Below are 45,192 nucleotides of genomic sequence, written 5' to 3'. Positions count from 1 at the left end.
GGGGGGCGGGGGGCCCCGCGCGGTTCCCCCCAAAACTACGCGGAGGGGGGGCCGCCGCCACCCCTGCCCCCCCTGCCCCGGACGCATCCCGACCACACGCCCCGACCACCCACACCCCGGCCACGCGATCAGGCGCAGGAGACATGAAACCGCTCATCGACCGCCGACGGCTCGTCCTCTCCGGGCTCGCGGGCGGGGCCCTGGCCCCGCTCGCCGGAGTCCGGGCGTCCGCCGCGAGCCCGGCACCGCCCGAGGTCTCGACCCCGCCCCGCAGCTTCGCGCCGGGCGACTGGAACTCCGTTCGTGACCAGTTCCGGCTCTCCCGCGCCTACGCGCAGTTCGCGGCCTTCACGTTCGCCGCCCATCCGGCCGGTGTGCGCGCCGCCATCGCGACGCACCGGACCAAGCTGGACGAGGACCCGAGCCGCTACCACCGGGAGAACGCGGACCGCGAACTGGCCGCGCGTGTGGCCGCCGCCGACTACCTGGGTGTCCGCCCCCTGGAGGTGGCGCTGACCGACAGCACCACCATGGGGCTGGCGATCCTCTACCAGGGGCTGCGGCTCCGGCCCGGGGACGAGATCCTCACCACCCGGCACGACTTCCACTCCACCTATGAGGCCCTGCGCCAGCGCGCCCTGCTGACCGGCGCCGCAGTGCGCCGGGTGAGCCTCTACGACGACCCGGCCGGTGTCTCGTCCGACCAGTTGACGGGACGCCTGCTGGCGGCCGTGACCCCGCGCACCAGGGTCCTCGCGCTGACCTGGGTCCACTCCGGCACGGGCGTCATGCTCCCGATCCGGATGATCACCGACGCGGTGGCGGGGATCAACGCGCGCCGGGACGCGGCCGACCGCATCGTCGTCTGCGTCGACGGCGTCCACGGTTTCGGCGCGGACGACACCGTCGTGGCGGACCTCGGCTGCGACTTCTTCGCCACCGGCACCCACAAGTGGCTGTACGGGCCGCGCGGCACGGGCATCCTCTGGGGGCGAGAGGACGCCTGGCCCCTCGTCCAGCCGATCATCCCGAGCTTCGGCTGGATACGCGAGGACCCGCCGCCGGTCGTCGACCCCGGCCTGATGGCCACCCCGGGCGGCTTCCACACCTTCGAGCACCGCTGGGCCCTCCCGGAGGCGTTCGCCTTCCACGCCTCCGTCGGCCGGGACCGGATCGCGAACCGCATCCGCACCCAGGCCCGGCAGCTCAAGGAAGGACTGGCCGCGATCCCCGGCGTCCGCGTCGCCACGCCCCACGACGACGCACTCTCCTGCGGCATCGTCTGCTTCTCCGTCGCCGACCGGACACCCCGGCAGGTGGTCACCCGCCTGGAGTCCGACCACCGCGTACTCGCCGACGTCACCCCGTACGGCGGCACCCTGGTCCGCCTCGGCCCCAGCCTGGTGACCGACCCGCAGGAGGTGGACAGGGCCGTCCGCGCAGTGGCAGCGATCACCCGCCACTGAGCCGACCACTCCGTCGAGCTCCTTCCGGACCGGTCGACCGCCCGGCCGGCACGGCGATGACGGCTCGCACGTTCATCCCCGGTGAGCATCACACCGAGCACCTCCACGTGAACATCCCGGTGGGTCCCCGTGAGCGCGGCGCTCACGGGGACTCAGCTCCGCTGGAAGAACTCCAGCTCGGCCAGGGCGAGATGGCGGTCGCCGTCCAGGCCTGCGGGGGCGTCGAGGGTCAGGCGGACGGTGATGGCGTCGCTGATGCCGGTGGGGAAGGTCTGCGGGCCGGGCTTGTCGATCAGGGTCAGCTTCCTGACCGACTTCCGGCCGTCCGAGGCCGTCACCTCCATGTCGATCCGCAGTGCCCGACCCTCGCGGGCGTAGTCCTCGGGTGAGGTCGAGGCGCCGTTGGTGACGATCACGGCCACCAGGCGGAAGGGTTTGGCGAAGGTGCAGGTGACCGAGGCGCCAGGGCCCGGTGCGCCCCAGTAGCGGTTGCTGAGACCGTCCGTGGCGTTGCCGGCCGGCCGGCCGGGCACCTCGGCACTCGCCTCCACGCGGACCGGGGTCACCGGCTTGCTCTTGCCCAGCTTGTCCCGGGTGTCCTCGATCAGGTTCCGGCCGGCCGGCAGCAGCAGGAAGCCGCCCGCGCACAGGGCCAGTACCACGGCCAGGATGACCAGGAAGCGCGTTGTCCGGCCCGAGCCGGCCCGGGTGCGGCGGCGCAACCGCCAGATTCTCCGCCACCAGGGGAGCGGCGGTGGGGCCGTACCGGGCGTGAGCGGGGTCGCGCAGCGGCGGCAGAAGCGGCGCTCGGGCGGGTTGGGCGTGCCGCAGGAGGGGCAGGGCGTCCCGGCGGCGCCGTCGTCCACCGGGACCGGGCGGACGACCGGACGTGGTGCGACGGCCTTCGCCGGCCGCACGGGCTGCGGTGAGCCGGGGGGAGGAGGGTCGGAGGGGCGAGGGGGTTCGGCGGGTGGCGAGGGCTCGGGGGGACGGGCGGCGGCGGGAGGACGGGGGACGGCGGGAGGTGAGGGGTCGGCGCGCCGGGGTGCGGCGGCTTCCGCCGGGGGATCGGCAACCGGGGCAGCCGGGGGGTCGGCAACCGGGGCAACCGGGGTGGCCGGGGCGTCCGACCAGCCCAGGTACGAGCCGCAGTTGCCGCAGAAGCCGTCCGTCGGGCCGTTGGACGCCCCGCACGCGGGACACTCGCGCATCACTGTCGCTCCTCCTCGCTCGTGGGCGGTCCCGGGAGGACCTCCACCCGGCAGACCGTGTGGACCGGGCACAGGCTCCGGACCAGCGCCCGGACCCGGTCCGCGTCCACCTCGTGCGCCGCGTCCACCGCTCCGCCGTGCCGCGGCCACACCCGGACGACCACCTCGTCGGCCGGGGCGGGCGGCAGCGCGCCACCGGCCGTGCTCGACCAGGCGGCCCCGCCGTCCCCGGTGATTTCGGCGGACACGCCCAGCACCAGGCGCAGGGCCTCGACCAGGCCGCGCCGGGTGCCGCTCCAGCGGTGCAGTTCCGCCGCGCGGGCCACCGCCTCGCGGCGCAGCGCCAGCGGCCAGCGCGGGTCGTCGGTGCCGCCCACCCAGGTGGCCAGCCAGGCCAGGAAGTCGGCCGGGGCCAGTCGCGGATCGAAGTACGAGGGCAGGTTGTCGAGGGTGGTGAACACCGGGGCCAGTACCGTGTCCAGCCCCGCTGTGAACCGTTGCGCGAAGTCGTCGTCGGCGTACAGCGCGGGCAGCTGCTCGCCGATCGGGTGCCGGCTGGGCAGGCCCGGGACGGCGGCCCGGCTCATCCGCGCACCTCCGGCTCCGACGCGGTCACGACCACCTGGTGCTGGTAGGAGAAGACCAGCGCGCCCGCGCCGACGTCGATCCGGTCGACCGGGGCGCCGCGCCGGCCCGTGACCGGGTCGGCGGCGAACAGCCGGATCTCCTCCACCACCGCCTCCCCGACGGCGCGTTGCAGCACGCCGAACACCTCCCCGTACTGCACGGGCCGCCCGAACGGCCGGCCCGTTCCGTCGGGTCCGCCGCGCAAGGGGTCGAGGTGCCGGTAGAGCGCGTCGAGCGCCGCGTCGCGCACCCGGTCGGCGTCCGCGGCCGGTACCGAGAGCCGGGCGACGACGGTGACGCCCTGGTAGAACGGCGGCTCGACGAGGAGCCGGGTGCCGATCAGGCGCCGCTCGTCGAGGGCCGTGGTGATCCTGGCGAGGACCTGGTCGGACGGGATCAGCTGCTCGAAGCGCAGCCGGCCGCCCTCGTCGGCCACCGCGTCCGGCACCACCAGGACCCGGACCGCGCCCGCGCCCGCGTCCCGGTCGGGCAGGCAGCGGACCCGGCGTACGGAGGGTGCCGCCTGCCGGGCGATGATCTCGTGGTCTTCGGCGGTCACCGCACGCTCCTGCATGCGCAGCGTCTCCGGTGCCCGCAGCTTGGCGTTGTCGATGGTCTCCCCGGCGACACCGCCGCGCGCCGCCTCCCGGTTGACGACCCGGGCGACGTAGGGGACGGAGCTGCGCAGGACGGAGACCGCGCCGCGGGAGACGTTGCCCGCCGGGCCGCCGCCGGTGCGGTAGCGGGCCACGCGGATCCGGGCGCCCTTGGCCGGTACGGCCCCGCACGGCCGCAGGGTGCCGTCGGCCTCGCGCAGCACCGGCGGGAACGCGAACTCGCCGGTGGTGGCGTCCACCCGGACGTGCCGGTCGGCCGGCCCCGAGCGCCCGAAGTGCTCCACCACCTCCCAGCGCTGCCACCCGTCCGGCGAGGACACCTCCACCACGGGGGGTTCCCCGTCGAGCAGCACGGGCGGTCGGCCGAGCCGGAAGGACTGCCCCGCCACCCCCTCCGACACGCCGAGCGGTACGTCGGTCACCCGCTCGGCGTGCTCCACGGCCGTCGTGCCGCCGACGGTGAAGACGGCGGCCTCGCGCACCGTCGGCGACTCGGAGTAGAACGGCTGCCCCGGCTCCGCCTCGGTGACCCGGCAGCGCAGCCAGCCCGCCCGGGTCCCGCTGACCAGCGACGCCGTGTGTCCGGCCGGAACGTACACGATGACCTCACCGGGCCGGTTCAACCCGCCGGTGCTGTCGGAGCCGGTCTCGCAGCGCTGCCACCGGCTGCCGTCCCACGCCTCCCACACCAGCGGGGGCTGGCGCGGGTCGACGCCGACGCCCTCGACGCGGCTGTCGAGGCGGACCGCGACCACGCAGCGCGGCACCGCCGTCGGCAGGCCGAACAGCAGCGCGTCGCCGGGCTCGGGCGCGGCCTGGAAGCACGGGATGTCCCGGCCCTCGGCCAGGGCACCCGTCCGGTCGGTCTGCTCGCCGGCGCGGGGCGCGGTGACCAGCCGGGTCAGCTCGCTCGGCACGATGCGCAGGTCGTCGGTGGTGGCGAAGACCACGGCCGCCTCGGTCTCGCCGGCCGCGGTCGTCACCTCGGTGCCCGCGGGCAGCGTCACCGTGTCCGGTTGGGGGGCCGACAGCCAGAAGTCGACCTCGGCGACGGCCGCCGACGGCGGGTACAACCGGATGCCCAACAGGTCCAGGAAGGCCAGGTAGTTCTTGTCCGGGACCCGGTTCAGCCGGTACAGCAGCTGGTCCACGAGGTAGGCGAACGTCTCGATCAGGGTGACGCCCGGATCGGAGACGTTGTGGTCGGTCCACTCCGGGGCGCGCTGCTGCACGTACCGCTTCGCCTCGTCGACGAGCTGCTGGAACCGTCGGTCGTCCAGGTTGGGGGAGGGCAGGGCCATCAGTCCGCGACCGTTTCCTCGGTCCCCTCCTCGGAGGGGATCGTGTAGAAGGGGAAGACCAGGTTGCGCCGGTCGTTGGTGGTGCGCACCGTGTAGCGCACGTCGATGTAGAGGGTGGCCGTCTCCACCGCGTCGAAGGCCACGACGACCTCGTCCACCGCGATCCGCGGCTCCCAGCGCTCCAGCGCCTCGCGCACCTGCTGGGCGATCCGCCCGGCGGTGACGCCGTCGCCGGGGGCGAAGACGTACTCGTGGATGCCGCAGCCGAAGTCGGGCCGCATCGGTCGCTCGCCGGGCGCGGTGCCCAGCACGAGGCGGATGGCCTCCTCCAGTTCCCGCTCCCGCTCGACCATGGCGATCCCGCCGGTCGGCCCGACCCGCAGCGGGAACGCCCAGCCGCGCCCGATGAACTGATCGCCCATCACGGACCTCCGATCAGCACGTCGGGCGCACCGGTCAGGACCGCCGCGCCGCACGCCGTCTGGTCGCGGGCCCGCGCGGCGGGCAGTCCGCCGATCAGCACCACACCCCCGGTGACCGCGGCCGGGTTGGGTACCAGCACGTTCCCCGGCCCCAGGGCCGCGTGCGGCGGTACCGGGCAGACGTGCAGGCTGCCCACCACGGCGGCGGGCCGCCCGCCGATCAGCACCGTTGCCACCCGCGCGGCGGTGCCGGGCGGCGGGGTCGCGATCCGGCCACCGTGGTTGGTGGGGTCACCGGTACGGGCTGCGGCCGGCATCGGGGGCTCCTCGGGTAGAAGGGGGAGAGGGGAGAACGGTCGAGGGCGAGGGGGGTGCTCACGTGGGGTCAGTTGATCCGGATGAGGCGGGCCTTGAGGACGGCGAGCAGGCCGCCGTCGACGGAGACGTCCGCCGTCCCGGACACCTGGACCGACCGGCCGCCGATGCGGACCCCGGCCGTGCCGTCGATGTCCACCTGCCGGCCGGTCACCTTCACGGTGCCCTGCCGGGCGTCGAGCGTGATGCCGTTCCGGTCCAGCAGGACGGAGGTCAGCGGACGGTTCCGTCCCGCGTACACGGTGAGTTCGATCCGGCCCCGGCGGTCGTCCAGGCGGACCTCCAGCCGTTCGTCCCCGGTCACCAGCCGCAGCCCGGAGGGGCCCGGCGCCGGCGCGTCCAGCAGCTCCACGCGGTGACCCGAACGCGAGGCCACCGAACGGCGGTTGACCTTTCCGCTGGTCGCGTCGACCAGCGGCACCTCGTGCGGCGAGGGCTGGTCCACCCCGTTGTAGAGTCCGCCGATCACGTACGGGCTGTCCAGCAGGCCCTGCTCGAACCCGACCAGCACCTCGTCGTTGACCTCGGGACTCACCACCCCGCCACCGCCCTTGCCGCCCCACTGGACGGTGCGCACCCAGTCGGTGACGTACGTGTCGTCCAGCCAGGGGAACGTCAGACGCACCGCGCCGCGTTCGGAGCCGTTCGGCTCGCGCACGTCCGTCACCACGCCGATCGCCACACCGGGGATGCGCGGGCCGCGCCCCGGAGCGTCGGCGCCGGTCATCAGACCGGGCAGGGAGCGGTCCGGGCCGGCGCCGACCCACACGGTGGTGCGGTAGCCGCCGTGCGGCTCCAGCACGTGCTGCACGGCCGTGGCCGTGTACCGGCCGGAGAACGCCGGCCCCACGTTGCCCAGCGCCACCGGTTTGCCCGCCCGCAGCAGCGGATTGCCCTCGGCCACCGCCTCCAGGTCGCCGAAGCCGGCGCTCACCCGGGCCGCCGCCGCGCGGGCGACCGCCGCCGTCTCCGCCTGCGTCCGGTAGGGGGTGTCGGTGACGGCCACGGCAGACTTCCCGAACCGGGCGGCCGTCCCGGGAGCGAGCCCCGGCACCACGGTGTCGCTGACCACGGACGGCTGCTCGGCGACCAACGGCCGCTTCGTGGCGACGTCCCAGCCGCGCACCTGCACCTTCGAGGCGCCGTCGGCGGCCGACAGCGCGGCCCGCAGCGCCAGCAGGTTGCGCCCGTACTCCAGGACCATCGGGTCGAGCGCGGCCGACGTCGAGGGGGAGGGCGCCCCGGACGCCTTCGCGGGCCTGGTGAACTGGAGCAGCCCCTTGTCGTCGACGCGCACCCGCGCACCGCTCTCGCCCGCGAGGAACTGCAGGAACTCCCAGTCGGAGACGTTCGCCTGGGACAGCTGCCGGTACATCACCGGCGCGGCCTCCACCGTCCCGACGGCCAGGCCGGCGCCCGCAGCCACCTTGCGGACGGTGTCCGCGGCCGTCATGTTCCGGTACGCGACGACCTTGCGGCCGCGCTGGAGCCGGTGGGCCCTGGAGTAGGCGCGGAGGACGGTGAACGACCCGGTGCCGTCCCGGTCGATCTCCAGGGCCGTGACCTCCCCGTTGAACAGCCGCTCCCGCGCCTGCCCCTTCGCCGTCGTCACCGACACGCGCAGCGGGGAACCGACGGTGACGCCGGTGGAGCGCAGGAACTCGTGGTCGGGGTCGCGGTAGGTGAGCACGGCGGCGTCCGGCAGGCCCACGTTCTCGTCGACCACGCAGCTGACCAGCTGCGCCGCCCAGATCTGCGGCAGCTCGCCGGGGGCCTCCACGATCGGGTCGGCCGCGAAGGACCTGCCCCCGGAATCGAACCCGCTCACCGTTCCCCCTCGCCGCTGCCGTCGCCCAACCCGTTGCCGCTGCTTCGTCCGTTGTCGAGTCCGTTGTGGAGTCCGTTGTCGAAGGCGTGCCTGCCGCCGGTCGCAAGGGCGTGGTCGTCGTCCCGCAGGGCCGGCACCACCAACTCGGCGCCCGGGGCGAGCACCATCGGGTCGTCGATGCCGTTCGCCTCCGCGATGACCCGCCAGGCCGTCGCGTCGCCGTACTCGCGCCAGGCCAGCATCGCCAGGCTGTCGCCCGCCACCAGGGTGTGCGTGCTGCGCGCGGTGCGCGCGCCCGACGTCGGGTTCTGGCCGGGCGGTTCGACGCTCGCCTCCTCGATGGACAGCGAGCAGGTCGCCCGCAACGGCGTGCCGTCCACGTCGAAGAGCGTGTACGAGACCGACAGGTTCGACAGCACCCCGTCGAACGAGGTGGTTCGCGCGCTGCCCCACTCGAAGCGCACCCAGGGGCTCGCCGGCTTCTTGCGGCCGAGACTGGCCGGGGTCGGCACGCACGCCTTCATCAGCTTCTCGACGGCCCGCTCCACCGAGTCGTCGTGGGTGGCGGTGGCGTCCAGGAAGACCTCCAGGCTCAGGGTGCGCGGGCCGCTGCCCACGAACTCGGGCAGCGCCGACTGCCCCGCCATCCGGGACGGGGACCGTCGCCACTCGGTGGTCTTGCCCAGTTGCAGGGTCGAGGGGTTGAACTGGAGGTCGAGCCGGGCGATCGTCCCGCCGGGCTTGGCCCCGACCGAGGCCGGGGGCTCTTTCAGGGTGAGCTGGGCCCTGGCGCGGCTGGCGCGTGCCGAGAAGGCCATGGTGTGGCTTCCTTCCGGAGCGGGAGTGCGGCGGTCGTGGGACGGGGCGGTGGTGGGACGGTCAGACGGGGAGGAGTCCCGCGTGGGCGATCTCCAGGGTCTCCACCGCGGCCGCGGAGTTGGCGGGGTCGAAGGACGGACCCTGCCAGCGGACCGGGACGATCCCGAAGACCTGCCAGCTGATGATCCGGCTCAGATCGGGCCGCAGGGCCACGATCTCGCCGTCCTTCGGTTCGACCCGCCGCAGCGTCTCGTCCAGCCAGCGGCCGATCTTCGCCGTGTCGGCGGTGACCGGCCGGGTGAGGGTGATGTTCGACCAGGTCACGCGACCCGGGAGCTGCCAGGTGAAGCCGTTGTTGCCGCCCTCGGCGTAGCTCTCCATCTCGACCTCGGCGCCCATGCCGGAGCAGGTGTGGAAGGCGCCCAGGTCGTTGCCGCCGATCGCCAGCCGGAAGAACACACTGGTCGCGAAGATGTTGTCCGTCATCGGTCCGTCGTCCGTTTCTCGTTCGTGCGGGTGCTCAGCGGCGGCCGTCGAAGGTCCTGCCCGCGCGGTCCCGGCCGCGCCGCAGCTCGGCGCGCAGCAGGCGGGCGACCGGGTCGAGCAGGCGGCGCGCCAGGTCGTCCAGGTCGAGATCGCCGCCCGGTGGTCCGGCGTCACGCGGACTTCCGCCGGTTCGGTCGGAGGGGGTGACCCGCTGGTCCGCGGCCGTGGTGGTGGCCGGGGCGGTGGTGCCGGGGGCGGTGGCGCGCGGGGCGGGGGCGGTGGTGGCCGGGACGGTTCCCCGGATGCTGCCGGTGTCGCGTTGCACGGGGAGCGGGGGCGGGGGCGCCGCAGGGGGGACTCCCGGCGTGCCGCCGGGGTCCGGCGTCCTGGACCGCACCAGCGGCACCACGGGTACGGGCCGCGCCGAGGACGTGGCCCGGGAAGGCTGGACCACCAGCGGTGGCGCGTGCGGGGCGGTCACGGGCAGCGGGCCGGACGGGTGCCCGGAACCGGAGGTGTAGAGGGCTTCGGGTCCACGAAGGGGTTCGGACGGGCGAAGGGGGCCGGACGCGGACGCCGGGTGCGGGCCGGGGGAGCCGGGCGCTCGCTGGACGTGCTGCGGCGCGGCGGCGGAGGGCGGGGCGGCCCAGCGTGCCGCGACCACGGGGCGGCTCACCGCGCGGGCGGTAGCGACGGTCGCGCTCCCCATGTCCCGGCCGCTGCCGAGGGCCAGGGGCCGCGCCGCGAGCAGCTGGACGCTGCGGTGCGGAGCGGCCGGTGCCCGGCCCGGGGCCCCGGGCCGACCGGTGAGGACGAGCGGGACGGACCCACTCGTCCGGGCCCCTGCGGGTGGCGCGGGAACTCCGGCGCGACCGCCGTGCCGGGACGCGGTGGTCGGGGACGGGGGAGCCGGTGACGTGGCCGTGGCCGCGGGGTGCTGTCCCGCTCCCGGCACGGGCACGGCCGCGCGCTGGACGGTGGACGGGGCCGCGGGGTGGTTGGCGGTCGGTGGCATCACGGGCAGCGGGGCCCCCAACCCGGCGCGCGGACGCCGCGCGGTCCGCCCAGGGCCGCCCTCGGCAGCCGGAGCCTCCGGCTGCCGCTGCACGACCGGCAGGGCCGGCCCCGGGGGCGCGCCCGCGGAGGGGGCTTCACCGGCCTGCGCCCGGAAGGTCGCGCCGGCACCCAAGGGTGCTGCGGTGGCGGGGAGTTCGGCCAGCGGCGGACCGAGGGTCGGCCGGCCGGTCGCGCGTTGCACGGGTGTGTCGGAGCCGGTTTCCGCCTGGTGCTGGACGATCGGCATGGTTGGTGTGGGGGTGGCGGGATCTGGTGCCAAGGGTGTTGCGGGAGTGGAGGGTTCGGGTGTCGGTGTGCCGAGGGTGGGGTGGTCGGTCGCGCGTTGCACGGGTGTGTCGGAGCCGGTTTCCGCCTGGTGCTGGACGATCGGCATGGTTGGTGTGGGGGTGGCGGGATCTGCTCCCAAGGGTGTTGCGGTGGCGGGGAGTTCGGGTGTCGGTGTGCCGAGGGTGGGGTGGTCGGTCGCGCGTTGCACGGGTGCGTCGGAGCCGGTCTCCGCCCGGTGCTGGAGCATGGGCGCGGCTGGTGCGGTGATGGCGGCTTCCGTCGCCAAGGGTCGGCTGGGAGGTGGGAGTTCGGACGCCGAAGCGCCCGGGGCAGGACGGTCGGCGGCGCGTTGCACGGGAGCCGCGTCCGCGCCCCGCGCGGGTGCGCCGGGCCGGTCGGGGACGGTCTCCGCCTGCCGCTGGACGACAGGCATGGCCGGTGCCGGTGCCGGTGCCGGAGTGGGGGCGGGGGCGGGGGTGGGACCGGCCACGTCCGAGGGCGCGCCGGGCGCCGGGACTTCGGTCGGCGGGGTGCCGAGAGGGGGCGCGTGGTCGGCCGCCCGCTGTACGGGTGCGTCGGGGGAAGGTCCGCCGGTGTGTGCCGGGGGGACGGCGGGCACTCGGCGCCTGGGTATGGCGGGCACCCGGGCGACGGTCAGCGACCGGCCGACAGGGCGCGTCCGCACCACGGCGCGCGTCGCTTCGGCGCGGTCCGCCGGAGCCTCTCCGCCAGGGGGGCCGGGACGGGTGCCGCCGGCGGCGGGGAGGGACCCGGCTCCGGTGGCGGGGAGGGACCCGGCTCCGGTGGCGGTCCGTTGCACGGGCCGGCCGGCGGGGGCGGCCCCCGGGGTGCCCTCGCCGGAGACGCCGCGAACCACCGCGATGCGGCGGACCAGCGGGAGCCGCGCGGGCACCGGCGTACGGCCGGCCCCCGGGGCTGCGGCGGTCGCTTCGGCTCGCTGGACGACGGGAGCGGCGTCCGCGCCGAGCGCGTCCGGACCGAGCACCGCCGCGGACTGCGCGGGCGGGCGGCCACGGGTGCCGGGTGCACCGGCCGCCGCACCGGCCGCCGAGGGGGCCTCCCGCCCGCCGCCGGACCGATCCGGGCGCTCGTCGGCCCGCGAGCGGCCGGTGCCGGCGCTGACCGCGGGCGCGGCCTGTGCGGACACCGGAGCGCCCTTCGCCGAAGCACGCGCACCCGACCCGCGCGCACCCGACCCGCGCGCACCCGACCCGCGCGCACCCGACCCACCTGGCTGCGCCCGCCCGGTGGCCTGCGCACGCGGTGCGGGAGGTGCCTCCGGCTGTGGTGTCCCCGTCCCCGTCCCCGTCCCCGTCCCCGTCCCCGGCGCGGCGTCCGGCGCGGCGCCCGCGTCGGACGGGCGCAGCGCTCTGAGCAGCAGCGGGCCGCCTCCGCTGTGCGTGGGGTGCGCGACGGCGGGGCGGGCGATGCCGCGGACGAGGCCGGTCGGGGCGGTCGGCAGCAGGGCGTGGGCGAGGCCGGTGTCGAAGGACGGATCGCGCCAGGCGGCCAGCCCGTCCCGGAAGGCGAGTCCGTCACTGACGCTCATCGGCGCCCGGGACACGGTCAGGAGGGGTGGCGCGGTGCGGCGCCAGCCGCCGTCCCAGTCCGCGGGCATGCCTGGGCCCAGGCCGGCGGCAGCCTCCCGGACCGCACCCGCCGCGCCCGCCGCACCCGCCGCGCCCGCCGCGCCCGCCGCGCCCGTGCCCACGCCGTCCGAGGGCGCGCCGCCCGGCACGGCGCCGCGCCGGCGCACCCTGTCCCGCCACGCCATTTGCTCAACCTCCTTCGTTCATTCGGGAGTTGATCTGAGCGATCTCGGTGACCCACTGCCGGCGTTCGGCATGGGTCAGGTCGAGGATCTCGTCGCGTTGCCAGTGGAAGTGGTAGGCGACGTACGCGATCTCCTCCCTGAGCCGGGGGAGCGCGTACGTCACGATTCCCCCAGGCGCCCACCGGAGAGGTCGACCTCGAAGCCGCCGTCGCAGTGCGGGCAGGTGACCGCCGCGCGGGTGTGGCCCTCGCTGTTGACGCGCCGGTAGAAGTCCTGGAGGAACGCGACGTCGGTCGCGTACATCCGCTCCACGACCCCGGCGTGCACGTCGGTGACGGTGCCGAGCCGGGTGATGACCTGGCTGAGCAGTACCACGCTCAGGTACGCCGGGTTCTCCTTGACCCGCAGGTCGATCTGGGGCCGTAGCTCGTCGCGGGCGGTGGCCAGGCGCATCGAGCCGTGGCGGTGCAGGGTGCCCGCCTCGTCCACGTACCCGCGCGGCAGTTCGAACTCGAACTCGGTGCGCAGCGCGTGCTCCTCGCGCCGCGCCGGAGCGCCGGAGGGGGGTGCCGTCGGCGGTGCCGGGGCCGGGGCGGGCGCCGTGGCCTGGAGGATCTCCTCCAGGCTGCCCGCCGTCACCGTACGTCGCCTCATTCGACGATGATCTCCTCGAACACGATGGTCACGGACTCGGTGGCCGCGGCGGACTCGCCGGCTTTGAGGGAGGGGCCCTCCCATTTGGAGGCCCAGCCGTTCATCAGCTGGATGCGCCGGACGGTCTCGCCCGTGGAGTCCTTGATCTCGATGGTGAGGTTCTGCCGAGCGGTGTCGACGGCCCCGTTGTTCAGGGTCTCCTTGATCCACGTGGTGAACTCGCTGCTCTTGTCGAGTCCCCGGGTGATCGTGACCTCGCCGGCCTGACGGGCGCCGGGCTGCTTGCGGATGATCTGCTTGCCGTCCTTGCTGACCTGCCGGACCTCGACGACCTCCTCCTCGACGGTCAGGCCGCTGATCTCCTGGATCGACTCGACCAGGTAGCCACCGAGCTGAACGCCGAAGATATGGGTGGAAAGAGCATCGCCCTCTGCCATGACTGTTTGTCACCTTTCCTTGCTGCTCGTCCCGGCGGTCCCGGGAGCGCCGGACCTGCGGGTCACTCGTCGATGAGGCTGGTGCTGTCGGAGAACTGCGCCAGCCGGAACACCACGAACTCGGCCGGCTTGACCGGTGCCACGCCGATCTCGCAGATCACGCGGCCCTGGTCGATCGATTCCTGCGGGTTGTTGTCCCGGTCGCACTTGACGTAGAACGCCTCCGCGGCCGTCCGCCCGAACAGCGCGCCGCGCCGCCACTCCTCGGTGAGGAACGCGGTGGCGTTGCGCCGGATGCTCGACCAGAGCCGGTCGTCGTTCGGCTCGAAGACCACCCACTGGGTGCCCAGGAGGATGGACTCCTCCAGGTAGTTGAAGAGGCGGCGCACGTTCAGGTAGCGCCAGGCCGGATCGGAGGAGAGGGTGCGGGCGCCCCAGATCCGGATGCCCCGGCCGGGGAAGGCCCGGACGCAGTTCACCCCGATCGGGTTGAGCAGGTCCTGCTCGCCCTTGCTCAGGCGCAGTTCCAGGTCGACCGCGCCGCGGATCACCTCGTTGGCGGGGGCCTTGTGCACCCCGCGCTCGGCGTCGCTGCGCGCCCACACGCCGGCGATGTGGCCGCTCGGCGGGACGGTGGCGTTGCGCCCGGCGGCCGGGTCGAAGACCCGGATCCACGGGTAGTAGAGGGTGGCGTAGCGGGAGTCGTAGCCCGCCTCGTCGTTGCGCCAGGTCCGGACCTGCTGTGCGGAGAGACCGGGCGGGGCGTCCAGGACGGCGACCCGGTCGCCCATCTGCTCGCAGTGCGAGATCACGGCGAGCTGGACGGTGCGCACGCCCTCGGCATCGATGTCACCGCGCTGGTGGGAGCCCATCAGGTCGGGCACCGCGACCATGGTGATCTCGTCGATGGTCTCCAGGCCGCCGAGCCCGGTGCGGGCCGCCGCGTCGCCGACGTACTCGGCCGGGTCGAGCCGGGCCGCCGCGCCCTGGCCGGCGGCCGGGGCGGGGACGGCTGTGGGGGCGTCGGGCAGGGCCGCGGTCTGGTTCGCGGGCCGGCCCTGGGCGGTGCCGCGCTGCTCGGTGACCTCGATCAGCGCCGAGCCGCGGGCCTGGGTGACGAGGTAGCCCTTGACGTTCCGGCGGGCCGACACCTCGAAGGTCTCGGCCACCGCCCCGTCGCGGTGGACCAGCAGCCTGAACCGGTCCTCGGGCGGGTTCTCGCCGTCCGCGTCGGCGATCTCCACCGAGAGGCCGGTGACGCCCGGCCGGGCCGCGACCAGGAACCCGCCGAGCGCGACGGGCTCCGCCGCGGGCTGCTCGGGGCCCGCGGCGGCGGGCGCGGAGCTGTCCCGGTCGGAGCCGCCGACCCGGACGACGTACGCGGCGCCGCCGCCGTTGGCGAAGTACCCGTAGACCGCGTGGGGCAGGTAGGCACCCTCGGTGAACCCGCCGAAGCGCTGGGAGTACTGGTCCCAGCTGGTGACGAGCGTCGGTTCGTGGAACGGGCCGGTCCGGGCGAACCCGACGAACGCGGCGACGGCGGTGCCGACCCCTTCGATCGGGCGGGCACCGGACTGCACCTCCTCCACGTAGACCCCCGGGGTGAGGTACGTCGGCATGCTCGCTCCTTCGTGTCACCGGTCTTCGGTGGACAGTCTTCGGTGGACAGCTTCGGTGGACGGTCTTCGGTGGATCTCCGGCCAGGTTCTACGGACGGCGGACGGCGGACGGCTGAACGCCGTCGACGGACCCGGTCGCGCGCCGTCGCGCCCCGCCCCCAGCCTTTCCGGCGGGCCGCGGCCGGCGGGAGGGACCGGGGGACCTGCCCGGGGGCAAGGGCGCTGCCCTCCCCGGCCCTCCCCGGCCCTCCCCGGCCCTCCCCGGCCCGCCGCGACGGCCCGCCGGCCGCCCCGGTTCAGACCCGCGTGACCTGGGCCACGTACGGTCCGAACTCGCCCTCCAGCACCAGCCGGCCGAGCTTGCGGTACTCCTGCGCGACCGCCGCCACCGTCTGGGCCATCGTCAGCGGTCCACCCGACTCGGCGGCGAGGTACGCGGCGCTCACCGCGCAGGCCCGGATGGAGCCTCCGGCCAGGTCGAACCGGTCCGCGCAGAAGTGGAGGTCGAGGTCGTCGCCCCGGGGCACCCGGTCGCCCAGGCAGCGGTCCCACAGGGCGAGGCGCTGGTCGGCGTCGGGCACCGGGAAGTCCGCGACCACGTCCAGGCGGCGGGTGAAGGCCTCGTCCAGGTTGGCGCGCAGGTTGGTGGTCAGGACGGCGATGCCGTCGAAGGACTCCATCCGCTGGAGCAGGTACGCCGACTCCATGTTGGCGTGCCGGTCGTGGGCGTCCTTGACCTCCGAACGCTTGCCGAAGATCGCGTCCGCCTCGTCGAACAGCAGCACCGCGTTGACGGCGGAGGCCTCGGTGAAGATCCGCTCCAGGTTCTTCTCGGTCTCACCGACGTACTTGTCGACCACCGTGGAGAGGTCCACCACGTACAGGTCCATGCCCAGGTCGGCCGCCACCACCTCGGCCGACATCGTCTTGCCGGTACCGGACGAACCCGCGAACAGCGCGATCACCCCGCGCCCCCGCCCGCCGCCGGGCCGCATGCCCCACTGCCCGAGCACCTGTTCGCGGTGGCGGGCGCGCACCGCGAGCTCCCGCAGGCTGCGGTGGGTGGGGGCGGGGAGCACCAGGTCGTCCCAGCCCACCGCGGGTTCGACCCGGCGGGCGAGGCGGGCGAGCCCCGCGCCGTTCTGGGCCCGGACGGCCGTGCGCAGGTCGTCGGGGGAGACCGGGCGGCCGTCGAGCGCGGCCGTGCGCACCGCGGTGCCGGCGGCCCTCCGCAGCTGCCCGGCGTCCAGGCGGTGCGCGGCGACGGACCGGGCGAGCGCCTCGGCCCCGTCCTCGCCGACGCCCTCGTCGCCCCCCGCGCCGTGCTGCTCGCCGGCCCGCTCCAGTGCGTGCCGCCAGCGTGCGACCTGCCGGTCGGGGGCGGGGGCCGCCACCGTCAGGGTGACGGGGGTGTCGGCGGCCCAGGCGGGTTCCCAGCCGCCGGTCCCGTGGGTGAGGAAGGGGAGGCCGCGCAGGGCGTCGCACAGCGTGCGCAGGACCCTGGCCCGCTCGTCGGGCCGGTCGGGGAGCTCCTCCAGCGGCCCCAGCAGGACGCCCGCGCCCAGCAGCCGGGCCTCGCGTGCGACGGCCCGGGCGACGTCCGGCACGCCCCGGGGGTCATGGGACAGCGCCGCCGGGTCCAGGGCCAGCGGCGGCAGCCCGCCCGCCTGCAGCGCGGCGACGGCCAGCCCCTCGGCATCGCCGCCCCGGCTGCGCAGGTGGACATGGCCGCTGCCGGTCCCGGCCGCGGCGGCGGCCCGGCGCAGCTCGGCCGGGTCGACGGCCGGATCACCGGCCGGACGGCCGAGCACTCCGGTCAGCAGCGGGTCGGGCGCGGTGTCGCCCAGCAGGTGCGAGGTGACGCGGTCCGGGACGGTCAGCACCCGGGACAGGGGCGGCCGTTCGGGTTCGGTGACCTCCAGCAGACCGCCCGCGACGAGCGGCGCGGAGGGAGCCAGCCGGAACCGGGCCGCCGCCACCCCGCGGTGCCCGCACAGTTCGAGGGCGAGTCCGACGGTGGGCCGGCGGCGCGTCAGGTCGTCGTTGAGGTAGCCGTAGAGCCGCTCGAAGCGGGTGTCGAGGTCCGGGGCCAGGGCCACCAGCAGCAGGTCCAGGTCCAGGGGCGCCAGGGCGAAGCGGGCGGCGAGCACGGCCAGCGGCGAGCCGGGCGGCGGCGCGTCCGGACCGGGCAGGGCGGGCGGAGCGGGCCGGTGTCCCTCGTCCAGGACGCGGGCGACCGCCTCGGGGGTGAGGAACTGGCCGCGGTACGGATCGTCCGGATCGGGATCGAGCGCGCGCCGGATCGCGACGGCCTCGCGCACCCGCTCCTCGACGACCCGCAGCCGCGCCCACAGGTACGGGACCGGGGTCGGCGTCGCGGCCGCGGGTTCCAGGGTCCGCGTCACGGCTGCCGCTCCCCGCGTCGGCGGCGGGCGGGGGCCGGCCCCCGCTCCCGGGAGCCGCCGAAGCCCTCCGGACCGGGCTCGGCCACCTCCGTGTAGCGCAGGCGCCGCGCGGCCCCCGGCTCCTCCGGTGCGGTCCGGGCCGCGGCGCGGACCACGAGCCCCTCGGTGACCGGTGGGGCGACGGCAGTGGTGGCCCCGGCCAGCGGCGCCCTCACCCGCAGCCCCAGCGACGGCTTGAGCTCGCCGCCCAGCGCCGACCACACGTCGGAGGCGGCGGGCGCGTCGAGCCCGGCGCCGCCGCCGTCCAGGCCCACGATGAGGCCGAGTTCGGCGAGCGAGCCGGTGAGCAGGCGCGGTGGCAGCGCGTCGGTGGACACCAGACACGTCAGCACCTGGGAGAGCAGCCGGTGTTCGTCCTGCGGCCGGCTCGCCCACGCGGTGACGAGGTACGTCAGCTCGAACCAGCGGGCCGGGGCGCGGCGCGCGGCGAGGAAGCCGTCCGCGTCGTACACCTCACCCGCGCCGCTGGCGCGCCGGGTGTGGTCCTCGCGGACGTCGTACAGGAACACGCACACCGTCGGGGCGCTGCGGCGGGCCGCCCAGTCGCGGGTCGGCGCGTCGAACACCACGTCGACGCCCGACGCGTCCAGGCCGGACTCCGCGAGCAGCCGGCGCAACGCCTCGTCGACCTCGTGGATCATCGGCGGATCATCTCGTTGGGCGGCTGGACGGTGCCGCTGACCACCAGGAAGCCGGTCCGCACCGGGGAGAAGCCGGGGCCGTTCGCGGTGATGACCCGGGGGCCGGTCTGATCCTTGGCGAGGATCAGCAACTGGCCGATGAACCGGCCGTCCGGGCCGGGGACGGTCGGCGCCGCCGCGGCCGTGATGCCCGGCTGCCAGGTGAACCGCACCGGCGCGCCGGGCGGGAAGTCCTCACCGCGTACCGAGGTGACGAAACCGGGCTTGCCGATCGGCGGGACCGCGACGATGCGCGGCTGGAGGATCCGCAGCTGCTGACGGGCTTCGTTGTCCCCGGGGTCGGCGTCCGTGCCGGTGGTGGTCAGGGAGCCGGTCACCAGGCCGGTGAGGGCCTGATCGGGGCTGAGGACGACCTGGACGACGGTCCGGGCGCCCGGGGCGAGGTCGGGCAGCGCGCACACCCAGGCCCGGTCGCAGCCCGGCGGCGGCCCGTCGTGGGGCACGCCCCCGGGCAGGCCCACGCGGAGCCGCAGACCGGTGGCCAGCCCTTCGCGGCCGTTGCGAACGGTGTACGTGAGGACCACGCGACCACCGACGTAGCCGGGGTTCGGCTGCGCCGTGAGGCTCAGCCCGGGGCCGGCCGGCGGCTCGGGCGGCAGTGGCGGGGGCGTGCGGATCGGCGGCGGGGCCGGCGGAGCGGGGGCGGGTGTCGGAGGCGGCGGCAGCACCGGGGGCGGCGGCACCGGGTTCGGCGTCGGATCCGCCGGCGGCGTCGGGACCGGGGTCGGCGTCGGGGCCGCTGTCGGGGTCGGGGTCGGACCGGGCGTCGGCGGGGCCGGCGCCGGGCGTACCGGCACCACGGTCCGGCCGGTGTTGTCGCTGGGACGGGGGTCGAGGACGGCACCGGTGACCGACCAGTCCAGCGGCTGGTCGCCGGGCTCGACCCCCGTGACGGTGACCGTGACCGGTACGGTGTCGCCCGGGCGCACCACGCCCAAGGCGCAGACCAGCGCCGCCGCGTCGCAGACGGCGCCGGGCGCGGCGAGGCCCGTGACGATCACCCCGGCCGGGGGCGCGACGGTCAGCCTCGTCCCGGGCGAGGCGGCCGGGCCGTGGTTGACGACGTCCACCCGGACGGTCCCGGAGTCGCCCGCGGTGAGCGGCGCGGCCGTGCCGGGTGCCTGGACCGCGAGGTCCACGGACTGCTGGACGCCCGGTTCCTTCTGGCGGCCCGGCAGCCCGGCGGTGAGCGGGGTGCGGGCCCCGGAGACCGCGTCCACCAGGGACAGCTTCTCCGGGCTGTTGGCGGCGAGGGCGGCCCGGGAGCTGATCACCAGCGTCCTGCCGTCGGAGCTCCAGGCGGCGTCGCGGGGCTGGAAGGGCCCGGTGGAGGTGGTGTCGGGCAGCTCCCGGCCGCAGGCCCCCGGCCGGTCGCGGGCCGCGTCGGGCAGCAGTACCCGGCAGGCGCCGCCAGCCGCGGCGACCAGCAGGATCCCGTTGCGCTCGTCGACCCGGCCGGCGCCGTTCTTGCGGTTGAAGGCGATGGTGGCGCCGTCCGGTGAGAACGCCGGGCTGTCGTCGATGACCTCGCAGGCGCCGGGGCAGTGGGCGGCGCTCAGGTCGCGCTGCCGGTCCAGGCGGTCCAGACGGTCCACGGGCACGGTCCACACGTGCTTGTTGCCCCCGCCACCGTTGATCACCTGGTTGCGGGTGAACGCCAGGGTCGAGCCGTCGGAGGACCAGGTGGGCTGGGCGTCGCCGCCCTGGAGCTGCCCCTCGGGCGGGACGATCACGCCCCGGACTGCGCCGGTGGCGGCGTCCGCGATCAGGATCCGTCCAGGGCCGGAGGCGCCGCCGACCCCGCCGGGGGAGGTCCGGGTGAAGGCCAGGTACCGGCCGTCCGGGGAGAACGTCGGATCGGTGTCCCAGTCCCTGGGGCCGCGGCCCGCCAGCGGGAGCGCCGTCGGGCCGGAGCCGTCGGCGTCCGCGATCCAGATCCGTTCGATCCGCCCGGCCGGCAGGTTCGGTCCGGCCGGCGCGTCCTCGAAGCGGGTCACCACGATCCGGCGGCCGTCGGGCGTGTAGTTCTGCCGCTCGGTCCACGGGTCGTACCCGGCGGCGGGCCGGAACAGCGGGTCCTTCGCCGGATCCGTCTCGGTGTCGGCCGCCGGGTCCTCCTTGAGGACGGTCCGGTTGAGGTCACGGGGGTCGGAGCCGTCCGGCCGGACGTCCTGCAGGGTCACCACGTGCGGGCCGTCCGCCGAGACGCGTTCGACCACCGCGCCACCGCCCTGGAGCGGGCCGAGCCAGGTGGCCGGTCCGACCTCGCGGTCCTCGCTGAGCACCACCTTCGGTTCGTCCTCCGAGAGCGCTCCCACCCGGAAGACGTGGTCCCAGTCGCCCTCACAGCTACAGGTCCGGTCCGGGCTGAGGAAGAGCAGGTCGTTCCCGTCGGGCAGCCAGGCTGCCCCGTGCGTGCGCCACTGGGCCCGCGGGCCCGCCAGCAGCGGCCCGCCGGTGCGCCCGTCGGTCCACCGCAGCCGGGGCCCGTCCGGTCCGGTGGCGGTGTAGGCGATCCGGTCCCGGGTCGCCGGCCCGTCCACCGGGTTCCACACCGGCTCGGTGCCCGCGCCGTCGGCGGGGTCGGAGACCCGGGTGGCGGGCCCGCCCCGAAGCGGCCGGACGTAGACCTGCCGGCCGGCGGCCCGATCGGCGTCGGAGGAGTACGCCAGCCGCGCGCCGTCGGGCGAGACCGTGGGGTGCTCCTCGTTCGCGGGGGTGTCGGTCAGCCGGGTGAGGCCGGTGCCGTCGGTGCGCACCAGCCACAGGTCGCGCTGGGTGCCACCGGCCCCGGCGGGCCGGGCCGCGTCGAAGACGACCGACCGGCCGTCCGGCGTCAGCCGCGGGTTCGCCGCGTCCAGACCGCTGGTCAGGCGGTGCACCGAGCCGTCGGCGGAGCGCAGGTAGACCTGCGGGGCCTGCTCGTCGCGGCGGCTCGCGAAGACCAGCCGGTCGCCCAGGGCGGCGGGCTGGACGTCGAAGTGCGCCGGGCCCTCGCCGAACAGCGGGGGGCTCGTCGTGTCCGTCGCCACCCGGCCGAGGCTCCGGTGGCGGGTACCGGCGTACGCGATCCGGCTCTCCCCGGCATCGGCCGCCGCGGCCCGGGCCCCGGTGCCGTCCGCGGGGGGCCGGTCCCCGGCGCCGCCCGGGCCGGCGGCCGTCGTCACCGCGAGCAGAGGCACCAGCAGCAGCGCCGCACCGGCCCTGCCCCAGCGGTCTCGCCGACGGCCGGAGCCACCCGTGCCCATCACGGTCCACCTCACAGTCCGGTCCAGCATCCATGTCCGACGGTGCCACCCTGCCGGTCCGCGGCCGCGGACCGGCAGGGCCCCGGGGCCGCGCTCGGGGGAAGCACCGGCTGCGCTTTCGGGCAGCCGGTGCCGATCCGGTCAGATCAGCCCGTTGCGCAGCGCGTAGCCGACGGCGTGGGAGCGGTTGCGCAACTGGAGCCGGGTGATGACCTCGTGCAGGACGTTCTTGACGGTCCGTTCGGAGTACGAGGTGTTGCGCGCGATCTCCGCGGTGTCCAGGCCCTCCGACACCAGGCGCAGCATGTCCGCCTCGCGCGGGGTCAGCGTGGACAGGGACGCGGCGTGCGGGTCGAGGGCCGACCGCTGCAGGCTGCCGACGTGGTCGAGGAGCTTCGCGAGCAGGTCGCCGGGTAGGACGCCCTCACCGTTCGCCATCGCCAGGACCAGCCGCAGCAGCCGGTCCTGGTCGGCCTCCGCGCGCCGCAGCACCGCGGTGACTCCGCACTCGATGGCGCGCTGCAAGGCGTCACCCGATTCGAAGGTGCCGACCACGAGTCCGGTGCGGGTGGCGGAGTTGTGGCGCAGCCGGTACAGCAGGGCGGCCGTCTCGTCGTCCACGCTGTCCACGGCGACGAGCGAGACCCGCGCCTCGTGCGCGTCGGCGTCGTCGACCAGTTCTACCTCGGGCCGCTGGCGCAGCTGTTGGACGATCCCGACGTACAGGACCGGGTCCGAGGCGTACACGGCCACGGTGACCCGTCCGCCGGGCTCGCCGGCCGCGGCGTCGTGCGCGGCCCGGGCGTGGGCCGGGCTGTGGGCCGGGGCGCGGCCCTGGGGCGGGACGGTCGGCCGCGTGGTGCCGGTGCCGGACGGGTGGACGGTGCCGATGAGGTCGGTGTGGAGCATGAGGCGTACCTGTTCCATGATGCGTATGAGGGGAGTACTGCGGGGTCCAAAGGCAACAAAGCTCCTGGACACAGGAGTTGGGAGAAGTTCGCGGGGGCATCGCGGCTGCCCGGGGCCTTGCCCCCGCGTCCGTGGAGGTGGGCGGGGCGGCGGCGTAGCGTCGCGGCGTGACGACCCCAGCAGCCACTCCCAGCCCCGGCGCGCCCGGCCTCGACATCCCGTCGGTGACGGTGACACCGGGCGGTACCGCGACCACCAGCCTGACCGTTCGCAACGACGGCGACATCGTCGAGGCGTACCGCCTGGAAGTCGTCGGTGACTGCGCTGCCTGGACGACGGTCGAGCCCGACCGCGTCTCCCTCTACCCCGGCACCTCGGAGACGGTGACCATCCGCCTGGCGCCCCCGCGTTCGCCGCGGGTGCGGGCGGGCGAGGTGCCCCTGGCCGTGCGGGTCCTGCCCACCGAGCACCCCGAGGCGGTCAAGGTCCCCGAGACCACCGTGCGGGTCGAGGGATTCCGGCAGCTTCGGGCCGAGAGCGCCCCCAAGCGCCGCCGCGGCTGGCTGCGCGGACGCTACCGCCTCGCCGTCCACAACGAGGGCAACCGCCCCGTCCAGGTGGGATTCACCCCGGCCCAGCCCGGCGAGGACCTGAAGTTCGACGTCCGCCCCGCGGCTCCGAAGCTGGAGCCGGGTGAGTCGGTGGAGGTGGCGCTGCGGGTCCGCGCCGGGAAGCCCGTGTGGTTCGGGAAGCCGGCCACCTGGCCGTTCACCGTCACCGTGGCGGAGACCGTGGCGGAGACCGAGACGAAGGCCGGGGCCCGGGCCGACGACCCCGGCGAGGACGACCGGGAGCGGCCGCGGCCGGAGGCCGAGTTCGTCCAGATACCGATCTTCCCGACCTGGCTGCTGGCGGCCCTGGCGGCGCTCCTCGCGCTGCTGCTGGCCTGGTTCCTGCTGGTGCGTCCCGCCGTGCGCAGCACCGCGAGGGAGGCCGCCGACCAGGCGGTCCAGCAGCAGTCGACCCCCACCGAGGCGCCGGCCGGCGGCCGGACCCCGGTGGCGACCCCCGGGCAGCCGGGCTCCGGGGCCGGGAGCGCCCTGCCCGGCGCGGGCGCGGGCGGTACCGGTACCGGAGCGGGAACGGGAACGGGAACGGGCGGCGACACCGGGACCGGACCGGGCGGCGGACAGCAGGGTTCGGCCACCATCGACCTGACGACGGCCGGCGGGGAGACCAAGGTCGGCACCTACGTCGTGCCCGTGGGCAAGACGTTCGGGATCACGGACATCGTCGTCGCCAACTTCCAGGGCGACGAGGGCGTCGTGACGATCGGTTTCGGCGACCGCAAGATCACGACGATCGCGCTGGAGACGTTCCGTAACCAGGACTACCACTGGGTCACCCCCATCAGGATCACTGAGAACCAGACCGTGACGGTCCAGGTGACCTGCGCGAAGCCGGGCACTCCGGCCACCGGCGTGCAGGCCCAGGAGTGCCACGAGGTCCTCAACGTGAGCGGCGTGTTGAGCGACCTCAGGTGAACAGATGCCACACGCATGGTCTGTCAGGTTGTCCCGTGAGAAAAGGTGAGCCTCACTCGTTCCGGCCGAAAACCGACGGTTCGGAGGCTGGGAAGGCACCCTGATCGTGACTGTACATTCTCATTTCGGCGGCCCTGGGAAGCTCCGGCCCGGCGTTCGAACGTGAATCTGACGGTCACTCAAATACGGCTGAATCCGATCCCTCCCGGCGCCCGTCCGACCGTTCGGACGCCGGGAGGGGCAGCGGCCGTCCCCGGCGTGTCGGGGAGTACCGAGGGCCGGCCCGTGTCACGGGCCGGCCCTCGCCGGATGCCGGTACGTGTCACGCACCGGTGCGCCTGCGGGCCGTGTCGCCGGCCAGCGTCCGGTCGTGCCGGTACGCCTCCTCCGCCCAGCCCGCCAGGTCGCGCAGCTCGGCCTTGAGCTCGTCCCAGGTCTTCATCAGGGAGCCCATGGTCCGGATCTCGAAGGGGACCATCATGGCGCCCTCCTCCTCGTGCGGGTCGATCTGGTTCATCCCGCCGAACACGCTCTGCTGGGGCACCTGGGGGACGCCCTTCAGCGTCGACTCGGCGAATTCGAGGAGGGTCACCGGGAGGCCGTCGATCTCCCGGGTGGCTTCGTCGCGGAACTCCAGGTTCGCGCTGCCGTCGCCGGGATCCTCCTGGAACTGTGCGAGCAGGTCGACGATCACCTCGCTGTCGTCCCGCAGGAAGTCCTGGAACCCGGGGTCGAGGAGCGCGCGGACGTCCGTGAGCCGGGACCGGGACAGCACGACCGTCAGGTTCTTGATCTGGCCCTGGTCCTGATCCTGCGCGAGGTAGTCGGCCATGGCCGCGACCTGGGTGAAGAACAGCTGGCTGTAGCCGTCCAGGGCGTCCGTCTCCAGCCGCTTGCGCTTGCGCGCCGACTCCCGGCCCTGTTCGTACCGGGCCACGACCTGGCCGGCGAACGTCCTCGCCTGCGAGAGCCGGAACCGGGCGCGGGGGAGCGGCGCCCCCTGGACGTGGGGAGCGGCACCCCGGAGGTGGTCGAAGAACATCGGCATCCCGGCCAGTGGCACACCGACCGAGTAGTGGACGAACAGCCCGTCGCCCATGCCCTGGGCGCCGGCGTAGTTCGGGAAGTCGAGATCCGGGGCGATCCGGGCGTCCTGCCCTGCGGGCAGGATCTCCAGCTCCAGGCCCAGGTCCGCCAAGGGGGTCTTCTCGGTCTCCCGGTAGAACGCCTCGCGCACCGTCCTGATCTCGTCGACCAGCCGATCGAGGGCCGCCGGCCCGGACTCGCTCCCTGTGCCGACCACCGGGACGGCCCCGGTCACGAACTCCACGTTCGAGTAGTCGGCCCCGTTGCGCAACGACCGCTTGTCGGAGACCAGCTTGAAGTCCCCCGCGGTGCTCTGGGCCAGGTCGGTGTCGCCCTCGTACGCCGCGCCACCGGACGTCTCGACGGGCATGTCGATCTCCGTCTCGAACCCCAGCTTCCGTTGCACGGCGGGCCCGCCGTCCCCTGCGGCGCCGCCGCCCGGCTCCGCCCGCCGGACCGCATCCGGCCGACCGGCCGGCCGCGCCATCACGCGTCGCGCGTTGGCCTCGGCGTCGCGTTCGAAGGAGTCACCGGGATCGCTGACCCGCAGCCCGTCCCCCCGGTCGGTACCGGCGACGGCCCCCTTCCGCTGCTGGATCACATGCGTCAGCTCGTGCGCGAGGGTGTGCCGGTCGCCGCCCCCGTGCCCGATGACGACGTCCCTGCCGGACGTGTAGGCCCGCGCACCGATCTCGGCGGCGGACCGCTGGGCGGCCGCGCCGGTGTGCAGCCGCACATCGGAGAAGTCCGCCCCTAGCCGCCCCTCCATCTCCTCGCGCACCGGCCCTTGGAGCGGCCGCCCGGCCCCCCGCAGCACCTCGTGCACACCGGACCGCTGGACAGGGTCCGAATCGTGTGCGCCCCGCCCGCCCCGCGCGATCCGGGCCACGACGGCGTTGCCGATGCTCCGCTGCAGCTCACGGGCCTGCTGCGGGGACATCGCCTCCGCCACGGGCCCGCCCACCCGCGCCTCCCGGGCCTTGCGGTCACCTCCGCCGGCCCGCTCGCCGCCGTTCCCCCTGCGATCGTCCGCCCTCGCGCGCACTGGCCCTCCCGGTCGCCTACCGCTGCCTTGCCTCTTCTCCCTACACCGCCGGCACCCGCCGCTCCCATCCCCGAAAGTGCACCCCCGGGGCCACACCCCCTGCCCGACCCGGGCGATCCCGGGCCGCCCGACTGCCCGGCGCCCTCGCTGGCGAGGGGCGGATCGACGGGTACGGCGCCGTCGTCCACATCTGCCTCGCGGTGACCAGCGCTGACGATCGGTCGGAGGCCGCCCGGTAGCCGGATGCGCCCGGCGAGAGGCGTCGGCCGGCGTCCGCGGCCGACCACGGTGGACGGACTCGGCCAAGGCCGGTTCGGGCCAGCGCCGGCCCCTGGTCCGGCCACCGGCCGGCGGGCAGGCTCTTACTCGACGGCGGCGACGAGCAGCCGAGAGGAGCCGGGACAGCGTCACTGCGGGACGCGCCGGATCCGGACCACACCCGTGTCGTGCGTGTGTCCCGAAGGAGCCCCGCCGTGATCCGCTCCCGCAGCACGAAGGCCGTCGCGGTCACCGCCCCGCTTCCGCCCCGGGTGAGCACCGACGCCACGGATCGGCAGTAGCGGCCCGCTTCGGGCCCCACCCGGACGCCGCCGAACCGGGACGTTCCCACTCTCTGCTCCCACTCCGCACCGCACGCGTGTCCGGCCGGGCCTTGCCCTGTCCGGCGCACGGTCGACGGCGATTCCCTCAGCACCTTCGAAACCTGTCGTGGCCCAACTCCCCGGCGACGGAACATCCGACCGAGCGAACGAAGCTTGCGAACGAAGGAAGCGTTTTCCGATGAAGAAGACTCTGCGCAAGGCCCTGCAACTCCTCGCGGTGAGCGCGGTCCTGGCCGGCGGGACCGTCGCCGCGACGAGCCCCGCGTACGCGGCCCTGCCCGACGTGTCCTGCGGCACGATCTCCTCCGCCGATACCGCCGCCGCCGCCCAGCTGAACCAGCAGCTCACCGGCACCCTGCGGAACGCGATGACCGCGTACCGGATGTCCTGTGCCCGGGCCATCGTCAACACCGTGCGGGCCATCGGCGTGCCGCAGCAGGCCGAGGTCATCGCGATCACCACGGCGATCGTGGAATCCACCCTGCGGAACAACCCGAACATGGAGGACCACGACAGCGTCGGTCTGTTCCAGCAGCGGGCGTCGTGGGGCAGCACCGCGCAGAGGCTCGATCCGGCGACGACGACCCGCAAGTTCATCAACGCGCTGCTCTCGACGTATCCGAACAACTCCTGGACGACCAAGCCGATCGGCGAGGTCTGCCAGGGCGTCCAGCGCTCGGCCTATCCCGACCGCTACCAGTACCAGGTGGCCGACGCGCGGCGGATCGTCGACGCCATCGGCCAGGCCCCCGCAACTCCGGTGGGGATGACGGGCTTTGCGTCGGCCGACTTCAACGGTGACGGGAAGGCGGACCTGGCCGCGGTGGAGGCGGCCACGGGGAAGATGTTCCTGTACCCGGGCACCGGGGTCGGCACCTTCGCTCAGCCGAGCCTGATCGGCACCGGGTGGGACTCGGTCGGCAACGTGACGCCGGGTGACTTCAACGGTGACGGGAAGGCGGACATCGCTGCGGTCGGCGCGGGGGACGGGAAGCTGTACGTCTACCCGGGCACCGGTACCGGCGCGTTCGGTACCCCGTGGTCGGCCGGCACCGGCTGGAACAGTCTGGACAACTTCTCCGCCGGTGACTTCAACGCCGACGGGAGGGCGGACATCGCGGCGGTCGGCACGGGTGACGGGAACCTGTACGTGTATCCGGGTACCGGGACCGGGTACTTCGCGGCTCCGATCAACGCCGGCAACGGCTGGAACAACCTGGACCGTTTCACCGGCGGTGACTTCAACGCCGACGGGAAGGCGGACATCGCGGCGGTCGGCATCGGTGACGGGAGCCTGTACGTCTTCCCGGGCACCGGAACCGGTTGGTTCGCCGCCCCGGTCAGCGCCGGTACCGGTTGGAACATCATCCGCGACCTGGTCGGCGGCGACTTCAACGCCGACGGAAGGACCGACATCGCCGCCGTCCAGGCCCCCCGAGGCGCCGCCGGCACCATGTACCTCTACCCCGGCAGCGGCCAGAACACCTTCGGCACTCGCAGCACCATCGGCACCGGCTGGTAGCCGGCCCGACCCGGTCCCGACAACGGCGTCGGCCCGGCCCGTGATCCGTTCCGGGCCCGGCCCGCGCCCAGCACAGCTCCCCGCTTCCAAGACCTCGGACCTGGAGTTTCCTCATGCCCGCCGCCATCCGCCTGCGCCGCGCCGTCTCCGCGATCGCCGTGGCGAGTGCCGCCGCCGTCGGTGTCTCCCCGCAGCCGGCCCACGCCGCCACGCCAGGCTTTCAGCTTCCCTTCGTCTGCGACCAGAGCTGGACCGGAAGCGTACGCAGCAACCACAATCCGCCGCTGTCCATCGACTGGACGCGTGGCGGCCCCGGCACCACGGTCAACCAGGCCGTGGTGGCGAGCGCGAGCGGCACGGTCAGCCTGGTCTCCAGCGCCGGCAACTACGGCAACCGCATCGTCATCGACCACGGCGGCGGTTGGCAGACCCTGTACGCGCACCTGGCCGGCTTCAACGTCGGCCAGGGCGCACAGGTGGAGGCCGGTGACAAGATCGGTTCGGTCGGCAGCACCGGAAACTCGACGGGGCCGCATCTGCACTACGAGCAGAGGCTCAACGGCACGGTGACCCAGTCCGTGCTCAACGGATCCGCGTTCGTCGACGGCACGACGCTCAGGAGCCGTAACTGCCCGACCACACCGCAGCCCCCCGCCGAGGACGTCGGCATGACGAGCTTCGCCTCGGCCGACTTCAACGGTGACGGGCGGACGGACCTGGCCGCGATGGAGGCCGCCACGGGGACGATGCTCCTGTACCCGGGCACGGGCGTCGGCACCTTCGGTCTGCCGGGTCTGATCGGCACCGGGTGGGACTCGGTCGGCAACGTGACGCCGGGTGATTTCAACGGTGACGGGAAGTCCGACCTGGCTGCGGTCGGCGCGGGGGACGGGAAGCTGTACGTCTACCCGGGCACCGGCACCGGAGCGTTCGGTACCCCGTGGTCGGCCGGCAACGGCTGGAACAGTCTGGACCACTTCGTCGGGGGTGACTTCAACGCCGACGGGAGGGCGGACATCGCGGCGGTCGGCACGGTTGACGGGAACCTGTACGTGTATCCGGGTACCGGGACCGGGTACTTCGCGGCTCCGATCAACGCCGGCAACGGTTGGAACGACCTGGACCGCTTCACCGGTGGTGACTTCAACGCCGACGGGAGGGCGGACATCGCGGCGGTCGGCAAGGGCGACGGGAGGCTGTACGTCTTCCCGGGCACCGGAACCGGTTGGTTCGCGGCCCCGGTCAGCGCCGGCACGGGCTGGAACATCATGCGTGACCTGGTCGGCGGTGACTTCAACGCCGACGGCAGGTCGGACGTCGCCGCCGTCCAGGCGCCTCAGGGGTCCACCGGCGACATGTACCTCTACCCGGGCACCGGCCAGAACACCTTCGGCAATCGCAGCACCATCGGCACCGACTGGTAGCCGGCTCCCCGCACCAGTCTCCGACACCCACCCTTCAGCAGATCGAGGTAGTCAGCCATGCCCAGGACCAGCGTCTTCCGCCGCCCGTCAGTGCTCGCCCCGTTGCTCGCCGCCATGGCCGCCGCCGGCCTGAGCGCACCGCCCGCCCAGGCCGGCTCCTCCCTCGGAGGCCCCGTCAACCGGTCCGAAATCCTGTCGCGCGCCCAGTACTGGGACGCCCAGGACGTCCAGTACAACCAGGGTGCGACGTACGGGGACGGCGACGGACACTCGTACCGCACCGACTGCTCGGGGTTCATCGCGATGGCCTGGCACCTGTCGGCCACCGGCCTCGGCTCGGCGACCACCCAGACCCTCGACAGCCGGTCGCTGACCGCGCGCATCAACAAGAGCGACCTGCGCCCCGGCGACGCGCTGGACAACATCAGCGACCATGTCGTGCTCTTCGTACGGTGGAACAACCAGGCGACCGGGGACTTCACCTACCTCCACCAGTCGAACTCGCGGACCGACATGACCTATGGGAGTGGGAACGTCTACAGCGGAAACATATCGAGCTACCCGGCGAGCAGCTACGTGGCCCTGCGGTACAACAAGGTCGTCGAGGACAACAGCACCCCTCCGCCGGCCACTCCGGTGGGGATGACGGGCTTCGCGCCGGCCGACTACAACGGTGACGGGAGGACCGACCTGGCCGCGGTGGACGCGGCGACGGGGAAGATGTTCCTGTACCCGGGCTCCGGGGTCGGTACCTTCGGTGAGCGGAGCCTGATCGGTACCAGCTGGGACTCGCTGGCCAATATGACGCCGGGTGACTTCAACGGTGACGGGAAGGCGGACATCGCCGCCGTCGGCAAGGGCGACGGGAAGCTGTACGTCTACCCGGGCACCGGCAGCGGCGCGTTCGGCGCGTCCTGGTCGGCGGGCACGGGCTGGAACAGTCTGGACCACTTCGTCGGGGGTGACTTCAACGCCGACGGGAGGGCGGACATCGCGGCGGTCGGCAAGGCTGACGGGAACCTGTACGTGTATCCGGGTACCGGCACCGGGTACTTCGCGGCTCCGATCAACGCCGGCAACGGCTGGAACGACCTGGACCGCTTCACCGGCGGTGACTTCAACGCCGACGGGAGGGCGGACATCGCGGCGGTCGGCAAGGGCGACGGGAGGCTGTACGTCTTCCCGGGTACCGGAACCGGTTGGTTCGCCGCCCCGGTCAGCGCCGGCACGGGCTGGAACATCATGCGTGACCTGGTCGGCGGTGACTTCAACGCCGACGGCAGGTCGGACGTCGCCGCCGTCCAGGCGCCTCAGGGGTCCACCGGCGACATGTACCTCTACCCGGGCACCGGCCAGAACACCTTCGGCAACCGCAGCACCATCGGCACCGACTGGTAGATCCTGATGAGGCACCCGCCGAAACTGCGCGAACCCGCCGGGCCCCGGTCCCGGCGGGTTCCCGCGTCGGGGACGCGCCGCTTCGGCCCGTAGGGGAGGGGTGCGAGGAAGGTCCAGCCGCCCGCGGTTGTGCGTCGGGTGAGGGGCGGGCGGTGGCGGGTGATCGGTCAGGTGCGGCGGGTGGGGAGCCAGCCGTTCTGGACGGCGCGGACGCCGGCTTCGAAACGGCTGCGGGCGCCGAGGCGTTCCATGAGGTCGGTGGCGACGCGACGTGCGGTGCGGGGGGAGACGCCCAGACGCTTGGCGATGGCGTCGTCGGTGTGTCCTTCGGCGAGGAGGCGGACGCAGGCCGCTTCCTGGGCGTTGAGCCCGCGATCGTCGCGGCTGGCCTGTTCGCCGAGCGGCTGGGCGCCGGCCCAGACGTTCTCGAACAGCGCACACAGGGCGACGAGGGTGCCGTGGCCGGTCAGGACCACGGCGCCGGCGGCGGTGTCGTCACCACGCACGGGGATGACGGCGGTGGCGCGGTCGACCAGGATCATCCGGGTCGGCAGCGAGGGCGCGGTGCGTACCCGGCCGCCGCGTTCGGCGAGCCAGTTCACGTACTCCACCGTGTGCGGGCTGTTGCGCACGCTGTCCAGGTAGACGGTGCGCATCCGGATCCCGCGGTCCAGCAGAGCCGCGTCCAGGGGCTTGGCAGCCTCGATGTTCTCCGGCTGCTGGCCCCCGTCCGGGGCGAAGGTCATCACCTCCTCGCGCACCTCACGGGTCAGGGTGGCGAGGCGGTCGCGGATCTGGTCGAGCCCCACCAGTTGCTCGACCCCGGGGTTGCCGGCGGCGGGGCGCAGTTGCGCGTACTCGGCGATGAGTTCGGCGGCGGCGGCGCGGGAGGCTTCGACGCGCATCTGCTGGGCGGCGAGTTCGGCCTGCTGGCGGGCCATCAGGATTTCCATGCCGATGTCGGGGGACACGGCGCGCAGTCGGCCGTGGCGTTCGGCGGAGGGGCGCAGCAGGGCGAGTTCGCTGAGCCGGTCGAGGGCGGTCCTGACGTGGTGTTCGTCCTGGCCGAGGCGGTGCGCGATGGCGGTGACGCCGTCGTCGGGGTGGGCGAGCATCACGCGGTAGACGGCCTCGGCGGCGGTGTCCAAACCCAGTGCGGTCAGCACGTGTCCCCCCAGGGATTCTTCGTACACGCGTTCAGCGAATCATGTCACAGCGTGCTCCTGGAATGGACGGGTCAGGGGGAAGGCTGGACGGTTCCGGCCGGGGCCCGAACCGTCCAGGTTTTTCCCCTGTATGGGAATTGCCCGATTCGGCACCCTCGTTCCATGTACCTGGTTCATGTCTCCCTGCAGGCCCCCGCGGGCCCCGCCGAGCTGCCCGACGACGCCCGTGAGCTGCTGCTGGCCGCCGCCGAGGAGGGGATCGAGCACGTCAGCGTCCACGCCGGTGCCGTGCCGCACCCCGTGCTGGGGGTGTTCGTGCTCGCCGACCGTCTGGAGGACGCCGAGCAGCGTGCCCAGACGTTCTGCCGGCGGGCGGTGGCGGTGTCGCCGGGGCTCACCGGCTGGCGGGTGCAGTGTGGGCAGGTGCCCCTGGTCGCCGCCTTCCACGAGCGGCTGCCGGCCGATCCCGGCCCCGCTGGCCGGAACGGTCCAGGGACGATTCCGTCCACCTGAATGCCCTTCCACCTGCCCTGAGCTGCGGCGAAGCTAGTGACTGCCGCCAGGGAGCACCGCTTCCGGGCGGCAGGCCGGACGAAGCGTCACCGCGGGACGCGAGCCGGATCCACGCCGCCGCCGCCCCTTTTCTTCCGAAGGACACCGCCATGCTTCGTACCGCCCTCGCCAAGGCCGCCGCGGTCTCCGCCCTCGCCCTCGCCGCCGCCGCGGTGGCTTGCTCGCCGGCACTGGCCTCCGACACCGACGGTGCCACGCCGATCGCTGTCACCGCCACCGCCACCCCGCAGCCCACCGCCACCCCGGCGGACAACATGATCTGGGGCTGACCGCCCGGCCGCCCGCGGCCCTGCACCGGGAACCTGCCGCCGCACCCGCGCTCCGTGATGCGGCGGCCCGACCGGACAGCCTGCCTTCCGTCGGGCTCCGTGCCCCGCAGGCGAGGGCGCTGCCCGTGCGGGCGCCGGCTCTCGCCGAGGCCGCCCCGGGCGGCACCGCCCGCCACGCCGGGCTCCCGGGGCCGTCGCGTGCGACGACTTCGGCCGGGACGGCACGGCCTTCACCGGCATCCTCGGCCGGGGGCCGAGGGCGTCGGCCGGTCTGCGGTGGACGACCTCGGCCACCGACTCCCCGTCGGCGCTGAGGGCTATCGGCTCCGGTGAGGAGTATTCAGTGAACGGCCGCTCATGCCGTGCTCCGATTCCCGGGTCGCCGTGCGTGCACCGTGGGTGAACACCGCTGTCGCGGCCGTCAACGGGTGGTCAGGACTCGAGGTCGTAGGCCACGGTGACCGGGGCGTGGTCGGACCAGCGTTCGGCGTGGGTGTCGGCGCGTTCGACGCGGGCGTCGGTGGCCTTGGCGACCAGGCCGGGGGTGGCGACCTGGAGGTCGATCCTCCAGCCGGTGTCGTTGTCGAAGGCGCGGCCGCGGTAGGACCACCAGGTGTACGGGCCGGTGCCGTCGGGGTGGAGGCGGCGGACGACGTCCACGTAGCCGGCCTCGTCGAAGACGCGGGAGAGCCAGGCGCGCTCCTCGGGGAGGAATCCGGCGGACTTCTGGTTGGCCTTCCAGTTCTTGAGGTCCTCGGGGCGGTGGGCGATGTTCCAGTCGCCGCAGACCACGACCTCCCGGCCGTCCGCGGCGGCCCGGGTGCGGAGGGCGCCGAGGTGGGTGAGGAATTCCGCCATGAAGCGTTCCTTCTCCTCCTGGCGTTCGGTACCCACTTCGCCGGAGGGGAGGTAGAGGCTGGCCACGGTCAGGCCGGGGAGGTCGATTTCGAGATATCTGCCCGAATTGTCGAATTCCTCGGAGCCGAAGCCGACCACCGTGCGGCTCGGCTCCCGGCGGGAGAGCACCGCGACGCCCGCCCGGCCCTTGGTGGCGGCCGGGGCCCAGGCCGCGTGCCACCCGTCCAGGTCGCGCAGCTCGACCGGCAGCTGCCCGGGCTCGGAGCGCACCTCCTGCAGGCAGATCACGTCCGCCTCGGTGGCGGCCAGCCACTCGATGAAGCCCTTCTTGGCCGCAGCCCGGATTCCGTTCACGTTCACACTCGTCACCACGATCACCCGAGCAGCCTACCGAGAGGCCCGGGCGGGGGTGTCATCCGACGCGTCCGCTTGCGGAGCTGTCGTGAACGCGCCATGAAACTGTGCGGCAACCACGTCGAGCGCCGCCATTGGTCTTGACCATCTCCCGGCACAGCCCCTAGTGTCACTTACTGCAAGGACCTTTAATAAAGAAGGACGGAAAAAGCCCGCTCTCCCACCTGCCGCAACAGCGGACAGCGGGCCGGATCCGCCCTCTTTCCGCAGACTGAAGAGAACAGGGTGGAGGACGCGGTGGGGACGACAGGGCAGCTCACGGCCGTACCGGAACCGAAGTACTGGCACCTGCGCACGGTGCTGCTCCGCGCCATCGACACGGAGTTCTCCACCGGTCAGATCCTCCCCAACGAGCGCGAGCTCGCCGCCCGCTTCGGCGTCGCCCGGGCCACCCTGCGGCAGGCGCTCGACCAGCTGGAGCTGGAGGGCCGCCTGGTCCGCCGGCGCGGCATCGGCACCCTGATCGCCGCCCCCCGGGTCGGCGTGCCGGTCAACCGGCAGGAGGAGGGCTGGCCCGGCGCCCCCCGCAGCCAGGCGTGGCGCACCGTCGACTGCACCACCGCCCCGGCCGCCGGCCGGCTGGCCGTGGCGCTCGGTGTCCCGGAGGGCGCCACCGTCCACACCGTCCGCCGGGTCCGCCTCGTCCAGGGGCAGACCGTGGCGAGCGAGTCGCTGCACGTGCCCGCCGCCGCGCTGCCGCACCTGCCCGGCTTCCGGGCCGAGAGCGACCGTGCCCGCTCGGTGCTGCGCCAGCTGGAGCGGCTGGAGGTCGACGGAGAGTCCCGCTCGGTCGAGCTGGGCGTCGCCGAGGCCGGCGAGGCCGCGCTGCTGGAGCGCCCGCCCGGCTCCCCGGTCCTGGTGATGACCACCCAGTACGCGGCGGCCGGCCGCCTGGTCGCCCTCGCGGTCTCCACCTACCGGGCCGACACCTGCAAGCTCACCTTCGGCGAGACCGGACTCGTCGAGGTCACCCCGGTCGGCGCGACCCCGGTCGGTGCCGCCGCTTCCTGAACCATTCCCGGAAAACCCTCAGGCCCGGGCCCGGACGCTCCCACAGGCGTCTTGGCCCGGGCCGTTTTTGTGCCGCGGCGACCACCGCGGTCCGCCCCGGCCCGGCCGCCGCGCCGACCCCCGCCCCGCCGGTCGCGGAGTTGTCACGGGTTCCTGAACGGGAGGGAACCGTTCGGGGGCACCCCTGGGCTTGTGGCACAAGGATCGGTAGGTTCCGAACGATCTCTGTGCAACCCGAGCGCTCCGTGAGACCCGAGCGTTCCGGGCAACCCAAGCGTCCGGCGATCCTGGGGTGGGGCCGTGAACTCGCACTGGTACGGAAAGATCGGCGACGGCCCGGCCGCGCGTCGTGTCGCACAACTGCTCATCCTGGCGCTGGTCGCCGTCGGTCTCGGCATCCCGCCGGCCGCCGCCTGGGCCGCGCCCAAGGACCGCGCGGTGGTCTCCGCACCGCTGCCGCCCGGCCGGGTGAGCGCGGATCCGCGCACCCCCGAGCCGCCGCCGACGCAGGTGCCGGCCGCCGACGACAGCCCGCTCGGGCAGGAGCGCGCCCGGATCGCCGCCGAGATCAAGGCGGCCGACGCGCCCCGCAAGCCCGCCCCCGGGCCGGCCGCGGCGCCGGACGCCGAGGAGCACCGCAGGAAGCTCGACGAGCTGGCGGCCCGGCAGGCGCTGCCCGAGTACCGCATCCCGCAGCCCGAGGTGGACGACACCGGCAAGCGGCGCCGCTCGCCCGCCGGCCCGGCCCCGCTGACCCTGGAGCAACTGGCCGCGCCGAAGGCGGAGACGGCACCGAAGGCGGAGGCGGCCCCGCAGGCACCGGCGCAGACCACCGCCCAGTCCTACGGAGCCACCTACCAGATCGGTCAGCTCCAACTGGCCCCCCGCTACGACGCCATCGGGTACCTGCAGCTCACCGTCGCCAACACCTCGAACTTCACCTGGACCCCCGCCGGCCAGCACCTCGGCCTGCACCTGTACCGGTCCGACCAGACCCTGGTGAACTACACCGCCTCGTTCACCGCCCTGCCGTTCGACGTCGCCCCGGGCCAGTCCGTCACGCTCAGCGCCGTCATCCCCTTCCTCGGGGCCGGGAACTTCCTGCTGGTCTACGACATGGCGGACCGGACCAACGGCGCCGGCTTCTTCTCGTCCCACGGAGTGCCGGCCTCCCAGGCCGCCGCGCTGACCGTGCCGCACTACGCGCCCACCGCGAGCGACGGCTGGCCCGCGGTCGGTGCGACCGTCTCCACCCGCACCCCGACGGTCTCCGCCTTCGTCGGTGACGACGGCACGACGCAGACCTCGGCCGAGTTCCAGATCTGCCCGACCAGCGACCCGGCGGTGGGCGGCTGCTGGGGCTCCGGCATGGTCAACGTCGCCGCACACCCCGGTGCCTTCGGGACGATCGCGAGCTTCACGCCGCCGGCCGACGCGCTGCGCTGGAACACCGCCTACTACTGGCGGGTCCGCGTCCAGGACGCCGGCTACACCTCGCCGTTCAGCGAGATGAGCATGTTCGCGGTGGTCGTCCCGCCGCCGAACGACGCCGCCCACCTGGGCCTCGACCCGGGCGCCCTGGACGACACCGGCGTCAACCTCTACCTCGGCAACTACACCCGCCAGGAAACCGACTTCGACCTCCCGCAGCCGGGCATCGGACTCCAGGTCAAGCGGACGTACAACAGCGCCGGCTCCACCAACGGCTCGTTCGGGATCGGCTGGACGTCGATCTGGGACATGGGCCTCACCGACGCGGGGAACGGCATCTCCACCCTCGCCCTGGAGGACGGCCGGAAGGTCAACTTCGGCCGGAACCCCGGGGGCGCCCTCGTCCCGGAGTTCGGCGGCAGCGGGTTCGGCGAGTGGGTGGACGCCGGCCACCTGCGGATGAGCGGCATGGACTACTACCTGGGGGACAGGGTCCGCCAGATCACCCGCCAGCAGGGGGCCGGAAACCTGCGGCTGGACCGCGACTACGTGGGCTCGCAGCTCTCCACCTCGCAGCTCAACCTGGCGTCGTCCGACCGCCGGCTCTTCCTCAACTGGGACAACCGGGGCCACGTCACCTCGGTCTCCACCAGCTCCCGGCACTTCGAGACCGGCGCCGTCACCTGGTACTACACCTACACCGGCGACTACCTGACCAAGGTCTGCGACCCGGGCGGCAACTGCACCGCGTACACCTACGAGACGTCCCGGGCCGGCGGCCCCAACCGGCTGGTCAAGGTCCAGAAGGCCCGCGCGGAGAACGTCACCACGGTCGCCTACGACGGCAACCTGGTCCAGCACGTGGGCAGGGCCGACAACGCCGCCACCAGCGTGGACAATGGCTGGACGTACGACCGCACCACCGACACCAGCGGCCCGACCCCCAGCCTGGTCGTCCACCGCACCGACCCGCGTGGCATCCACACCTACTACCAGTACAACCAGGAAGGCCAGTTGGCCTACCGCTGGTACGGCACACCGACGCCGCCACCCGGCCGGACCCGGATGTTCGGGTACGACGCCTTCGGGCACCTCACGTCCGCCGTCGACGAGAACGGCAACGTCGTCCGGTACGGCTGGAACTTCGGCACCAACCAGCTGACCACCACCACCCGGTACCGGACCGCGCTGGAGCCGCTGACCGAGCGGACCACCTACTACGGCAACGGCGACTGGGCCGGTGACCCGCGCAACGGCGTGCCGCTGGAGGTCACCGACGCCAACGGCCACACCACCACCCTGACCTACAACACGGCCGGCAGCCGGCGCACCGAGACCGGACCGGCCGGCGGGGTGACCACCACCACCTGGGCCTGCCAGGAGGTGCTCAGCCCGCCCAACGTCAACTCCACCCCGCAGTACAACGGTTCGACCTGCAACGTCCCCGTGTCGGTGACCGACCCGGCGGGCCGGGCCACCACCTACGGCTACACCCACCGCGGCGACCAGTCCCAGGTCACCACCCCCGCCGGGCAGATCCTCAACACCTTCTTCGACGACCTCGGCCGGGTGGTCCGGCGCACCGTCGCCGACGCCGCCCACCCCGACGGCGTGGCCACCGCCTACACCTACGACAAGGCCGGCCGCCTGGCCACCGAGACCGGCGCCGCCGTGACGAACCCGGTCACCGGCGTCACCCACCAGGCCCGCACGACCTACGCCTACGACCCGGACAACAACCTGGCGAGCCGCACCGTCACCGACCTCACCGCGCAGGCCCAGGGCGGCGACGCGCCGCGCACCACCACCTACGGCTACGACGCGCAGGACCGGCTCACCACCGTCACCCAGGACGGCGTCACCACCAAGCGCGTGACGTACGACCAGCTCGGCAACGTCACCGACACCTGGAGCCCGAACGGCGCGCACTACGTCTACGGCTACGACACCAACGGCCGACTCACCGCCGTCGACCTGAAGAACTTCGTCGACGACCCCGCCGCCAACTCGCCGCCCCGCAGCGTCCGGCTGCAGACCTTCGCCTACGACGCCGGCGGCCGTCTCGCCGCAGCCACCGACGCCATGCAGCACCTGGTCACGTACACCTACACGGCCGACGACCTGGTGCTCACCGAGACCTACTCCCTGGTGAACCAGGCGGGCACGAGCACCCGCGAGATCACCCTCCACACCTTCACGTACGACAAGGCCGGCAACGTCGTCAAGGACGTCCGAGGCAGCGGTCCGACCGCCCGCACCACGACCTACGCCTACGACGCCGCCAACCGCCTCACCACCACCACCGCCGACCCGGGCGGCCTCGGCCGGACAGCCACCAGCGCCTACGACACGGCCGGGCTGGTCACCGCGACCACGATCAGCGACGGCACCCGCACCGAGACCCGCGAGAACGTCTGGGACCAGACCACCGGCCAGCTCGTCCGCACGCTCGTCCGGCCCGACGCCGGCACCGCCCTGGTGACCGGCTTCCGCCGGGACACCCAGGGCCGGGTCCTCGCCACCACCGACCCGCGCGGCATGCCGCAGCCCGGCGCCCCCGGCCAGGCCGACCCGGCGTACACCACCACGCACGGCTACGACCTGCTCGGCCGGCTCTCCGCCACGAGCACCCCCGCGACCCCGGTCGAGGACGGCACCCCCGGCGCCGCCCCCGCCGCCCAGCAGGCCACCGGCACCCGGGGCTACAACACCTTCGGCGAACTGACCGACGTCCGGGACGCCACCGGCCTGGTCACCCGCTACCTCTACGACAAGCAGGGCCACCGGACCGAGGCCAGGCTGCCGGCCTACACCCCGCCGGGCGCGGGCACCGCGCTGAACCCGGTGCGGAAGTGGACGTACGACGCGGACGGCAACACCACCTCGGCCACCGACGCGCTCGGCCGCACCACCACCTTCACCTACGACCTGCGGGACCGGCTCGTCCGCACCACCCTCCCGCCGGCCGCCCCGGGAGCCACTCCGGGCGTCACCGTCGTCGCCCGTGACGACAACGGCAACGTCCTGTCGGTCATCGACCCGTCCGGCGCCCAGTCCCTCGCCGTCTACGACGGCATGGACCGACGGCTCTCCGCCACCTCGGTGGTCCGCAACGGCACCGCCACCCCGGACCGGTACACCACCACCTACACCTACGACGACTTCGGCGACGTGCTCTCCGAGACCCTCGGCGACACCTCCACCGGCTACACCTACGACAAGCTCGGCGAGCTGACCTCCAGCACCCCGGCGGGCCGCGGCACCACCCGCTACGCCTACGACCTGGCGGGCCGCGTCTCGACCGTCACCGACCCGCTCGGCCGCACCTCCACCACCACGTACGACCTGGCCGGCCGGGCCACCGCCACGTCGGCCGCCGACCAGGCCGGCACCGTGCTCACCCGGACCGGCTACGGCTACGACGCCGCCGGGAACGTCGTCACCCTCACCGACCCCGGCGGCCAGGTCTGGCGCACCGCGTACGACGCCCGCAACCAGGCCACCTCCTTCACGGACCCGCAGGTCCGCCCCGGCGACGCCGCGTCCGCCCCGGTCACCGGCCTCGGCCACGACCTGCTCGGCCGGCTCACCCGGATCACCGACGCCAACGGCAACGCGACCCACCAGCGGTACAACACCCTCGGCCTGGCCGAGGCGCAGTCCCTGCCGGCCGTGCCCGCCGACCAGTCCGCCGCGGACCGGACCACGACCAGCGCCTACGACGCGGCCGGACAGCCCGTCACCGTCACCGAACCTGGCGGCGTCCGCAGGGCGTTCACGTACGACGGACTCGGCCGGACGGTCGCCGAGAACGGCACCGGCGGCGACGCCGACGCCTCCCGCGCGTTCGGCTACGACCTCGCCGGCCGCATCACCTCCGCCTCCGCGCCCGGCGGTACCCAGACGTTCGCCTGGGACGACCGCGGGCTGCTGAAGGGCAGCCAGGGCCCGCTCGGCACCAGCGCCTACACCTACGACACCGCGGCCCGTCCGCTCACCGAGACCGCCCCCGGCGGCGCCCGCGTCACCTACACGTGGAGCGGCAACGACGACCTCGGCACCGTCACCGACAGCCTCTCCGGCCTCACCCGCACCCTGACCCACGACCTGGCCGGCCAGGTCACCACCGAACAGCGCCGCTCGGGCCAGACCGCCGGCCCCACCCGCACCCTCGGCCACGACGGGCTCGGCCGGATCACCACCGACACCGTCACCGACCCGACCGGCCACGTCTCCACCCAGCTCACCTACAGCTGGGACCCGTCGGGCCGCATGCTCACCAGCGGTTCCACCGGCACCGCCGACCCGCACGGCGAGCAGTACGGCTACGACCCGGCGGGCCGCCTCACCCGGACGCACAACACCACCGCCGCCACCGGCACCGACTACACCTGGGACGCCGTCGGCAACCGCACCTCCGTCGTCGACTGGACCGGCACGCCCGCGCAGCACACCACCACCGGGACCACCACGGCCGCCTACGACCCGCGCAACCGCCTGACCGGCACCACCGCGCCCGACGGCTCCACCACCGCCTACACGTTCACCCCGCGCGGCACCCTCGCCACCGCCACGACGAAGAACGCGTCCGGCGCCGTCACCGGCTCCTCCACCAACCGCTACGACGCGCTCGGCCGGCTGACCGGCGTCGACGGCCGCTCCTACGCCTACGACGCCCTCGACCGGCTCACCGCCGCGACCGCCGGTGGCGCCGCTGCCGCCGCGTTCACCTACCCCGGCCTCGCCAAGGAGCCCGACTCCGACGGCAGTTACGCCTACGCCCGAACCCTCGACGGCACCCCGCTCGCGGCCGCCCCCGCGGGCGGCGGCACCGCCCGCACCCTGCTCACCAACGCCCACCACGACGTCCTCGGCACCACCGACACCGGCAGCGGCGCGCTGGCGGCCGGTCGCTCCTACAGCGCCTTCGGCAAGCGCACCGCCTCCTCCGGCAGCGCCCCCGACCTCGGGTACCAGGGCGGCTGGACGGATCCCGCCACCGGCCGGGTCCACGCCCAGGCCCGCTGGTACGACCCGGGCACCGGTACCTTCACCTCCGCCGACGACCGCGTGCCCGGTCTCGGCTCCGCCGCCGCCACCAACCGCTACGCGTACGGCAACGCCGACCCGGTCGGCAACTGGGACCCGAGCGGCCACTTCAGCATCGGCGGGTTCAACATCAGTGCGGGCGCGATCACGTCCGGGCTCCGGGCCCTCGCCGGTGCGGGAGCGGCCGTCGTGGAGACGGCGCTCAGTGCGGGCGCCGTCGCCGCCGAGACGGTCGCCGTCGCGGGCGGCGAGATCATCGCCGCCGGTGCCACGGTCGCCGAGGCGGCCGGCGCGGCCGCCCTCTGCAGCGTCGGCTGCGTCGTCGCGCTCGTCGTCGGCACCATCGTCGTGGTGGCCGTCGCCGGCTACCTCATCTACGAGCTGGTCAACGCCGACGGCAGCCTGACCCCGGTCTCCAACGGCACCGGCGCGAGCCCGCAGGCCGCGACCGACCCGGGCACCAGCGGCGTGCCGAAGGCGGTCGGGGTCACCGGCACCGGTACCGGCAAGGGCACCGGAACGGGTAAGGGCACCGGCACGGCCAAGGGCACCGGCACAGGCACCGGAACGCAGCCGCCCAAGCCCCGGCCCACACCGCCCCCGCCCCCGTACCTCACCGGCACCACCCGGGCCGTCACCCAGGACGTCCGCACCGAGGTCAGCCACTGGTGGGACGATACCTACCTCTACACCCGCACCGACACCTGGATCACCGACACCACCTTCATCACCTCCCACTACTCCGACGGCTCCTGGACCAAGAGCGGGCCGCAGGTCAGCATCCGGCACCTCTGGGAGACGCTCAGCCGGCTGCTGATCGACTTCTCCGACCCCGTCCAGCTCCCCACCCCGCTCGACAGCGGCAGCCCCGACCCGCACATCGACAACCCCGCCGATCCCGGCGCGGGCTGCGGCACCGGAGGGACCCTCGACGCCTGCGCCGACTCCCAGGCCGCCGGCCGTCTCCCGCTCGGCGCCCTCGACGGGACGCCGCGCACCGACGACGCGGGCAGGGGCGGCAAGAAGCCGCCGACGGTCGACGCCCCGTCCTGCGACGGGTACCCGGAGGGGGAACCGGGTGACAAGGACGATCTGCCCGATGTCGCCCGCCTCCCCGATCTCTCCGGGAAGACCCTGGCCGAGGCCGACGTCCTCGCGGTCGCCGGCGGGTTCACCTACCGCTCGACCTCGCCTGGCGGATACGTCACCTACGACGGCAGCAACGGAAGTAAGCTGACCATTCGGCTGAGCGACGGGCGGGTGACGCGGACAACGGTCGTCGACCGCGGGCCCCGCATGAAGAACCGTCCGCAGCGCTGGGATCAGAACGGGGACAAGACCCAGCTGCACGATCACGGAGAGAACATTGCCTGCGAGTAGTGACTTTGCGGTCTATTGCGGGAGGGTCTCGGAGATCCTCCGTTCCCTGGACGGGCACTTCATCGAAAGGTTCCTCGTCGACAGCTCACGGGAGGGAGGCGGCGTGGACGTCTTCCTCCGGTACGGCCCCGAACGCCCCGACGCCATCGTGTCGATGACGGGCATCGTGTACGTCTCGGCCGGGAACTTCCTCGACCTCGCCGGCGCCTTCGTCGACGAGATCACCCTGACCCACATCCCCTCGGACCAGCCGGAGTGGCCCGAGGGGCTGCCACCGCTCGGCCCCCGCTCCCCGGCGGGTCCCGGGGAGACGGCGTGGCTGTCCCTCGTGGGGCCGATGTACATCCAGGTGGTGGCGCGGACCGTCTCGGTCGCCCTGTCCCAGGTGCCCGAGAACTGAGTTCCGTGACCGGCGGCTCGACGAGCGGGGTTCGGAGCTCGCGATGATCAGCCCGGAGCACGGCACCTGGGCGGAGACCGTCGTGAGTGTTCCGCCCGAGGCGGGCCCGCTACCCGTGGCGTTCGTCCGCCGGGCGCTCGACGAGGCGCAGCGGCGGCTGGAGGTCTGAATCCGGGAACCCCCGAGGTGCGAACGGATCGGCGTCGGCGGGACTCACCCCGCCGACGCCGTCGCCGTTCACACGCGGGCGGGGGCCGCCGGGTCCGTGGCCGGCGGGTTGACGGCGAAGAGCTGTTCCTCGACCTGATCGAGGGCCACCCGGAGGGCGCCCATGGCGACGACCTCGGAGCCGAGGGCGGCGAGGGCGACCTCGGGCGCGCGCAGCGTGAACTGGGCGAGGCGCTGGCGCAGCGGGTCGAGGACGCCGTCGAGGCCGGCCGCCCAGCCCCCGACCACCACCAGCTGGGGGTCGATGGCGAGGACGAGGGCGGCGACGCTCTGGACGAGCCGGGTGAGGAACCGGTCCATGGCGACCTGCGCGACCTCGTCGCCCTCGCGGGCGAGCTTGAGGACCCGGGCGACGGCCGCCTCGTCGAGCGGGTTGAGCGGCTTGCCGGTGGTGGAGAGGAGGCGCTCGGGAGTGACCTCCTGGCCCAGCAGGTGCAGGGCGCCGATCTCGCCGGCCGCGCCGCCGAAGCCGCGGTGCAGCCGGCCGTTGATGAGGGAACCGGCGCCGGGGCTGAGGCCGGCCATCACGAAGACCATGTCGTCGGCGCCGACCGCGGCGCCCTGCCAGTGCTCGGCGATGGCGGCGAGGTTGGCGTCGTTCTCGATGAGGACCGGGCAGCGGAACGAGCGCCGGAGGCGGGCGCCGAGGTCGAGGCCGGTCCAGCCGGGCATGGCGGTGCCGAGCTGTACGGTGCCGTCGCGGTCGACGATGCCGGGGGTGCCGACACCGACCGCCCACAGGTTGTCCCGGGAGACACCGGCCTTGCGCAGCACCTCGGCGACCACCGACCGCACGGCGGTGAGCCGCTCCTCCGCGTCGAGGGTCTCCTCGACCGGCCGGAAGTGGCTGCCGACCACCTCGCCGGTGAGGTCGGCGAGGATGATCCGGATGTCGTGGACGCCGATCTCGATGCCGAGGATGTGCCCGGCCTCGGCGCGGAACCTGAACCAGCGGGCGGGCCGCCCGCGCCTGCCGCCGCCGGGCTGGCTGCCGTTCTGCGGCTGCTCGACCTCGGCGACCAGGCCGGTCTCCACCAGTCCCTCGATCACGCCCTCGACCGTCGGCCGGGAGAGTCCGGTGTCGCCGACCAGCTGAGTGAGGGTCACAGCGTGGCCGGCGCGTAGCGCCCGGAGGGTCACCGCGGCGTTGATCCGCCGCAGTAGTGAGGAGTCGCCACCGGTGAGTCGATCCGCCAAGACGCTGCCCTTCGCCGTTCGCGCGACTGCCCTGGCGCGCGTACCGAGTACGCGGGCACCACCGACCGGCCCGCGCGAGTCCGCCGCCCGGCAGGCCGGCAGGGCAGCGCTGAGCCGCCTGCACCGGGCCGGATGGCATGTGCCGGATGCTACCCGTGCCCGGCCCCGGGGAGCGAGCATCTTCGCAGCTCACCCAGGCTTCGGTATCGAAATGGTACGCATCGGGTGGCGGTGCGTGATCCGGGTTGCGCCGGGCACCTCTCGGGGCACG

At 74.2% G+C, this 45,192-nt stretch carries 32 protein-coding genes and 1 pseudogene; 11 read left to right on the top strand and 22 right to left on the bottom strand.

Translation table 11 applies throughout. The features are described 5' to 3' along the window. Nucleotides 1–143 precede the first annotated feature (143 nt). Nucleotides 144–1,466, top strand: coding sequence for an aminotransferase class V-fold PLP-dependent enzyme (locus ACFWOG_RS11645; protein WP_380357140.1), 1,323 nt, complete (start codon nucleotides 144–146; stop codon nucleotides 1,464–1,466). Nucleotides 1,467–1,618: 152 nt separating this feature from the next. Here the strand turns inward: ACFWOG_RS11645 and ACFWOG_RS11640 are convergent, their stop codons facing one another. The 18 genes and pseudogenes from ACFWOG_RS11640 to ACFWOG_RS11555 form a co-directional block, all read right to left on the bottom strand. Then, on the bottom strand, nucleotides 1,619–2,188 hold the full coding sequence (locus ACFWOG_RS11640; RefSeq protein WP_380357149.1) for an NADase-type glycan-binding domain-containing protein: 570 nt from the start codon (nucleotides 2,186–2,188) through the stop codon (nucleotides 1,619–1,621). Nucleotides 2,189–2,245: 57 nt separating this feature from the next. Then, nucleotides 2,246–2,677: pseudogene (locus tag ACFWOG_RS11635) on the bottom strand (zinc ribbon domain-containing protein); the annotation flags it as partial. Next, entirely contained in the window at nucleotides 2,677–3,264 is a 588-nt protein-coding gene (locus tag ACFWOG_RS11630) for a phage tail protein (protein WP_329881655.1), read from the bottom strand. The gene ACFWOG_RS11630 and the pseudogene ACFWOG_RS11635, both read right to left, overlap by 1 nt. Next, nucleotides 3,261–5,222, bottom strand: a complete 1,962-nt coding sequence (locus tag ACFWOG_RS11625) for a putative baseplate assembly protein (RefSeq protein ID WP_380357137.1) — start codon at nucleotides 5,220–5,222, stop codon at nucleotides 3,261–3,263. Before ACFWOG_RS11625 ends, ACFWOG_RS11630 begins: the two co-directional genes overlap by 4 nt. Continuing rightward, nucleotides 5,222–5,644: a GPW/gp25 family protein gene (locus tag ACFWOG_RS11620; protein WP_329881657.1), complete on the bottom strand. Its 423-nt coding sequence runs from the start codon at nucleotides 5,642–5,644 to the stop codon at nucleotides 5,222–5,224. The genes ACFWOG_RS11625 and ACFWOG_RS11620 overlap by 1 nt, the downstream gene beginning before the upstream one ends. After that, nucleotides 5,644–5,961 carry a PAAR domain-containing protein gene (locus ACFWOG_RS11615; RefSeq protein WP_329881658.1) on the bottom strand — a complete coding sequence of 106 codons (318 nt, stop codon included), beginning with the start codon at nucleotides 5,959–5,961 and terminating at the stop codon, nucleotides 5,644–5,646. The genes ACFWOG_RS11620 and ACFWOG_RS11615 overlap by 1 nt, the downstream gene beginning before the upstream one ends. Before the next feature lie 68 nt (nucleotides 5,962–6,029). After that, nucleotides 6,030–7,847: a VgrG-related protein gene (locus tag ACFWOG_RS11610; RefSeq protein WP_380357133.1), complete on the bottom strand. Its 1,818-nt coding sequence runs from the start codon at nucleotides 7,845–7,847 to the stop codon at nucleotides 6,030–6,032. Then, nucleotides 7,844–8,665 carry a peptidase M23 gene (locus tag ACFWOG_RS11605; protein WP_380357130.1) on the bottom strand — a complete coding sequence of 274 codons (822 nt, stop codon included), beginning with the start codon at nucleotides 8,663–8,665 and terminating at the stop codon, nucleotides 7,844–7,846. The genes ACFWOG_RS11610 and ACFWOG_RS11605 overlap by 4 nt, the downstream gene beginning before the upstream one ends. 61 nt (nucleotides 8,666–8,726) lie before the next feature. Continuing rightward, nucleotides 8,727–9,152, bottom strand: a complete 426-nt coding sequence (locus tag ACFWOG_RS11600; RefSeq protein ID WP_380357127.1) for a phage tail protein — start codon at nucleotides 9,150–9,152, stop codon at nucleotides 8,727–8,729. Between the two features lie 34 nt (nucleotides 9,153–9,186). Further along, nucleotides 9,187–9,477 (bottom strand): hypothetical protein, encoded by a 291-nt coding sequence (locus tag ACFWOG_RS11595; protein WP_380357124.1) that lies wholly within the window; start codon nucleotides 9,475–9,477, stop codon nucleotides 9,187–9,189. Nucleotides 9,478–12,295: 2,818 nt separating this feature from the next. Further along, the gene (locus ACFWOG_RS11590) at nucleotides 12,296–12,454 is read right to left on the bottom strand and encodes a DUF6760 family protein (protein ID WP_355401189.1); all 159 of its coding nucleotides are present in this window, start codon (nucleotides 12,452–12,454) and stop codon (nucleotides 12,296–12,298) included. Beyond that, on the bottom strand, nucleotides 12,451–12,945 hold the full coding sequence (locus ACFWOG_RS11585; RefSeq protein WP_380357121.1) for a hypothetical protein: 495 nt from the start codon (nucleotides 12,943–12,945) through the stop codon (nucleotides 12,451–12,453). The genes ACFWOG_RS11590 and ACFWOG_RS11585 overlap by 4 nt, the downstream gene beginning before the upstream one ends. Next, entirely contained in the window at nucleotides 12,942–13,382 is a 441-nt protein-coding gene (locus ACFWOG_RS11580; protein WP_329884140.1) for a phage tail protein, read from the bottom strand. Before ACFWOG_RS11580 ends, ACFWOG_RS11585 begins: the two co-directional genes overlap by 4 nt. Before the next feature lie 62 nt (nucleotides 13,383–13,444). Further along, nucleotides 13,445–15,001: a phage tail sheath family protein gene (locus ACFWOG_RS11575; RefSeq protein WP_380357117.1), complete on the bottom strand. Its 1,557-nt coding sequence runs from the start codon at nucleotides 14,999–15,001 to the stop codon at nucleotides 13,445–13,447. A gap of 296 nt (nucleotides 15,002–15,297) precedes the next feature. Continuing rightward, nucleotides 15,298–17,406: an AAA family ATPase gene (locus ACFWOG_RS11570; protein WP_380357115.1), complete on the bottom strand. Its 2,109-nt coding sequence runs from the start codon at nucleotides 17,404–17,406 to the stop codon at nucleotides 15,298–15,300. Further along, a complete protein-coding gene (locus ACFWOG_RS11565) occupies nucleotides 17,403–18,107 on the bottom strand; it encodes a DUF4255 domain-containing protein (RefSeq protein ID WP_380357112.1) in 705 nt (234 codons plus the stop codon). Before ACFWOG_RS11565 ends, ACFWOG_RS11570 begins: the two co-directional genes overlap by 4 nt. After that, entirely contained in the window at nucleotides 18,104–21,415 is a 3,312-nt protein-coding gene (locus ACFWOG_RS11560) for a hypothetical protein (protein ID WP_380357110.1), read from the bottom strand. Before ACFWOG_RS11560 ends, ACFWOG_RS11565 begins: the two co-directional genes overlap by 4 nt. 141 nt (nucleotides 21,416–21,556) lie before the next feature. After that, nucleotides 21,557–22,342 (bottom strand): response regulator transcription factor, encoded by a 786-nt coding sequence (locus ACFWOG_RS11555; RefSeq protein ID WP_329884130.1) that lies wholly within the window; start codon nucleotides 22,340–22,342, stop codon nucleotides 21,557–21,559. Nucleotides 22,343–22,491: 149 nt separating this feature from the next. Here ACFWOG_RS11555 and ACFWOG_RS11550 point away from each other — a divergent pair, with 149 nt between their 5' ends. After that, nucleotides 22,492–23,868 (top strand): hydrolytic protein, encoded by a 1,377-nt coding sequence (locus ACFWOG_RS11550; RefSeq protein WP_380357107.1) that lies wholly within the window; start codon nucleotides 22,492–22,494, stop codon nucleotides 23,866–23,868. A gap of 322 nt (nucleotides 23,869–24,190) precedes the next feature. Here the strand turns inward: ACFWOG_RS11550 and ACFWOG_RS11545 are convergent, their stop codons facing one another. Beyond that, nucleotides 24,191–25,918, bottom strand: a complete 1,728-nt coding sequence (locus tag ACFWOG_RS11545; RefSeq protein ID WP_380357104.1) for a DUF4157 domain-containing protein — start codon at nucleotides 25,916–25,918, stop codon at nucleotides 24,191–24,193. Nucleotides 25,919–26,779: 861 nt separating this feature from the next. Here ACFWOG_RS11545 and ACFWOG_RS11540 point away from each other — a divergent pair. The 3 genes from ACFWOG_RS11540 to ACFWOG_RS11530 all read left to right on the top strand — a co-directional run bounded on the left by ACFWOG_RS11540 (nucleotide 26,780) and on the right by ACFWOG_RS11530 (nucleotide 30,945). Then, nucleotides 26,780–28,123, top strand: a complete 1,344-nt coding sequence (locus ACFWOG_RS11540) for an FG-GAP repeat domain-containing protein (RefSeq protein ID WP_380357102.1) — start codon at nucleotides 26,780–26,782, stop codon at nucleotides 28,121–28,123. A 113-nt stretch (nucleotides 28,124–28,236) separates the two neighbouring features. Then, nucleotides 28,237–29,547 (top strand): FG-GAP-like repeat-containing protein, encoded by a 1,311-nt coding sequence (locus ACFWOG_RS11535; RefSeq protein WP_380357100.1) that lies wholly within the window; start codon nucleotides 28,237–28,239, stop codon nucleotides 29,545–29,547. Between the two features lie 57 nt (nucleotides 29,548–29,604). After that, nucleotides 29,605–30,945, top strand: a complete 1,341-nt coding sequence (locus ACFWOG_RS11530) for an FG-GAP repeat domain-containing protein (RefSeq protein ID WP_380357097.1) — start codon at nucleotides 29,605–29,607, stop codon at nucleotides 30,943–30,945. 167 nt (nucleotides 30,946–31,112) lie between these two features. On the opposite strand, the gene ACFWOG_RS11525 is transcribed toward ACFWOG_RS11530, so the two are convergent. Continuing rightward, nucleotides 31,113–32,111, bottom strand: a complete 999-nt coding sequence (locus ACFWOG_RS11525) for a helix-turn-helix domain-containing protein (RefSeq protein ID WP_380357147.1) — start codon at nucleotides 32,109–32,111, stop codon at nucleotides 31,113–31,115. Nucleotides 32,112–32,273: 162 nt separating this feature from the next. On the opposite strand from ACFWOG_RS11525, the gene ACFWOG_RS11520 reads away from it, so the two are divergent. Together ACFWOG_RS11520 and ACFWOG_RS11515 are read left to right on the top strand one after the other, a co-directional pair. Then, entirely contained in the window at nucleotides 32,274–32,624 is a 351-nt protein-coding gene (locus ACFWOG_RS11520) for a hypothetical protein (protein ID WP_380357095.1), read from the top strand. A gap of 149 nt (nucleotides 32,625–32,773) precedes the next feature. Beyond that, nucleotides 32,774–32,953 (top strand): hypothetical protein, encoded by a 180-nt coding sequence (locus ACFWOG_RS11515; protein WP_329884121.1) that lies wholly within the window; start codon nucleotides 32,774–32,776, stop codon nucleotides 32,951–32,953. A gap of 432 nt (nucleotides 32,954–33,385) precedes the next feature. Here ACFWOG_RS11515 and ACFWOG_RS11510 read toward each other — a convergent pair whose 3' ends face one another. Continuing rightward, nucleotides 33,386–34,180: an exodeoxyribonuclease III gene (locus ACFWOG_RS11510; protein WP_380357144.1), complete on the bottom strand. Its 795-nt coding sequence runs from the start codon at nucleotides 34,178–34,180 to the stop codon at nucleotides 33,386–33,388. Nucleotides 34,181–34,462: 282 nt separating this feature from the next. Between ACFWOG_RS11510 and ACFWOG_RS11505 the strand changes: the two genes are divergently transcribed. The 4 genes from ACFWOG_RS11505 (at nucleotide 34,463) to ACFWOG_RS11490 (ending at nucleotide 43,665) form a co-directional block, all read left to right on the top strand. Beyond that, nucleotides 34,463–35,236 (top strand): GntR family transcriptional regulator, encoded by a 774-nt coding sequence (locus ACFWOG_RS11505; protein ID WP_329884152.1) that lies wholly within the window; start codon nucleotides 34,463–34,465, stop codon nucleotides 35,234–35,236. A gap of 300 nt (nucleotides 35,237–35,536) precedes the next feature. Next, nucleotides 35,537–43,096 (top strand): RHS repeat-associated core domain-containing protein, encoded by a 7,560-nt coding sequence (locus ACFWOG_RS11500; RefSeq protein ID WP_380357092.1) that lies wholly within the window; start codon nucleotides 35,537–35,539, stop codon nucleotides 43,094–43,096. Nucleotides 43,097–43,199: 103 nt separating this feature from the next. Beyond that, nucleotides 43,200–43,496 (top strand): hypothetical protein, encoded by a 297-nt coding sequence (locus tag ACFWOG_RS11495; RefSeq protein ID WP_329952891.1) that lies wholly within the window; start codon nucleotides 43,200–43,202, stop codon nucleotides 43,494–43,496. Nucleotides 43,497–43,539: 43 nt separating this feature from the next. Next, the gene (locus ACFWOG_RS11490) at nucleotides 43,540–43,665 is read left to right on the top strand and encodes a hypothetical protein (protein WP_329952892.1); all 126 of its coding nucleotides are present in this window, start codon (nucleotides 43,540–43,542) and stop codon (nucleotides 43,663–43,665) included. Nucleotides 43,666–43,733: 68 nt separating this feature from the next. Here the strand turns inward: ACFWOG_RS11490 and ACFWOG_RS11485 are convergent, their stop codons facing one another. Further along, nucleotides 43,734–44,921: an ROK family protein gene (locus tag ACFWOG_RS11485; protein WP_329884113.1), complete on the bottom strand. Its 1,188-nt coding sequence runs from the start codon at nucleotides 44,919–44,921 to the stop codon at nucleotides 43,734–43,736. Nucleotides 44,922–45,192 lie beyond the last annotated feature (271 nt).

The sequence above is a fragment of the Kitasatospora sp. NPDC058406 genome, from assembly GCF_042722765.1.
Classification (GTDB): Bacteria; Actinomycetota; Actinomycetes; order Streptomycetales; family Streptomycetaceae; genus Kitasatospora.
This window is presented reverse-complemented; position numbering and strand designations above follow the sequence as displayed.

Coding starts and splice junctions, on each gene's coding strand:
- ACFWOG_RS11630 (WP_329881655.1), bottom strand. CDS start 3,264: ATGAGCCGGGCCGCCGTCCCGGGCCTGCCCAGCCGGCACCCGATCGGC.
- ACFWOG_RS11625 (WP_380357137.1), bottom strand. CDS start 5,222: ATGGCCCTGCCCTCCCCCAACCTGGACGACCGACGGTTCCAGCAGCTC.
- ACFWOG_RS11575 (WP_380357117.1), bottom strand. CDS start 15,001: ATGCCGACGTACCTCACCCCGGGGGTCTACGTGGAGGAGGTGCAGTCC.
- ACFWOG_RS11535 (WP_380357100.1), top strand. CDS start 28,237: ATGCCCGCCGCCATCCGCCTGCGCCGCGCCGTCTCCGCGATCGCCGTG.
- ACFWOG_RS11515 (WP_329884121.1), top strand. CDS start 32,774: ATGCTTCGTACCGCCCTCGCCAAGGCCGCCGCGGTCTCCGCCCTCGCC.
- ACFWOG_RS11620 (WP_329881657.1), bottom strand. CDS start 5,644: ATGGGCGATCAGTTCATCGGGCGCGGCTGGGCGTTCCCGCTGCGGGTC.
- ACFWOG_RS11615 (WP_329881658.1), bottom strand. CDS start 5,961: ATGCCGGCCGCAGCCCGTACCGGTGACCCCACCAACCACGGTGGCCGG.
- ACFWOG_RS11565 (WP_380357112.1), bottom strand. CDS start 18,107: ATGATCCACGAGGTCGACGAGGCGTTGCGCCGGCTGCTCGCGGAGTCC.
- ACFWOG_RS11530 (WP_380357097.1), top strand. CDS start 29,605: ATGCCCAGGACCAGCGTCTTCCGCCGCCCGTCAGTGCTCGCCCCGTTG.
- ACFWOG_RS11560 (WP_380357110.1), bottom strand. CDS start 21,415: ATGGGCACGGGTGGCTCCGGCCGTCGGCGAGACCGCTGGGGCAGGGCC.
- ACFWOG_RS11520 (WP_380357095.1), top strand. CDS start 32,274: ATGTACCTGGTTCATGTCTCCCTGCAGGCCCCCGCGGGCCCCGCCGAG.
- ACFWOG_RS11645 (WP_380357140.1), top strand. CDS start 144: ATGAAACCGCTCATCGACCGCCGACGGCTCGTCCTCTCCGGGCTCGCG.
- ACFWOG_RS11490 (WP_329952892.1), top strand. CDS start 43,540: ATGATCAGCCCGGAGCACGGCACCTGGGCGGAGACCGTCGTGAGTGTT.
- ACFWOG_RS11555 (WP_329884130.1), bottom strand. CDS start 22,342: ATGGAACAGGTACGCCTCATGCTCCACACCGACCTCATCGGCACCGTC.
- ACFWOG_RS11540 (WP_380357102.1), top strand. CDS start 26,780: ATGAAGAAGACTCTGCGCAAGGCCCTGCAACTCCTCGCGGTGAGCGCG.
- ACFWOG_RS11585 (WP_380357121.1), bottom strand. CDS start 12,945: ATGAGGCGACGTACGGTGACGGCGGGCAGCCTGGAGGAGATCCTCCAG.
- ACFWOG_RS11605 (WP_380357130.1), bottom strand. CDS start 8,665: ATGGCCTTCTCGGCACGCGCCAGCCGCGCCAGGGCCCAGCTCACCCTG.
- ACFWOG_RS11580 (WP_329884140.1), bottom strand. CDS start 13,382: ATGGCAGAGGGCGATGCTCTTTCCACCCATATCTTCGGCGTTCAGCTC.
- ACFWOG_RS11600 (WP_380357127.1), bottom strand. CDS start 9,152: ATGACGGACAACATCTTCGCGACCAGTGTGTTCTTCCGGCTGGCGATC.